The sequence below is a fragment of the Aeromonas rivipollensis genome (assembly GCF_037811135.1).
GTDB lineage: Bacteria > Pseudomonadota > Gammaproteobacteria > Enterobacterales > Aeromonadaceae > Aeromonas > Aeromonas rivipollensis.
Genome location: NZ_CP149130.1, coordinates 664,617 through 721,767 on the forward strand (window position 1 = coordinate 664,617; position 57,151 = coordinate 721,767).

Annotated in this window: 53 protein-coding genes and 1 pseudogene (2 of these 54 only partly in view); 36 read left to right on the forward strand and 18 right to left on the reverse strand. The window is 62.9% G+C overall.

Features of this window, described 5'->3' with window-relative positions:
- From WIR04_RS03170 to WIR04_RS03185, 4 genes are all read right to left on the reverse strand, one after another.
- A protein-coding gene (locus WIR04_RS03170) for an amino acid ABC transporter ATP-binding protein (RefSeq protein ID WP_338890415.1) crosses the window boundary here: on the reverse strand, positions 1-632 show its 5' portion. It extends 130 nt beyond the left edge of the window; 632 of the gene's 762 nt are visible here — the first part of the coding sequence; the start codon lies at positions 630-632; its stop codon lies off the left edge, out of view.
- Positions 629-1,291 carry an amino acid ABC transporter permease gene (locus tag WIR04_RS03175; protein ID WP_338890417.1) on the reverse strand — a complete coding sequence of 221 codons (663 nt, stop codon included), beginning with the start codon at positions 1,289-1,291 and terminating at the stop codon, positions 629-631. Before WIR04_RS03175 ends, WIR04_RS03170 begins: the two co-directional genes overlap by 4 nt.
- A gap of 71 nt (positions 1,292-1,362) precedes the next feature.
- The gene (locus tag WIR04_RS03180) at positions 1,363-2,028 is read right to left on the reverse strand and encodes an amino acid ABC transporter permease (protein ID WP_338890419.1); all 666 of its coding nucleotides are present in this window, start codon (positions 2,026-2,028) and stop codon (positions 1,363-1,365) included.
- A complete protein-coding gene (locus WIR04_RS03185; protein ID WP_338890421.1) occupies positions 2,025-3,236 on the reverse strand; it encodes a threonine synthase in 1,212 nt (403 codons plus the stop codon). Before WIR04_RS03185 ends, WIR04_RS03180 begins: the two co-directional genes overlap by 4 nt.
- A 228-nt stretch (positions 3,237-3,464) precedes the next feature.
- On the opposite strand from WIR04_RS03185, the gene WIR04_RS03190 reads away from it, so the two are divergent.
- From WIR04_RS03190 to WIR04_RS03200, 3 genes are all read left to right on the forward strand, one after another.
- On the forward strand, positions 3,465-5,612 hold the full coding sequence (locus WIR04_RS03190; protein WP_338890423.1) for a prolyl oligopeptidase family serine peptidase: 2,148 nt from the start codon (positions 3,465-3,467) through the stop codon (positions 5,610-5,612).
- Between the two features lie 150 nt (positions 5,613-5,762).
- On the forward strand, positions 5,763-7,919 hold the full coding sequence (locus tag WIR04_RS03195; RefSeq protein WP_338890425.1) for an AsmA family protein: 2,157 nt from the start codon (positions 5,763-5,765) through the stop codon (positions 7,917-7,919).
- A gap of 143 nt (positions 7,920-8,062) precedes the next feature.
- Positions 8,063-8,797, forward strand: coding sequence for an SDR family oxidoreductase (locus WIR04_RS03200; RefSeq protein WP_338890427.1), 735 nt, complete (start codon positions 8,063-8,065; stop codon positions 8,795-8,797).
- 72 nt (positions 8,798-8,869) lie between these two features.
- Here WIR04_RS03200 and glnE read toward each other — a convergent pair whose 3' ends face one another.
- From glnE to WIR04_RS03215, 3 genes are all read right to left on the reverse strand, one after another.
- Positions 8,870-11,764, reverse strand: coding sequence for a bifunctional [glutamate--ammonia ligase]-adenylyl-L-tyrosine phosphorylase/[glutamate--ammonia-ligase] adenylyltransferase (gene glnE, locus WIR04_RS03205; RefSeq protein ID WP_338890429.1), 2,895 nt, complete (start codon positions 11,762-11,764; stop codon positions 8,870-8,872).
- Positions 11,765-11,902: 138 nt separating this feature from the next.
- Entirely contained in the window at positions 11,903-12,343 is a 441-nt protein-coding gene (locus WIR04_RS03210; protein WP_338890431.1) for a GNAT family N-acetyltransferase, read from the reverse strand.
- A 337-nt stretch (positions 12,344-12,680) separates the two neighbouring features.
- Positions 12,681-13,931: a methyl-accepting chemotaxis protein gene (locus WIR04_RS03215; protein WP_163155792.1), complete on the reverse strand. Its 1,251-nt coding sequence runs from the start codon at positions 13,929-13,931 to the stop codon at positions 12,681-12,683.
- 32 nt (positions 13,932-13,963) lie between these two features.
- Between WIR04_RS03215 and WIR04_RS03220 the strand changes: the two genes are divergently transcribed.
- From WIR04_RS03220 to WIR04_RS03260, 9 genes are all read left to right on the forward strand, one after another.
- Positions 13,964-14,785: a potassium channel family protein gene (locus tag WIR04_RS03220; protein WP_139433998.1), complete on the forward strand. Its 822-nt coding sequence runs from the start codon at positions 13,964-13,966 to the stop codon at positions 14,783-14,785.
- Between the two features lie 153 nt (positions 14,786-14,938).
- Positions 14,939-15,544: a TIGR04211 family SH3 domain-containing protein gene (locus WIR04_RS03225; protein WP_025328281.1), complete on the forward strand. Its 606-nt coding sequence runs from the start codon at positions 14,939-14,941 to the stop codon at positions 15,542-15,544.
- 169 nt (positions 15,545-15,713) lie between these two features.
- Positions 15,714-16,496, forward strand: coding sequence for an NAD(+) diphosphatase (gene nudC, locus WIR04_RS03230; RefSeq protein WP_338890438.1), 783 nt, complete (start codon positions 15,714-15,716; stop codon positions 16,494-16,496).
- 136 nt (positions 16,497-16,632) lie between these two features.
- Positions 16,633-17,700, forward strand: a complete 1,068-nt coding sequence (hemE, locus tag WIR04_RS03235) for a uroporphyrinogen decarboxylase (RefSeq protein ID WP_338890440.1) — start codon at positions 16,633-16,635, stop codon at positions 17,698-17,700.
- 184 nt (positions 17,701-17,884) lie between these two features.
- On the forward strand, positions 17,885-18,814 hold the full coding sequence (locus tag WIR04_RS03240) for an ROK family protein (protein ID WP_338890442.1): 930 nt from the start codon (positions 17,885-17,887) through the stop codon (positions 18,812-18,814).
- Between the two features lie 49 nt (positions 18,815-18,863).
- Positions 18,864-19,874, forward strand: a complete 1,011-nt coding sequence (gene epd, locus WIR04_RS03245) for an erythrose-4-phosphate dehydrogenase (RefSeq protein WP_338890444.1) — start codon at positions 18,864-18,866, stop codon at positions 19,872-19,874.
- Between the two features lie 66 nt (positions 19,875-19,940).
- A complete protein-coding gene (locus WIR04_RS03250; protein WP_338890446.1) occupies positions 19,941-21,104 on the forward strand; it encodes a phosphoglycerate kinase in 1,164 nt (387 codons plus the stop codon).
- A 116-nt stretch (positions 21,105-21,220) separates the two neighbouring features.
- Positions 21,221-22,300, forward strand: a complete 1,080-nt coding sequence (gene fbaA / locus WIR04_RS03255) for a class II fructose-bisphosphate aldolase (protein WP_025328275.1) — start codon at positions 21,221-21,223, stop codon at positions 22,298-22,300.
- A 211-nt stretch (positions 22,301-22,511) separates the two neighbouring features.
- Positions 22,512-23,816, forward strand: coding sequence for an FAD-binding oxidoreductase (locus WIR04_RS03260; protein ID WP_338890448.1), 1,305 nt, complete (start codon positions 22,512-22,514; stop codon positions 23,814-23,816).
- A 29-nt stretch (positions 23,817-23,845) separates the two neighbouring features.
- On the opposite strand, the gene WIR04_RS03265 is transcribed toward WIR04_RS03260, so the two are convergent.
- The 4 genes from WIR04_RS03265 to cutA form a co-directional block, all read right to left on the reverse strand.
- Positions 23,846-24,265 carry a hypothetical protein gene (locus WIR04_RS03265; protein ID WP_338890450.1) on the reverse strand — a complete coding sequence of 140 codons (420 nt, stop codon included), beginning with the start codon at positions 24,263-24,265 and terminating at the stop codon, positions 23,846-23,848.
- Positions 24,266-24,344: 79 nt separating this feature from the next.
- Positions 24,345-24,878: a GNAT family N-acetyltransferase gene (locus tag WIR04_RS03270; protein ID WP_338890452.1), complete on the reverse strand. Its 534-nt coding sequence runs from the start codon at positions 24,876-24,878 to the stop codon at positions 24,345-24,347.
- A complete protein-coding gene (locus WIR04_RS03275) occupies positions 24,879-26,654 on the reverse strand; it encodes a protein-disulfide reductase DsbD (RefSeq protein ID WP_338890454.1) in 1,776 nt (591 codons plus the stop codon). It abuts the gene before it with no gap.
- Positions 26,651-26,968, reverse strand: a complete 318-nt coding sequence (gene cutA, locus WIR04_RS03280; protein ID WP_106885814.1) for a divalent-cation tolerance protein CutA — start codon at positions 26,966-26,968, stop codon at positions 26,651-26,653. The genes WIR04_RS03275 and cutA overlap by 4 nt, the downstream gene beginning before the upstream one ends.
- Positions 26,969-27,162: 194 nt before the next feature.
- On the opposite strand from cutA, the gene WIR04_RS03285 reads away from it, so the two are divergent.
- A complete protein-coding gene (locus tag WIR04_RS03285) occupies positions 27,163-27,504 on the forward strand; it encodes a hypothetical protein (RefSeq protein ID WP_338890457.1) in 342 nt (113 codons plus the stop codon).
- Between the two features lie 77 nt (positions 27,505-27,581).
- Here the strand turns inward: WIR04_RS03285 and WIR04_RS03290 are convergent, their stop codons facing one another.
- Positions 27,582-28,019 carry a PACE efflux transporter gene (locus tag WIR04_RS03290; RefSeq protein WP_338890459.1) on the reverse strand — a complete coding sequence of 146 codons (438 nt, stop codon included), beginning with the start codon at positions 28,017-28,019 and terminating at the stop codon, positions 27,582-27,584.
- 131 nt (positions 28,020-28,150) lie between these two features.
- Here WIR04_RS03290 and WIR04_RS03295 point away from each other — a divergent pair, with 131 nt between their 5' ends.
- Positions 28,151-29,032 carry a LysR family transcriptional regulator gene (locus tag WIR04_RS03295; protein ID WP_338890461.1) on the forward strand — a complete coding sequence of 294 codons (882 nt, stop codon included), beginning with the start codon at positions 28,151-28,153 and terminating at the stop codon, positions 29,030-29,032.
- A gap of 6 nt (positions 29,033-29,038) precedes the next feature.
- On the opposite strand, the gene ygfZ is transcribed toward WIR04_RS03295, so the two are convergent.
- Positions 29,039-29,944, reverse strand: a complete 906-nt coding sequence (gene ygfZ / locus WIR04_RS03300) for a tRNA-modifying protein YgfZ (RefSeq protein ID WP_374048978.1) — start codon at positions 29,942-29,944, stop codon at positions 29,039-29,041.
- 119 nt (positions 29,945-30,063) lie between these two features.
- Between ygfZ and WIR04_RS03305 the strand changes: the two genes are divergently transcribed.
- Both WIR04_RS03305 and WIR04_RS03310 read left to right on the forward strand, forming a co-directional pair.
- A complete protein-coding gene (locus WIR04_RS03305) occupies positions 30,064-30,333 on the forward strand; it encodes a succinate dehydrogenase assembly factor 2 (RefSeq protein WP_106885818.1) in 270 nt (89 codons plus the stop codon).
- Between the two features lie 18 nt (positions 30,334-30,351).
- Positions 30,352-30,750, forward strand: coding sequence for a protein YgfX (locus WIR04_RS03310; protein ID WP_338890464.1), 399 nt, complete (start codon positions 30,352-30,354; stop codon positions 30,748-30,750).
- Positions 30,751-30,794: 44 nt separating this feature from the next.
- Here WIR04_RS03310 and nadB read toward each other — a convergent pair whose 3' ends face one another.
- Complete coding sequence (gene nadB / locus WIR04_RS03315; protein WP_307766580.1) at positions 30,795-32,402, reverse strand: L-aspartate oxidase; 1,608 nt, start codon at positions 32,400-32,402, stop codon at positions 30,795-30,797.
- A 181-nt stretch (positions 32,403-32,583) separates the two neighbouring features.
- On the opposite strand from nadB, the gene rpoE reads away from it, so the two are divergent.
- The 10 genes from rpoE to pdxJ all read left to right on the forward strand — a co-directional run bounded on the left by rpoE (position 32,584) and on the right by pdxJ (position 41,404).
- Entirely contained in the window at positions 32,584-33,165 is a 582-nt protein-coding gene (gene rpoE / locus WIR04_RS03320) for an RNA polymerase sigma factor RpoE (protein WP_005332791.1), read from the forward strand.
- 23 nt (positions 33,166-33,188) lie between these two features.
- Entirely contained in the window at positions 33,189-33,776 is a 588-nt protein-coding gene (locus tag WIR04_RS03325) for an RseA family anti-sigma factor (protein ID WP_041204349.1), read from the forward strand.
- A 21-nt stretch (positions 33,777-33,797) separates the two neighbouring features.
- Positions 33,798-34,778 carry a MucB/RseB C-terminal domain-containing protein gene (locus tag WIR04_RS03330; protein ID WP_025328262.1) on the forward strand — a complete coding sequence of 327 codons (981 nt, stop codon included), beginning with the start codon at positions 33,798-33,800 and terminating at the stop codon, positions 34,776-34,778.
- Positions 34,779-34,868: 90 nt separating this feature from the next.
- Positions 34,869-35,330: a SoxR reducing system RseC family protein gene (locus tag WIR04_RS03335; RefSeq protein WP_307766584.1), complete on the forward strand. Its 462-nt coding sequence runs from the start codon at positions 34,869-34,871 to the stop codon at positions 35,328-35,330.
- A gap of 170 nt (positions 35,331-35,500) precedes the next feature.
- Positions 35,501-37,294 carry a translation elongation factor 4 gene (gene lepA / locus WIR04_RS03340; RefSeq protein ID WP_025328260.1) on the forward strand — a complete coding sequence of 598 codons (1,794 nt, stop codon included), beginning with the start codon at positions 35,501-35,503 and terminating at the stop codon, positions 37,292-37,294.
- A gap of 3 nt (positions 37,295-37,297) precedes the next feature.
- The gene (lepB, locus tag WIR04_RS03345; RefSeq protein ID WP_025328259.1) at positions 37,298-38,221 is read left to right on the forward strand and encodes a signal peptidase I; all 924 of its coding nucleotides are present in this window, start codon (positions 37,298-37,300) and stop codon (positions 38,219-38,221) included.
- A complete protein-coding gene (rnc, locus tag WIR04_RS03350) occupies positions 38,222-38,893 on the forward strand; it encodes a ribonuclease III (protein ID WP_042648730.1) in 672 nt (223 codons plus the stop codon).
- A gap of 58 nt (positions 38,894-38,951) precedes the next feature.
- Positions 38,952-39,857 carry a GTPase Era gene (gene era, locus WIR04_RS03355; protein ID WP_025328257.1) on the forward strand — a complete coding sequence of 302 codons (906 nt, stop codon included), beginning with the start codon at positions 38,952-38,954 and terminating at the stop codon, positions 39,855-39,857.
- 14 nt (positions 39,858-39,871) lie between these two features.
- Positions 39,872-40,582, forward strand: a complete 711-nt coding sequence (gene recO, locus WIR04_RS03360; RefSeq protein ID WP_307766582.1) for a DNA repair protein RecO — start codon at positions 39,872-39,874, stop codon at positions 40,580-40,582.
- 84 nt (positions 40,583-40,666) lie between these two features.
- On the forward strand, positions 40,667-41,404 hold the full coding sequence (pdxJ, locus tag WIR04_RS03365) for a pyridoxine 5'-phosphate synthase (protein WP_338890471.1): 738 nt from the start codon (positions 40,667-40,669) through the stop codon (positions 41,402-41,404).
- 69 nt (positions 41,405-41,473) lie between these two features.
- Here the strand turns inward: pdxJ and WIR04_RS03370 are convergent.
- The 4 genes and pseudogenes from WIR04_RS03370 to barA form a co-directional block, all read right to left on the reverse strand.
- Positions 41,474-41,575 (reverse strand): annotated as a pseudogene (locus tag WIR04_RS03370) (N-acetylmuramoyl-L-alanine amidase); the annotation flags it as partial.
- 69 nt (positions 41,576-41,644) lie between these two features.
- Positions 41,645-42,559, reverse strand: a complete 915-nt coding sequence (locus WIR04_RS03375) for an N-acetylmuramoyl-L-alanine amidase (protein WP_338890473.1) — start codon at positions 42,557-42,559, stop codon at positions 41,645-41,647.
- Positions 42,560-42,600: 41 nt separating this feature from the next.
- Positions 42,601-43,086, reverse strand: coding sequence for a DUF1456 family protein (locus tag WIR04_RS03380; RefSeq protein ID WP_234690484.1), 486 nt, complete (start codon positions 43,084-43,086; stop codon positions 42,601-42,603).
- 63 nt (positions 43,087-43,149) lie between these two features.
- A complete protein-coding gene (barA, locus tag WIR04_RS03385) occupies positions 43,150-45,870 on the reverse strand; it encodes a two-component sensor histidine kinase BarA (RefSeq protein ID WP_338890475.1) in 2,721 nt (906 codons plus the stop codon).
- 272 nt (positions 45,871-46,142) lie between these two features.
- On the opposite strand from barA, the gene rlmD reads away from it, so the two are divergent.
- From rlmD to surE, 10 genes are all read left to right on the forward strand, one after another.
- On the forward strand, positions 46,143-47,465 hold the full coding sequence (rlmD, locus tag WIR04_RS03390; RefSeq protein ID WP_338890477.1) for a 23S rRNA (uracil(1939)-C(5))-methyltransferase RlmD: 1,323 nt from the start codon (positions 46,143-46,145) through the stop codon (positions 47,463-47,465).
- A gap of 251 nt (positions 47,466-47,716) precedes the next feature.
- The gene (gene relA, locus WIR04_RS03395) at positions 47,717-49,927 is read left to right on the forward strand and encodes a GTP diphosphokinase (RefSeq protein ID WP_025328250.1); all 2,211 of its coding nucleotides are present in this window, start codon (positions 47,717-47,719) and stop codon (positions 49,925-49,927) included.
- Between the two features lie 63 nt (positions 49,928-49,990).
- Positions 49,991-50,788, forward strand: coding sequence for a nucleoside triphosphate pyrophosphohydrolase (gene mazG / locus WIR04_RS03400; protein WP_338890480.1), 798 nt, complete (start codon positions 49,991-49,993; stop codon positions 50,786-50,788).
- 141 nt (positions 50,789-50,929) lie between these two features.
- Positions 50,930-52,567 (forward strand): glutamine hydrolyzing CTP synthase, encoded by a 1,638-nt coding sequence (gene pyrG / locus WIR04_RS03405; RefSeq protein WP_025328248.1) that lies wholly within the window; start codon positions 50,930-50,932, stop codon positions 52,565-52,567.
- An 89-nt stretch (positions 52,568-52,656) separates the two neighbouring features.
- Entirely contained in the window at positions 52,657-53,955 is a 1,299-nt protein-coding gene (gene eno, locus WIR04_RS03410) for a phosphopyruvate hydratase (protein WP_106885833.1), read from the forward strand.
- A 287-nt stretch (positions 53,956-54,242) separates the two neighbouring features.
- On the forward strand, positions 54,243-54,560 hold the full coding sequence (gene ftsB, locus WIR04_RS03415; RefSeq protein ID WP_106885834.1) for a cell division protein FtsB: 318 nt from the start codon (positions 54,243-54,245) through the stop codon (positions 54,558-54,560).
- On the forward strand, positions 54,553-55,263 hold the full coding sequence (ispD, locus tag WIR04_RS03420) for a 2-C-methyl-D-erythritol 4-phosphate cytidylyltransferase (protein ID WP_338890485.1): 711 nt from the start codon (positions 54,553-54,555) through the stop codon (positions 55,261-55,263). Before ftsB ends, ispD begins: the two co-directional genes overlap by 8 nt.
- 79 nt (positions 55,264-55,342) lie before the next feature.
- The gene (ispF, locus tag WIR04_RS03425; protein WP_025328244.1) at positions 55,343-55,819 is read left to right on the forward strand and encodes a 2-C-methyl-D-erythritol 2,4-cyclodiphosphate synthase; all 477 of its coding nucleotides are present in this window, start codon (positions 55,343-55,345) and stop codon (positions 55,817-55,819) included.
- Entirely contained in the window at positions 55,819-56,877 is a 1,059-nt protein-coding gene (gene truD, locus WIR04_RS03430) for a tRNA pseudouridine(13) synthase TruD (protein WP_338892440.1), read from the forward strand. The genes ispF and truD overlap by 1 nt, the downstream gene beginning before the upstream one ends.
- Positions 56,858-57,151: the 5' portion of a 5'/3'-nucleotidase SurE gene (gene surE / locus WIR04_RS03435; protein WP_005332745.1), read on the forward strand. The gene runs 468 nt beyond the window's last position; 294 of the gene's 762 nt are visible here — the first part of the coding sequence; its start codon is at positions 56,858-56,860; its stop codon lies off the right edge, out of view. Before truD ends, surE begins: the two co-directional genes overlap by 20 nt.

The window sequence follows — 57,151 nt, forward strand, 5'->3', positions numbered from 1 at the left end:
ATGAAGACGATGCGATCCGCCACCGCCTGGGCGAACGCCAGCTCGTGGGTGACGATGAGCAGGGTCATGCCGCTGCCGGCGAGATCCCGGATCACCTCCAGCACCTCCTGCACCATCTCGGGATCCAGCGCGGCGGTCACCTCGTCAAACAGCATCACCTGCGGGTTCATGCACAGGGCCCGCACTATGGCGATGCGCTGCTGCTGGCCGCCGGAAAGCTGGCGTGGATAGTCGTGGCGCCGCTCCCACAGGCCGATGCGGGTCAGCAGCTGTTCCGCCTGCAGCAGGGCTTCCTGCCGCTCCCGCTTCTGCACCTGCACAGGGCCGAGTAGCACGTTCTCCAGCACCGTCAGGTTGGGGAAGAGGTGATAGCTCTGGAACACCATGCCGATGCGCTGGCGCAGCCGCTGCCAGTCGGTGCTGGCATCCAGCCGCTCTCCGTCGAAGCGAATGTCGCCCCCCTGAATGGGTTCGAGCCCGTTGAGGGTGCGCAGCAAGGTGCTCTTGCCGCAGCCGCTCGGCCCCAGGATGACGATCACTTCCCCGGCGTTCACCGTGAGGCTGACCTCGTCCAGTACCCGGTTTTGGCCGAATTGTTTGCTGACAGCATTGAGTTCAAGCAGAGGTGTCATACCGCATTACCCCATTGTTGCTCCAGCCGGCGCGAGGCGAGCGAGAGCGGATAGCAGACCAGAAAAAAGAACAGGAACAGCAGACCGTAGATGAGCAGCGAGCCATAGGTGCGCTCGATGATCTGCTGGCCCACCTTGATCACCTCCACCACCCCGATCAGCACCGCCAGGGAGCTGGTCTTGATGATGCGGGTATAGATGTTGATGGTCGGCGGCGTCAGTCGCTGCAACGCCTGGGGCAGCAGCACGTGGCGATAGAGCTGCCAGCGGGAGAGCCCCAGCGCCAGCCCGGCCTCCTGTTGACCACGAGCCAGGGATCCCAGGCCGCCGCGCACCACCTCCCCCACCTCGCTGGCCCCCCAGAGGGCGAGTACCAGCACGGCGCACCAGAAGGCCGGGATGTCGAGGCCAAAGAAGATCGGCAGCCCGAAGAAGAAGAGGTAGAGCCAGACCAGCACGGGCACCACCCGAAACAGCTCCAGATAGACCCGCAGCAGCCCCCGAACCAACCGGCCTCCCTGTTGCGCCAGTACGCCGTAACCGACGCCCCCCAGGGTGGCGAACAGGATGGCCAGCAGCGAGATGGCGAGGGTCTGACCCGCGCCCACCGCCAGCAGCGGCAGGGCCTGCGTCAGCTGCTCAGTGACCGTACTGGCCATATCGATCCCTCCTTTTCTCTGCATCGGTGTCGGATGGTGGTAGCAGGACGATCGATGCCTGCATCAGTTGCTCAGTGACCGAACTGACCATGTTGCAGCCTCCTTTCAACGACGCGCAGGGCAAGGGACAGCGGCAGAAAGATCAGCACGCACATCAATGTCAGCACCGCCAGCATCTCGTAGGTCTTGTAGTAGAGGGCGATGTAGTTCTTGGTGGTGTAGAGGAGCTCGGGCACCGCCACCGCCGAGGCCACCGTGGTCTCCTTGAGCAGGAAGATGAAGTTGGCAAAGAGCGCCGGCAGGCTGGCGAGCCAGGCCTGGGGCAGCTGCACGTGGCGCAGCAGCTGCCCGCGGGAGAGACCGATGGCCCGGCCCGCCTCCAGCTGGCTGGGGGGGACAGCCCCGATGCCGGCACGCAGCGCCTCGGTGAGGTAGCCGCCGCCGAGGAAGGTCATGGCGATCGCCGCTGTGGCAAAGCCGGAGAGCGACAGGCCCAGCGCCGGCAACCCGAAATAGAGAAAGAACAGCTGGATCAGCAGCGGCGTGTTGCGGGCTAGCTCCACATAGGCGCGGATCACTCGGGTCAGCCAGGGCCTGTGCAGGCCGAGCAGCGTCACATTGAACAGGGCGACCGCAAGGGAGGTGAGGATCACCAGGGTGCCGAGTTGCAGGGTGACCCAGACCGACTTGCCGAAGGCCGGCAGGGTGCTGAGGACAAAGGACCAGTCGAAGCTCATGCGGGGATCCTCCCGTCACGGCGCAGCCGCTGGGGCAGCACTGTGATGGCGTCCGGGTACTTGATGCCGGCGCCGGTGTTGAGCACCACCACCCGCTCGCCCCCCTGGATCCAGCCCGATTCCCGCAGCTGGCGGGCGGCGGCGAAGGCGGCCGCCCCTTCCGGGCAGACGAAGCTGCCTTCCCGGGAGGCGAGCTGGCGGATCTCTGCCTGGATGGCTCTGTCGTCCACCGCTATGGCGCAGCCCTCGGTGCGATAGAGGGCGTCCAGCACCAGAAAGTCCCCCAACGCCTTGGGCACATTGATGCCAAAGGCCAGGGTCTGGGAGTCGGGCCAGAAGCGCGACTCGTGCTCTCCCTGCTGCCAGGCCTGGACTATGGGGGCGCAGCCGCTCGCCTGCACCGCCACCAGCCGCGGCAACGGCCCCTGCACCCAGCCCAGCTCCTGCAACTCCCGTAGCGCCTTGTAGATGCCGATGAGGCCGACCCCGCCGCCGGTGGGGTAGAGGATCACGTCCGGCAGGGTCCAGCCGAGCTGTTCGGCGATCTCCAGCCCCATGGTCTTCTTGCCCTCGATGCGATAGGGCTCCTTGAGGGTGGAGGCATCGAACAGCCCCTGCTCCGCCACCGCCTGGGCCACCTGGCGACCGGCGTCGCTGATGAGGCCGTCCACCAGATAGAGGCGGGAGCCGGCGAGAGAGGTCTCCAGCCTTGTGATGGCGGGGGCCGCCTGGGGCATGACTATGGTGCTGCGCAGCCCGGCGCGAGCGCCGTAAAGCGCCCAGGCCGCACCGGCGTTGCCGTTGGTGGGCATGGCGAAGTGGCTGACGCCGAGTTCCCGGGCGCGGGAGACGCCGACTGCGGCGCCCCGGGCCTTGAAGGAGCCGGTGGGGATGACGCTCTCATCCTTCATCCAGAGATCCGGAATGCCGATCTGCTTGCCCAGAGCGGGCAGGGGCAGCAGGGGGGTGAAGCCTTCCCCCAGGGTGACCACCTGGGCGGGATCGCGCACCGGCAGCAGCTCGTGATAGCGCCACAGGCTGGCGGGGCGACCCAGCAGGGCGGCGGGGTGCCAGGCCTTCTTCAGGGCCTCGAGATCGTAGCTGGCCAGGAGCGGCGCCCCCGCCCGGCTCAGTTGCTGGGGCTGGTCGGCATCATGGGTCTCGCCCGTCTTGCTGCAACGCAGATGTGAGAGATAGCTGTACGGCATGGGTTATCCTGAGCGGGTCGCTGTGGTCAGTGGCTTATGCCATCCTGTGACCCAAGGACCGGATAACAAACAAAATAAAGCGGCAAACTTAAGCGAAAAAATTCATATGACTCCCGCTGGGTATGGGGGGGCGGCAGGGGAACGGGTCGGGCGCCCGCTGGGGGGTTGGGCCATACGGCACTCTTTGCTAACCTGCCCGTTTCACCCAAACCGCAGGGAGCCGCCTCGATGCGAGCCATTGTCAGCCTGCTGGCCCTGTCACTGCTGAGTGGCTGCAGCGGCCAGCCAACCAAAGAGGATGCCATGTCAGGGAAAGCGCGCCTTCACTACCCCGCCACCCGCCAGAGCGAGCAGCTGGATCACTACTTCGGCCAGGCCGTGGCCGATCCCTACCGCTGGCTGGAGGATGACCGCAGCCCCGAGACCGAGGCCTGGGTCAAGGCCCAGAACCGGGTAACTCAGGATTACCTGGCGCAGATCCCGTATCGCGCCGCCATCAAGGAGAAGCTCGCCTCTTCCTGGAACTACGCCAAGGAGGGGGCGCCGTTTCGCGAGGGGCGCTACCACTACTTCTTCAAGAACGACGGCCTGCAGAACCAGAACGTGCTGTGGCGCCAGCTGCCGGGCAAGCCGGCGGAGGTGTTCCTCGATCCCAACCTGCTCAGCCCCGACGGCACCACGGCGCTGGATCAGCTGAGTTTCTCCCGCGACGGCCGCATCCTGGCCTACTCCTTGTCCCTGGCTGGCAGCGACTGGCGCGAGATCCACCTGATGGACGTGGAGAGCAAGCAGCCGCTGGAGGCGCCTCTCAAGGATGTGAAGTTCAGCGGCATCAGCTGGCTCGGCAACGAGGGCTTCTTCTACTCGAGCTACGACAAGCCCGATGGTAGCGAGCTGTCGGCCAAAACTGATCAGCACAAGCTCTATTTCCACCGGCTCGGCACGGCGCAGCAGGATGATCGGCTGGTGTTCGGCGCCATCCCGGCCCAACAGCACCGCTACGTGGGGGCCAGCGTCACCGAGGATGACCGCTTCCTGCTCATCTCGGCGGCGAACTCCACCTCCGGCAACCGCCTCTATGTGAAGGATCTGAGCCTGGAGAACGCGCCGCTGCTAACGGTGCAGGGAGATCTGGATGCGGACGTGAGCCTGGTGGACAACAAGGGCGGCACGCTTTACCTGCTGACCAACAGGGATGCCCCCAACCGCCGGCTGGTGAGAGTGGAGGCCGACAACCCGGGCCCCGAGCACTGGCGCGATCTCATCCCCGAGCGCCAGCAGGTGCTGAGGGTGCACAGCGGCAGCGGCTACCTGTTCGCCGAGTACATGGTGGATGCCACCGCCCGGGTCGAGCAGTTTGACTACGAAGGCAAGCGGGTACGCGAGGTGGCGCTGCCGGGCCTCGGCAGCGTCAGCGGCTTCAACGGCAAGCAGGATGATCCCGCCCTCTACTTCGGCTTCGAGAACTATGCCCAGCCGCCCACCCTCTACCAGTTCGAGCCAAAGAGCGGGGCCATCAGCCTCTATCGGGCCTCGGCTGCCCCCTTCAAACCTGCGGATTACGTCTCCGAGCAGCGCTTCTACCAGAGCAAGGACGGCACCCGGGTGCCGCTGATCATCAGCTACCGCAAGGGCCTCAAGCTTGATGGCAGCAACCCGACCATTCTCTACGGCTATGGCGGCTTCGACGTGAGCCTGACCCCGAGCTTCAGCGTGTCGGTGGCCAACTGGCTGGATCTGGGGGGCGTCTATGCGGTGGCCAACCTGCGGGGGGGCGGTGAGTACGGCCAGGCCTGGCACCTGGCGGGCACAAGGATGAACAAGCAGAAGGTGTTCGACGACTTCATCACCGCGGCCGAGTACCTCAAGGCCGAGGGCTACAGCCGCACCGACCGGCTGGCGATCCGCGGCGGCTCCAACGGCGGCCTGCTGGTGGGGGCGGTCATGACCCAGCGCCCGGATCTGGTGCGGGTAGCGCTGCCGGCGGTGGGGGTGCTCGACATGCTGCGCTACCACAGCTTCACCGCCGGGGCTGGCTGGGCCTACGACTACGGCACCAGCGCCGACAACGAGGCCATGTTCGACTATCTGAAGGGCTACTCGCCCCTGCACAATGTCAGGCCCGGGGTCAGCTACCCCTCGACCCTGGTGACCACGGCGGATCACGACGACCGTGTGGTGCCGGCTCACTCCTTCAAGTTCGCCGCCACCCTGCAGGCCGATGACGCAGGCCCCCATCCCCAGCTCATTCGCATCGAGACCAATGCCGGGCACGGGGCGGGCACGCCGGTGGCCAAGCTGATCGAGCAGAGCGCGGATATCTATGCCTTCACCTTGTACGAGATGGGCTACCGGCAACTGCCGACCGTCCAGTGAGACCAGGGCCCTGCGGGGCCCTTTTTTTGTGGTGGGGCAGGCGGGCGCGACCATCCCTGTCTCGCCATTTGCCCGTTTTGGGGCCTGTACAGCCTGCGCCGCGCCCCCGGTGGTATAGTCAGCCACAGGATCTGCATTGAGGAGTTCGTCGTGAAAAAGATCATCTACATACTGCTGGGGTTGGCGCTGGCGGCCGTGGTGGCCATCGCCGCCCTGGTGTCGCTGATTGACCCCAATCAATTCAAGCCCCAGCTGGCGGAGCAGGTGCGCAAGAGCACGGGCCGCGAGCTGGTGATGGAAGGGGAGATCGGCTGGCGCTTCTGGCCGAGCCTCGGCCTCTCTCTCGAGAAGGTGCAACTTCGCAACCCCGCCGGCTTTGCCGAGCCGGACCTGCTCCGCTTCACGCAGGGTGACGCCTCTGTCGCCCTGCTGCCGCTGCTCTCCCACCGGCTGGAGATTGGCAAGGTGACGCTCAGTGGCGCCCATCTCTTCATCCAGACCAGGGCCGATGGCAGCTCCAATCTGCACGGTCTGGTCAAGACAGCCACTGCCGACAAGGGCGCTGGCGCTCAACCCCCTGGCGGTGATAGCCAGCCCGCCGCCCCTGCCGCCACCGAAGAAAAACCCTGGCAGATCAGCCTGCAAGGGGTGGCACTTGTCGAGGCCAGCGCCCTGGTGCGGGACGATCGCAGCGGCGCCGTCTCCCGTCTCGACAGGCTGGATCTGGATCTGGGTCAGCTGACCCCGGGTGAGTGGGTGCCCGTGACCCTGGCCGCCAAGGGGGCGCAGGGGGATAGGGCCTTCGATCTCAAGGGACAGGCCCAGCTCAAGCTGGCCCGGGAGCTCAAGGCCAGCGAGCTCAGGGAGCTGACCCTGGGCGGCAGCCTGAGCGAGCCGACACAGCGGCTCGATGCCTTCTCCCTCAAGGCCGACCGGCTGGCGCTGGGGCAGTGGAGCAGCCTCGCACTGAGCCTGAGCGGCGCACAGGGGGCGGCGGACCAGCCGACCCTGGCGGGGACCCTGGAGGGAACCCTCAAGGCGCGGCTCGATCAGGGGCTGCAACTGGTGGAGGTATCGGATGCCGTGCTGGCCGCCAGGCTGAGCGGCGACAGCCTGCCGCGTCCGCAGATGAACCTCAAGCTCGCGGGCTTTGCCCGTGCCGAGCTGGACAAGCAGACCGTCACCCTCAGCAACCTGGTGATGGGTGCCGATGACGCCCTGCTGAGCGGCAGCGGTGCCGTCCACCTGGGGGCAGTCCCCAAAGTGGAGTTCGACCTCAAGGGGGAGAAACTCGATCTCGACGCCTGGCTCGGTCAAGCCACCCCGGCCAAGGTGGCGGCCGCGCCCGCCGCCTCTGCGAAAGGGGGAGACAAGGGGGCCGCCCCCGCCGCCAAGGCGCTCTCAACGCAAGAGCCTGACCTGGCCGTCCTCAGGTCGGTGGACCTGGCTGGCCGGCTGCAACTGGGCAGCCTGCGGCTGAAGGGGCTGGATCTCAGTGCCGTCGATCTGCAGCTCGCCCTGGCCGGTGGCCAGCTCAGCCTCAAGCAGTTCAGCGCCGGCGTGGCCGGCGGTCAGGTGACAGCCAGCGGCGTGCTCGACGCCCGCCAGCAACCCGCCCGCTATCAGGTGCACAAGCGGATACAAGGGGTGGATGTGCGGCCGCTGTTGCAGACCCTGGCCCAGAACGATCGACTGGAAGGCAAGGGGGATCTCGAGGTGCAGGTGCAGGGCACTGGCCTCTCCGAGCAGGCCCTGCGCAGCCAGATGCAGGGCAAGCTGAGCCTCAGGTTGAGCGACGGTGCCCTGCACGGCATCAACCTGGCGGAGATGATCCGCGAGGCGCGGGCCGCCCTGACCGGCAAGGGGGCGGATCAGGTCAAGGAGGCGCGCAAGACCGACTTCAGCGCCCTGACCGCCAACTTCCAGATCGCCAATGGCGTGGCTCGCAGCGACGACATCCAGCTGCTCGCGCCCGCCCTGCGGGTGAAAGGCCAGGGCCAGACCGCTCTGGTGCCGGAGACCCTCGACTTCCTGTTCCTCACCTCTGTGGTGGAGAGCAGCAAGGGCCAGGGGGGCAAGAGCGTGGACGAGCTCAAGGACGTCACCATACCGGTGCGCATCGGCGGCCACTGGCAGACCCCGAGCTACCGGCTCGACGTGAAGGAGCTGCTTAGCAACAACAAGGTGCTGGAGGAGAAGGCCCGCAAGGAGGCCGAACGCGGCCTCAAGAAATTGCTGGGAGACAAGACCGACGACGAGCAGATCAAGGGGGTGGCGGATCAGCTGCTCAAGGGATTGTTCAAATAACCCCGGCCCCGCGTCTTATCGCCATAAAGAGCCCGCCCAGTGCGGGTTCTTTGCTGCCTAACACAGGGGATGGGGCCAGGCGTTGCCCCCGAGGATGGGGTAATATCCGGGTCGAGACGAGAGACAAGGAACAGGGAGCGTCCATGAAGAAACAGGTGCTGATCACAGGTGGGAGCAGGGGGATAGGGGCGGCGACGGCCCGCTATCTGGCGGGGCAGGGGTATCACCTCTGCCTCAACTATCGCCATGACAGGGCCAGTGCCGAGGCGCTGGTGGCCGAGATCCGGGCCCGCCATCCGGTCTCCTGCATAGCGGTGCAGGCGGATGTCAGCGTGGAGACCGAGGTGGTGCGCCTGTTCGAGGAGATGGACGCGCGGCTCGGGGTGATCACCCATCTGGTGAACAACGCAGGCATACTCCAGCCCCAGATGACGGTGCTGGAGATGAGCGCCGAGCGCATCAACAAGACCCTGACCACCAATGTGACCGGCTACTTCCTCTGCTGCCGGGAGGCGGTACGCCGCATGACGAGCGGGGGCGCCATCGTCAACGTCTCCTCGGCCGCCGCCCGCCTCGGCTCGGCGGGGGAGTACGTGGATTACGCCGCCTCCAAGGGGGCCATCGACGTACTGACCAGGGGGCTGTCGCTGGAGGTGGCGGCCCAGGGGATCCGGGTCAACGGGGTGCGTCCGGGCTTTATCTATACCGAGATGCACGGCGACGGCGGCGAGCCCGGCCGGGTAGACAGGATCAAGGGCAATATTCCGCTGCAACGGGGCGGTCAGCCGGCGGAGGTGGCCGCCGCCATCGCCTGGCTGCTGTCGGACGAAGCCTCCTATGCCACAGGCACCTTTATCGATGTGGCCGGGGGGCGCTAGGGGCGGAGTCACAGTCTCCCGACAGCAACAAGGGGCGCCATGGCGCCCCTTGATACTGATGCAACGAGAGACTTACTCCCCCAGCAGCTGTTGCCAGACCGCCAGCACATGGCCCCGCTCGGTCAGCAGCTGATCGTCCCCCACCTTGCGGGAGATCTCCGAGAGGTTGAGGCGATGGCCCTGGTTGCGGATCTCCAGATAGGCGTGTTTCAGCCCCTCCGCCTGCTCCAGGGTCAATACCCCCGCCATCACGCACTCGTCGAAGATGCGCACGTTGTCCGACCAGCGGGTCAGGGCCTCGGGCTCGCCACAGGCGTGGGCCAGCACCAGGTATTGGGCGATGAACTCTATGTCCACCATGCCGCCCGGGGACTGCTTGAGATCGAACTCCCCCTCGCCCGCCTTGAGCAGGTGATCCCGCATCTTGTGGCGCATCTCGCGCACCTCGCGGGCCAGGGTAGGGAGGTCGCGCTCCTTGGCCAGCACGGCGCGGCGGATGCGGGCAAACTCTGCGATGACCCCCTCGTCCCCATAGATGGGGCGGGCCCGCACCAGGGCCTGATGCTCCCAGGTCCAGGCCTCGTGCTGCTGGTACTGCTCATAGGCGGCGAGAGAGGAGACCAGCAGGCCGGCGTCGCCGGAGGGGCGCAGCCGCATGTCGATCTCGTAGAGGATCCCCGAGGGGGTGCGGGTGCTGAACAGGTGCAGGATCCGCTGGGCCAGGCGCAGGTAGAACTGGCGGCTGTCGATGGGCTTGCGCCCGTCGGTGTAGCCGTTGGGGTCACCGCCGTGCAGGAACACGAGATCGAGATCCGAACCGTAACCCAGCTCTATGCCGCCCAGCTTGCCATAGGCCACCACGGCGAAACCGCGCTGGCCGCTCAGTGCCACCTCGGGGGGCACCCCGTAGCGCTCGCTCATCTGGGCCCAGGCCTGATTGACCACCTCTTCGGTGATGGCCTCCGCCAGCCAGGTGAGGTGGTCGCTCACCTTCATCAGCGGCAGGGCGCCGGCGATGTCGGCGGCGACGATGCGCAGCAGCTGTACCTGCTTGAACTGGCGCAGCGCCTCCATCTGCTGCTCCACGTCCTCTTCGGGGATGCGCAGCAGGAACTGGCGCAGCTGGGGCTTGTACTGATCCAGCGGGGTGGGGTGGTAGAGGTGCTGGGGATCCAGCAGCTCGTCCAGCAGTATGGGGTAGCGGGCGAGCTGCTCGCTCACCAGGTTGCTCTCGTCGCACAGGCGCACCAGCTGGCGCAGGGCGGCGGGGTTCTCCGCCAGCAGCTGTAGATAGGCGCTGCGGGTGAAGATGCGGGTCAGCAGGGTGCAGACCCGCTCGAACAGGCGGGCAGGCTCACGGCTCGCCACCACCAGTCGCAGCAGCTCAGGCATCAGCCAGTCCAGGGCGATGCGCCCCTGGGGGCCGACCTGGCGGCGCTTGTACTCCTCCTTGAAGCGCAGCAGGGCGGCGCAAAGCGGCGCAGGCTCGGTCACCCCTTGTGCAGTCAGCAGTTGCTCCAGCTCGGCAGCGTCGAGCTCGGTGCGCCAGAGATCGAGCCAGAGCTGCTCCAGGTGGGCGGGGGCTTCCTTCTCTTCCCCCACCACGGCGACGAACTCCTGATGGACTATGGCCATCTCCTCGTCGAGGTGCGTCATGAAGGCGTCCCAGTCGGCGAAGCCGGTGGCGGCGATCAGCCGCTGGCGATCCCGTTCCTCAGTGGGCAGGGTCTGGGTCTGCTGATCCCCTATCTCCTGCAATATGTTCTCGACCCGGCGCAGGAAGCGATAAGCCTGGAGCAAGCGCGCACAGCGCTCCTCGTCGAGGGCGCCGCTTTGGGCGATGGCCGCCAGGGCCTCGGGCAGGTGGCGTACCCGCAGGGCGGGCTCGCGACCGCCACGGATAAGCTGCAACGCCTGGGCGATGAACTCCACCTCGCGGATGCCGCCGGCCCCCAGCTTGATGTTGCCCTCCAGCCCCTTGCGGCGTACCTCGGCGGCTATCATCGCCTTCATCTGGCGCAGGCCGTCGATGACGCCAAAGTCGATGTAGCGGCGAAACACGAAGGGGCGCAACAACTCGGTGAGGGCCTGGGCGTGTTCGCACTGGGGCCCCAGCACCCGCGCCTTGACCATGGCGTAGCGCTCCCAGTTGCGGCCATGGTGCTGGTAGTAATCCTCCATGGCGGCGAAGGAGATGGCGAGCGGCCCCGCCTCGCCGAAGGGGCGCAGCCGCATGTCGACTCTGAACACCTGACCATCCTGGGTGGGTTGGTGCAGGGCGTTGATCAGGCGCTGGCCCAGCTTGATGAAGAACGGCTGGTTGGCGAGTTCGCGCCGCCCGCCGACCGTGTAGCCGTTGTCGGGGAAGGTGAAGATAAGGTCGATGTCCGAGGAGAAGTTCAGCTCGCCGCCCCCCAGCTTGCCCATGCCGAGGATGAGCAGGGGCTGCGGGTCACCGTTGCCGTCCATGGGGGTGCCGAGCTCGGCGCACTGTCTGGCGTAGAGCCAGTCTCGGGCACCGCAGATCAGCGCGTCCGCCAGCCTGGTGAGATGGATGAAACTCTCTTCCACCTGGGCCTGACCCAGCAGCTCGCGCCAGGCGATCACCAGCATGCGGCTGCGTCTGAACTGGCGCAGCACCCGCTTGAGCGCCTCCTCGTCATGGACTTCGGCGAGCAGGGCCGCCAGATCGCCCTGGTAGGCGGGCCAGCGCTCGGACAGCGCCAGATCCCCGGAAGCCAGGGTCTGTGCCAGCAGCTCGGGCTGTTTGATGAGGGAGTCTGCGACGAAATCCGAGAGGCCAAACAGGGTCAGCAGGGTCTGCTGCTCCATTGCGGGCAAATCGCCATAGTCGGGGGCCAGCGCCAGCAGCCGCTGCCACTGGCGCCCGGCCTGATCCTGCAGCAAGGGTGACAGAGCAGAGAGGGATGCCGGAGATGGGGGGAGAGAAGAGGAATGCTGGGCCACGGTTGCCGTCCTTGTGATTAACGGGTCTGCAGAGGGAATGAAAACACCGGCAGCCAATCTAGCATTGTCCCGCGCCTGCGTCACAGCCCGGAAGAGAGAAGCATGAGCCGGCGGGGAAAATGGGCCGCCGGCGCAGGCTCAGGGGCGCTGATAGATCTCGGGGTCGTATTTTTCCATCAGGCTGTCAGGGGCGCGGGGCGGCGCGAAGCCAAAGCCGGCATAGAGCCCCTGGGCATCCGAGGTGGCGAGGGAGAGGCGGCGCAGCCCCTGCAAGGCGGGATGGGCCAGGATGGCGGCCATCAGGGCCTTGCTGTGGCCCTGACCGCGATGGGCGGGCAGCACGAATACATCGGACAGATAGCCGAAGGTGGCCCTGTCGGTGATGACCCGTGCGAAGGCCACCTGCTGGCCGTCGACATAGCCGCCGAAGCAGAGCGAATGATTGATGGCCCGCTGCACCGTGGAGAGGGGAATGCCGAGGCTCCAGTAGGCCTCCTCGGACAGGAAACGGTGAATGAGGGGGACATCGAGCCGTCCCTTGTCGTCGCTGATCTCCAGTGGGGATTGTGTGTGCTGCATCCTGGCTCCTTGCCGTGACATGAGATGAAAAAAGGCCCCTGGCGGGGCCTTCCAGTTTACTCAAATCACGACCTCAGGCCAGCCTGAAGGCCTGGATATCTGTATCCAGGGTCTGGCTGTGGTCCTTCCCTCTTTCCGACACCTTGCTGTGATATCAATAACAAAGGCCCCCGACGGGGCCCTTGTTCGTACCAGGTTGATGCCATCAGGCCAGCCTGAAGGGCTGGATATCTGTATCCAGGGTCTGGTTGTGATCCTTCCCTCTTTCCGACACCTTGCTGTGATATCAATAACAAAGGTCCCTAACGGGGCCCTTGTTCGCACTAGGTTGATGCCATCAGGCCAGCTTGAAGGCCTGGATATGGGTATCCAGGGTCTGGCTGTGGTGCTCCACCAGTTCGGAGGCATCTTTCAGCTCCCGCAGTACCACCACCGATCCTTCCACCACCTGCTTGACCTGCTCCAGGTTGGCGTTCATCTCTTCGGCCACCGAGCTCTGCTGCTCGGAGGCGGCGGCGATCTGGCGGTTCATGTCGGCCACCCCCTGTACCCGCTGCACTATGGTGGCGAGCTGGGTGCCTGCCTGGGTCACCTGCTCCACCCCCTTGTCCGCCTGCTGCACGCTCTCGGCCATCAGGCCGACGGCCTGGCGGGCATTGCCCTGCAGCTGCTCGATCATCTTCTGGATCTCGACGGTGGCAGCCTGGGCCCGGTTCGCGAGTTCGCGCACCTCGGAGGCGACCACGGCGAAGCCGCGTCCCGCCTCGCCGGCGCGGGCGGCCTCGATGGCGGCGTTCAGGGCCAGCAGGTTGGTCTGCTCGGAGATGCTGCGGATGGTGTCCACCACGGAGCCGATGCGATCGACCCCGTGCTCCACCTCGTTGACCACGGCGGAAGAGCGCTGGATGTTGCCGGAGAGGGTGTCTATGGTGCTGACGGTGGCAGCCACGCAGCGGCTCCCCTCCTCGGCCAGGGCGCTAGCGTCGGCGGTGGCGTGGGAGGCCTGCTCCGCATGGTTGGCCACCTCGCGAATGGCGCCCACCATCTGGCTCATGGCGCTGGCGAGCTGTTCTATCTGGGTGAACTCTTCGTTGATCGCCTCGTTGGCCTCATCCATGCACAGGGTTACCTGGGAGGCGATGTCGTTGAGCTCCTTGCAGGCGGCGCGCTGGGTGCCGAACACCTCCTTGAGGTTCTCCTGGGAGTGGGCGACCGCCTTGGCGATGTCACCGAACTCGTCCCGGGACTTGAGCAGCACGCTGTGGCTGAGATCCTTGCGGGCGAAGCGCTCCAGCAGACCCACCAGGTAATGCACCTGTTTGACCATGAGGCGTGAGCCGGTCAGCAGCAGCACCACGAAGACGACCCCCATCAGCGCCGTCTCCATCAGACCGGTCCAGAGCAGGCGATCGGCAATGGCATTGGCCTTGGCGGCGTCTATGCCCTCGCCGAGCAGGGTGGCTTCCAGGTTGCTGGCATCAAACCAGAGCTTGGCCAGCAAGAGCAGCGTGCTGAACACCATGAGCAGTACCACTTTGGGCACCAACCGGATGTTGCTCATTCGCCTCTCCAGCGAGTTTAACTGCATAATCTTTCTCCTTCTTAATGGCCGGTTTTCCTTTGTCCTCAGGACTATCGGCATTATCTTCCTTTTTATTAATTCGCACCGTGCCTAAAGTAGGAAATTGTATGCGACATCACTTAACTCACCTGCGCGCCATGGATCTGCTGATGGCGTTTCTGTCGGTGATCTCCGTTTGTCTGGTCTGCGCCCGCTGGTGGGGTCATCGCGAGTGGAGCCCGCAGACACTGCAACTCTTCTATGACGTCGACAGCCTGATCTGCTATTTCTTCCTCGCCCACTTCGCCTACGGCTGGGTGAGGGCCCCCGACCGCATGGCCTTCTTCAAGGCCAACTGGTTCTATCTGCCGGGCAGCCTGCCCATGGTGGAGCAGCTGCGCTGGGCACGGCTCATCCAGCTGTGGCGGGTCTATCAGCTGCTGCGAGACAGGCCGGATCTGCTGGGCATGTTTCGCCGGGAGCGCAACGAGACCACCTTGTCCGGCATCCTCTTTCTCTTCTTCCTGCTGCTGGGGGTGGGCTCGGGCGTCATGTACTGGCTGGAGACGGGCCAGCCGGGGAGCCTGATCCAGACGCCCTACGATGCCTTCTGGTGGACGCTCGTGACGCTCTCGACCGTGGGCTACGGGGATCTGGTGCCCAGGACGGAGGAGGGGCGCTTCGTCGCCAGCCTGCTCATCCTGTTTGGTGTGGGTCTGTTCGGTGCCCTCAGCGGTTTCATGGCCAGCCTGTTCGTGCATCCCGGCAAGACCAACGACGACACCACACTGTGGCGGCGCCAACAGAGCGAGCAGCAGGCGCAACTGCTGCAGGAGCTCAGGGCCCTGCGCGCCGAGGTGAAGGCATTGCAACAGAAGTAGCCTGCGGCGTCTGGAATGGTCGCGTGGCAAACCGGAGAAGCCGTGAGAGGCCTCTCAGTCAGGGGGGCGCCGTTTTTCTTTGCTTGTCCTTTGACCCGCTGGCGGCTTAACATTCGGCCTGCAACCTAATTCAACGAAGAGAATCGATCGACCATGCGCGCCCTTCTCGGGATCTTGATCTGCTTGTGTGCCCAACAGGTACTGGCCGATACCCGTTATGTCTCAGACAACATCTTTACCTATATCCACAACGGTCCTGGCACCCAGTACCGGATCCTCGGCAGCGTCAAGGCCGGTGAACCGCTGGAGGTTAAGGCGGTAAACAACGACGCCGGTTTCACCCAGGTGGTGGACGGCCGTGGTCGTGAAGGCTGGATCAAGAACAGCGAACTGCAGGCGGAGATCAGCCTGCGCGAGCGTCTGCCCCAGGTTCAGAAAGAGCTGGATGAGGCCAAGGCTCGTCTGCTGAACCTCAATGGCGACAACGAGCGTCGTTTCGCCGAGAAGGATGGCCAGATCACCGAGCAGAGCAAGGAGATCGCCAGCCTGAAGGCCCAGCTCGCCAGCCAGAGCACCGAGATGAGCAGCCTCAAGGAGCAGAACGACGCCCTGACCCAGAGCTATGACAACCAGGAGCACGACATGCAGATGGACTGGTTCATCCGCGGTGGTGCCATGGTGCTGGGGGGCATACTGCTCGGCATTCTGCTCCCCATGCTCCCCCGTCGCCGCAAGAGCAGCGAGCGCTGGATGAATTGATCGAAGGATCGATTGAACGAGAGAGGGGTCGCCAAGGCGGCCCCTCTGTTTTTGGGCGGCAAGAGAGTCGATGGGACCATCTTGGGGTCGCCTCCGGGCCTGCCCGATCGTAAGATGAACCCCACTTGTCCGTGCCTCGCACGCCTTTCTCAACAAGAGCTTTCATCTTATGTCATCGACCGAACAGGCCCGCTGGTTCGTGCTGGGGGGCGATCACCTCGTCCTGCTGGATGCCCAGGGGCAGATCCCAGGAGGCCCGCGCGCCTGCTTGCCCCCCCCGCTACAAGAGGCCCAGTTCGAGCGCTTCGACGACTGGGATGGCGAGCCTTGCTATCTGCTGGATCTGGGGGCAACTGCCGATACCCAGGCCATGACGGGCCTGCGCCAGCTGATGGTGGCGGGAGATGAGGAAGGGTTCAGGCTTGCGGGCCGCGCCTGGCAGCTGGTGACCTTTCGTCGCAGCCATCGCTTCTGCGGCGAGTGTGGCGCCCCCATGGCCCCCAAGAGCGGGGAGTGGGCACAGATGTGCCATCATGGTCATGTCGTCTACCCGCGCATCTCCCCCTGCATCATAGTGGCGGTGCGCAAGGGCCCGGCGATCCTGCTGGCGGCCCATCGCCGTCACTATCAGGCGGAGGATCCCATGTATACGGTGCTGGCGGGCTTCGTGGAGGCGGGAGAGACACTGGAGCAGTGCGTGGCGCGGGAGGTGTTCGAGGAGAGCGGCATCCGGGTATGCAACGTGCGCTATGTGGCGAGCCAGCCCTGGCCCTTCCCCCACAGCCTGATGATGGGCTTCACCGCCGACTACCAGAGCGGTGAGATCAAGGTGCAGGACGACGAGCTGGTGGCCGCCGGTTTCTTCGAGGCTGACCGGCTGCCACGTCTGCCCCCCCAGGGCACCATAGCGCGGCGGCTGATCGAGCAGAGTCTGGCCGCTGAGAGGCCCTGAAAAGCGGGGCCCTGGTTTGCGCCCCCTCACATCTTTGCACTCCGGCGAGCCGGCGGCGCGTTTGTGCCGCCCTCAGCCTTGCACAAAGTGGTATCATATCCGCCATTTTATGCTGGATATGAACTCAGGAACTGGGATGAAAGAGCTGAAGAACGATCGATACCTGCGTGCCCTGCTGCGCCAGGATGTGGACATGACCCCGGTGTGGATGATGCGTCAGGCTGGCCGCTACCTGCCGGAATACAAGGCGACCCGCGCCGTCGCGGGGGACTTCATGTCCCTGTGCCGCAATGCCGAGCTGGCCTGTGAAGTCACCCTGCAGCCCCTGCGCCGCTATCCCCTCGATGCCGCCATTCTCTTCTCCGACATCCTGACCGTGCCCGATGCCATGGGGCTGGGCCTCTACTTCGAGCACGGGGAAGGCCCGCGCTTCGAGCGCCCCATCAAGTCCATGGCCGACGTGCAGGCGCTGCCCATCCCGGATCCGGAAGACGAGCTCGGCTACGTGATGAACGCGGTGCGCACCATTCGGCGCGAGCTGAAGGGCGAAGTGCCGCTGATCGGCTTCTCCGGCAGCCCCTGGACCCTGGCCACCTACATGGTGGAGGGGGGCAGCTCCAAGGCGTTCACCAAGATCAAGCAGATGATGTACGCAGAGCCGCAGACCCTGCACCTGCTGCTGGACAAGCTGGCGGACAGCGTGATCAGCTACCTCAACGCCCAGATCAAGGCGGGTGCCCAGTCCGTCATGGTGTTCGACACCTGGGGCGGCGTGCTGACCCCGCGGGATTACCGCGACTTCTCCCTGCAGTACATGCACAAGATCGTCGATGGCCTGATCCGCGAACACGAAGGCCGCCGTGTGCCGGTGACCCTGTTCACCAAGAACGGCGGCCAGTGGCTGGAGCAGATCGCCGCCACCGGCTGCGACGCCCTGGGACTGGACTGGACCATAGACATTGCGGATGCCAAGCGCCGGGTCGGCGACAAGGTGGCGCTGCAGGGCAACATGGATCCCTCCATGCTCTACGCCACCCCTGCGCGCATCCGCGAAGAGGTCGCCACCATCCTTGCCGGTTTCGGTCAGGGCAATGGCCACGTCTTCAACCTGGGCCACGGCATCCATCAGGATGTGGACCCGGAGCATGCCGGCGTCTTCGTCAATGCGGTGCATGAACTGTCAGCTCAATACCACCGTCGCTGAGACGATTGAGCAGCATGACAACGGGGCCTTCGGGCCCCGTTTTGCTGCCCGGCCTCGCGGGGGCTGCATCCTGGTCACCGCTCGGGTTACACTGCACCACCACTGAACAGGGTCGTGGACAGGATGGGCGAGTGCGCCTCCTGACGACCGGGTGAGGGCGTCGTCGAACATGGCAGGAGGCAGGATGAGCAAGGGTTCTTGGGATTGGGGTATCGATCTTGGCGGGACCAAGTGCGAGTGCGTGGTGCTCGAGGGTGACGAGGTGCTGCTGCGCCATCGCATCCCCACCGAGCGCCGTGGCGGTTACGAGCACATGATAGGCCAGATCGCCAAGCTGGTGGACGAGTGCGCCGAGCGGCTCGGCCAGCGTCCCGCCATCCTCGGCATGGGCACCCCGGGGGCGCGGGATCCCCAGACCGGGCTGATGAAGAACTGCAACACCACAGAGCTCAACGGCAAGCCGTTCAAGGAAGATCTGGAGCGCCGGCTCGGCATTCCGGTACTGATCGCCAACGACGCCAACTGCTTCGCCCTGGCGGAAACCCATCTGGGGGCGGTGCGCCAGCACCATCCTGATGCCAAGGTGGTGTTCGGCATCATCATGGGCACAGGGGTTGGGTCCGGCATCGTTATCAACGGCCAGATCCTCAACGGCCATCACGGCATCGCCGGGGAGTGGGGCCACAACGTGCTCTCCCCCGACGGCCCCGAGTGCTACTGCGGCAAGCGCGGCTGCGTCGAGACCTTCATCAGCGGCCCGGCGCTGGAGGCCTGGTATGAAGCCAAGGCCAAGCGCCACCTGTCACTGGCCCAGATAGCGGCGGCCAGCGCCCACGATAATGTGGCCAAGCTCACCATGGACCGACTGCATTTGCTGTTTGGCCAGGCCCTGGCCAACGTGGTCAACATCCTGGATCCGGACGTCATCGTCATCGGCGGCGGTGTGGGCAACGTGCAGAGCCTCTACAGCGTCGGTCGGCAGACTGTGCTGCCATTTCTGTTCAATCCCCGCTTCGCCACCCCCATCATTGCCCCGGCTCTGGGCGACAGCGCCGGTGTGTTCGGGGCAGCGCTGCTGGCCAGGGGCGTCTTCCGGGAGGCCCTGCTGTCGTGAAGCAGTCAGGGGCCCGTCACTTTGTCGCAGGTAAGGACACAGATTTTTCATGATCAAGATTGCCATCAACGGATACGGGCGCATCGGTCGCAACGTGTTGCGGGCCCTCTACGAGAGCGGCCGTGACAAGCACATCAAGATAGTCGCCATCAACGAACTGGCGGCCCCCGAAGCCATGGTGCATCTCACCCGCTTCGACACCAGCCACGGCCGCTTCGGTTACCCGGTGCAGCTCGCGGGCAACAGCATGCTGGTGGGGGAGGATCTCATCTCCCTGTTTGCCGAGCGGGATCCGGCCAAGCTGCCCTGGCGGGCGCTGGGGGTGGATGTGGTGCTGGACTGCACCGGGGTATTCGGCTCCCGGGCCGATGCCGAACTGCATCTGGGGGCGGGAGCGGGCAAGGTGCTCTTCTCCCATCCGGCGGATGCGGACGTGGATGCCACCATCGTCTACGGGGTCAACCATCAGGTGCTGACGGGAGCGGAGCGGATCGTCTCCAATGCCTCCTGTACCACCAACTGCGTGGTGCCCGTCATCGAAACATTGCATCGAGAATTCGAGATAAATTGTGGTACTATTACGACAATTCATTCGGCCATGCACGATCAGCAAGTCATCGATGCCTATCACAGCGACTTGCGTCGAACCCGTGCTGCCAGCCAGTCCATCATCCCGGTGGATACCAAGCTGGCAAAGGGGTTGGAGCGAATCCTCCCCCACTTCGCCGGCAAGTTCGAGGCGATCGCGGTGCGGGTGCCGACCATCAACGTCACCGCCATGGATCTGAGTATTACTGTTCGTAAAAAAGTGACAGTTAGTGACGTAAATCAAGCCCTGCAACGGGCATCCAGAGGTACATTACAGGGTATCCTGGACTACACGGAAGAGCCGCTGGTCTCCGTAGACTTTAATCATGATGCACACTCCTGCATCATTGATGGTACCCAGACCCGGGTGAGCGATGCCAACCTCGTCAAGATGTTGATGTGGTGCGATAACGAATGGGGCTTCGCCAACCGCATGCTGGATACCACCCGGGCCATGATGGCCGCAGGCTGAGAGCCTGCACCGGGCGCAAGGTTACTGTTTTTTTAACATTACCTGAAAATATATAGAGGACTGAATATGTCTGTTATCAAGATGACCGACCTGGATCTGGCGGGTAAACGCGTTCTGATCCGTGCTGACCTGAACGTGCCGGTAAAAGACGGCAAGGTCACTTCCGATGCACGTATCGTGGCGACGCTGCCGACCATCAAGCTGGCTCTGGAAAAGGGCGCCAAGCTGATGATCACCTCCCACCTGGGTCGTCCGACCGAGGGTGAATACAACGAAGAATTCTCCCTGGCCCCGGTAGTCAACTATCTGAAAGACGCTCTGTCCTGCCCGGTCCGCCTGGCCAAGGATTACCTGGATGGCGTAGACGTCGCCACCGGTGAGCTGGTTGTGCTGGAAAACTGCCGTTTCAACAAAGGCGAGAAGAAGAACACCGAAGAGCTGGCCAAAAAATACGCCGCCCTGTGTGACGTCTTTGTAATGGATGCATTCGGTACTGCTCACCGCGCCGAAGGTTCCACCTACGGTGTGGCCCAGTTCGCCCCTGTTGCCTGTGCAGGTCCCCTGCTGGCCGGTGAACTGGAAGCCCTGGGCAAGGCCATGCTGAAGCCCGAGCGCCCCATGGTTGCCATCGTTGGCGGCTCCAAGGTCTCCACCAAGCTGACCGTGCTGGAATCCCTCTCCAAGATCGCTGACCAGCTGGTGGTCGGTGGTGGCATCGCCAACACCTTCATCGCTGCTGCCGGTCACAACGTCGGCAAGTCCCTGTGCGAGCACGACCTGATCGACACCGCCAAGAAGCTGGCTGCCGAGACCAACATTCCGGTGACCACCGACGTGGTTGTAGGTACCGAGTTCTCCGAATTGACTCCGGCCACCATCAAGTCCGTTAGCGATGTGACCGACGGCGACATGATCTTCGACATCGGCCCTGACTCTGCCAAGGCCCTGGCCGACATCATCATGAACGCCAAGACCATTCTGTGGAACGGCCCGGTCGGTGTGTTCGAGTTCGACCAGTTCGCCGAAGGTACCAAGGTGATCGCCGAAGCCATCGCCGCTTCCCCGGCCTTCTCCATCGCTGGCGGTGGTGACACCCTGGCCGCCATCGACAAGTTCGGCATCGCCGACAAGGTCTCCTACATCTCCACCGGCGGCGGCGCCTTCCTGGAGTTCGTAGAAGGCAAGGTACTGCCGGCTGTCGCGATTCTTGAAGAGCGCGCCAAAGCCTAATTGACCCGGGACGGGGGGCAAAAGCCTCCCGTTTCGTTTATCATGTGGCCGCTGTGCCGGTTCATGATGAACCCCCCATTTTTTATTAACGGCATACGAGAACAGGACGATTAAACATGTCTAAGAAAATTTTCGACTTCGTAAAACCCGGCGTGATCACTGGTGATGACGTTCAGAAAGTGTTCGCCATCGCTAAAGAGAACGGCTTCGCTCTGCCTGCCGTAAACTGCGTGGGTACCGATTCCGTCAACGCCGTGCTGGAAGCTGCCGCCAAGGTCAAAGCCCCGGTCATCGTTCAGTTCTCCAACGGTGGTGCCGTGTTCACCGCCGGCAAGGGTCTGAAGCTGGAAGGCCAGCAGGCTGCCATCATCGGTGCCATCTCCGGTGCCAAGCACGTGCACGCCGTTGCCGAAGCTTACGGTGTACCTGTCATCCTGCACACCGACCACGCCGCCAAGAAGCTGCTGCCGTGGATCGACGGTCTGCTGGAAGCGGGCGAGAAGCACTTCGCCGAAACCGGCAAGCCGCTGTTCTCCTCCCACATGCTGGATCTGTCCGAAGAGTCTCTGGAAGAGAACATCGACATCTGCTGCGAGTACCTGACCCGCATGGCCAAGATGAACATGACTCTGGAGCTGGAACTGGGTTGCACCGGTGGCGAAGAAGACGGTGTGGACAACAGCCACATGGATCAATCCGCCCTGTACACCCAGCCGGAAGACGTGGCTTACGCTTACGAGCGTCTGTCCAAGATCAGCCCGCGTTTCACCATCGCTGCCTCCTTCGGCAACGTGCACGGTGTGTACAAGCCGGGTAACGTCAAGCTGACCCCGTCCATCCTGGACGCTTCCCAGAAGTTCGTTTCCGAGAAGTTCGGTCTGCCTGCCAAGTCCCTGGACTTCGTGTTCCACGGTGGCTCAGGTTCCACCCTGGAAGAGATCCGCGAATCCATCTCCTATGGCGTGGTGAAGATGAACATCGACACCGACACCCAGTGGGCTACCTGGGAAGGTCTGTTGAACTTCTACAAGACCAACGAAGCCTACCTGCAAGGCCAGCTGGGTAACCCGGAAGGCGCTGACAAGCCGAACAAGAAGTTCTACGATCCGCGCGTATGGCTTCGTGCCGGTCAGACTTCCATGATCGCCCGTCTGGAGAAAGCCTTCTCCGACCTGAACGCCATCAACGTACTGTAATTCGTTACCGTATCTTGATTGCTGAAGAGGCGCCCTGCGGGGCGCCTCTTTCATTGCGGCCACCTCGGCTGGCCTCTCAAAAGGTGTCCTTCGGGACACCTTTTGCATTTCTGTGATCCTGACAGGCTGGATTGGTGACCCTGGGCTGGGTATTATCGATGACACTCCGTTTAATTTAGTAAACAAGTGCAACCAAGGCAGGACGCTGAGCATGCAGACAGGAAGACACAACGGACACCAGGAGCACGTGGCCTCCTATTACGCGGCCACCCGCAACGATCATCAGCAGTGGCCCGATCTCAGCGGTGAGCTGGATGCCGACGTCTGCATCATCGGCGGCGGCTTCACCGGCCTCAATACCGCCATCAACCTGGCCGAGGCCGGTTACAAGGTGGTCTTGCTTGAGGCCAACCGCATCGGCTGGGGAGCCTCGGGCCGCAACGGCGGCCAGCTCATTCGCGGCATAGGTCACGACACCAGCCAGTTTGCCCGCTGGATAGGTGAAGAGGGGGTACGGGAGCTGGACCTGATGGGGCTGGAGGCGGTGCAGCTGGTGCGCGAGCGGGTCGCGCGGTTCAACATCGACTGCGACCTGACCTGGGGCTACTGCGATCTCGCCACCAAGCCGCGCCACCTCAAGGGATTTGAGGAGGATGCCGAGCACCTGGCCAGCCTGGGCTACCGGCACGAGGTCAGGCTGGTGCCCAAAAGCGAGATCAAGTCGGTGGTGGGGTCGGAGCGCTATATCGGCGGCATGATCGACATGGGCTCAGGCCACCTGCATCCCCTCAACCTGGCCCTGGGTGAGGCGCGCGCGGCGGCCAGCCTGGGCGTCGCCCTGTTCGAGCAGTCCAGGGTGACCCACATCGAGTATGGCGATCGGGTCGAGGTGACCACGGCCCACGGCCGTTGCCGCGCCAGCTACCTGGTGATCGGCTGCAACGCCTACCTGAGCGATCTCAATCCCGAACTCGGGGGCAAGGTGCTGCCGGCGGGCTCCTACATACTCGCCACCCAGGTGCTGGAGAAACGGCTGCGCCAGCGGCTGCTGCCGCAAAACATGGCGGTGTGCGATCAGAACGTGGCGCTCGACTACTACCGGCTGTCGGCCGATGGTCGCCTGCTGTTTGGCGGGGCCTGCAACTATTCCGGCCGTGACCCTCAGGATATAAAGGCGTTTATGCTGCCCAAGCTGCTGCGGGTCTTCCCGGAGCTGGCGGGCACTGCCATCGAGTTTCAGTGGGGGGGCATGATAGGCATAGGCGCCAACCGGCTGCCGCAGATCGGGCGTCTCAAAGAGCACCCCAATGTGTTCTATGCCCAGGCTTACTCGGGGCACGGCCTCAACGCCACCCACATGGCCGCCAAGCTGGTGGCCGAGGCGATCAGGGGGGAGAGCCGGGGCTTCGATCTCTTCAGTCGCGTGCCCCACATGACCTTCCCCGGCGGGCCTGCCCTGCGCTCACCCTTGCTGGCGCTCGGGATGCTGTGGCACCGGATGAAGGATCTGCTCTAGGGGAGGGCTGGCGGCAGGGAGGAGGGCGCCTATCCCTGCTGCGCCGGTTCTGCCAGTTGCCAGCCCTGCTCTGTTTTCATCATCCAGACCTGGCTCTCCTGCGCCAGTGCCTGGCCTGCCTCGAACTCGCCGTATTTGCGCTCCAGCTCCATCAGGGCCATCTCCTGCTGGAAGGGACCAACCCGGTCGTAGACCAGATCCTCGTCGTGCAGCACCTGCAGTTGATCCAGCCCCTGCTTGAAGTGGAGCCGGTAGCTCACCTTGACCAGATAGACCCCCTCCATCCGCTCCTCCTTGTCGAGCACGGCGAAGTCGCTGATCTCGAACAGGGCGGGATCCGTGTCGGCCTGCAGCCTGGCGGTGACCTGGCTCTGGATCGCCTCTTCACCTGGACCTGAGTTGCAGCCATAGAGCCAGCAGGCCAGCAGGGGGATGAACCACTTTTTCATCAAAACTCCGGACGATGCGAGACGGTAAAGGGCAAATTCTGCCATGGCGCCTGTCATATACAAGGGATGGCCAGAAAAATCAGCGCGCAGTGGCCGAGTTGGCGGGATTGGACCCATCTGGGTGACAGACGGCACGGATCATGACCAGGGTATCGCCGGTGAACCCGGCTATCTGTTTGCGATCCACCTGCTTAAAGCCGTGTTTCGACCAGAAATGCAGGGCGGGGGCGTTGGTCTCGATGACCCCGAGCCGCAGGGTGGTGCAACCCCAGCCAGCCGCCATCCCCATGACTTGTGCAATTAGCTCGCTACCAATCCCCCGTTGCTGCCAGCACTCCTTCAAAAGCAGCAGGCCAAGATAGGCCGTCTGCTCATCTGGATAACCGCGGACCAGATCGATGCAGCCAATCAGCACCTCTCCCTCCAGAATGGCCAGCACAAACTTGTCATGCTCTCCTATGCCTGGTGGGCAGATCTTCAGTATCTCCAGGGCATCCGCAGGGTTGGGTGCCTTGCCTTCAGTCAGCCAACTGTAGGCAGGCGCCGCCAGCACGACCTCCTCCAGCCACTCTATGTGGCTCGAATGAGCCGATGACAGGCGTCGCAGCTCCATCTAGCGCAGCTTGTCCAGCTGGCCGAGGAACTCGGCGGGTCCCATAAAGCCGGTCACCCGCTGGCCGCTCACCTCGTTGCCATCGCGATCGAAGAAGATCAGGGTCGGCAGCCCCAGCATGTTCAGGCCGTTGAGCAGATCCACGTCGGCATCGTCGTTGGCGGTGACGTCAGCCTGCAGCAGCACCATGTCAGCAAAGCGGGCCCGCACCTCGGGATCGCTGAAGGTCTTGTGTTCGAACTCCTTGCAGGCGACGCACCAGTCGGCGTAGAGATCCAGCAGCACCGGCTTGCCGCGGGCGGCCTCAAGCTGGGTCTTGAGGTCATCCAGGGTCTTGATGCGGATAAATCGGGGCGCCTCGGCCCCGGTGCTGGCCTTGACGCCAGGCGCGGGCAGCAGCAGATCCTTGCCCACCACCACCAGGCCCATCATCGCCAGCAGCAGTACGAAGCCGCCGAGGCTCTTGCCCACCGAGTGGGGGCGGTGCTGGTTGTGGTGATAGAGATAGCCGCACAGCAGCAGCGCCCAACCGAGCCAGAGCAGGGTGGCGACCTGGTCGCTCAAGAGCCGTGACAGCAGCAGTATGGGCACCGCCAGCAGCGCAAAGCCAAAGAGTTGCTTGATCACATCCATCCAGGCGCCCGCCTTGGGCAGCAACTTGCCCCCCGAGGTGCCGAGCAGCAGCAGCGGCAGCCCCATGCCCAGCGACAGGGCATAGAGGGCCGCCCCGCCGAGCCAGAGATCGCCGCTCTGGGCCACGTAGATGAGCGCCCCGGAGAGCGGGGCCGTGGTGCAGGGTGAGCAGACCAGGCCGGAGATCATCCCCATGATGGCGACCCCGACCACGGAGCCGCCCTGCTGGCGGTTGGAGAGGCCGGACAGCCGGGTTTGCAGGCTGCTCGGCAGTTGCAGGGTATAGAGTCCGAACATGGAGAGCGCCAGCAGCACGAACATCACCGAGAGGCCGATCAGCACATAGGGGTGCTGCAGCGCCGCCTGGAACTTCAGCCCCGCCGAGGCGACCACCAGCCCGAGCAGGGTGTAGGTGACCGCCATCCCCTGCACATAGACGAAGGAGAGCAGGAAGGCGCGGCGGGTGGAGAGATGCTGCCCGGCACCGGCGATGATGCCGGTTAAAATGGGGTACATGGGGAAGACGCAGGGGGTAAAGGCGAGCCCCAGCCCCAGCGCAAAGAAGGCGGCGATGCTGAGCCAGAAGCCCTGGCTGCCGAGGGCGGCCGCCAGTCTGTCCTGCTGGCTGCCGGCCGGCGCCTCTGTGGCGTCAGCGGGGCCAGCCTGCCCGGCGTCGACGGTGGCCGCGAGGGGCTGCACCGGGATCCGCTTGTCGGTGGGGGGATAGCAGAGGCCCTCGGTGCAACCCTGATAGCTTATCTTGAGGCTGGCGGCGTCCCCCACCTGGGTCAGGGTGACGGGGATCTGCAGCTCCTGATAGAAGACCCTGGTCTTGCCGAAGAAGTCATCCTCATGCTCGGTGCCCGCAGGCAGCACTGGGGGCTCGAAGGCGAGGTTCTCCCCCTTGACGCTGATGCTGTGGCGATAGAGGTAGTAACCGTCGGCGAGGCGCAGGGTCAGCAGCAGCTTGTTTCCCTGCTGCTCGCTCTCGAGGACGAAGGCCTCGTCCACTTTCAGAAACTTGGGCTGGGCACTGGCCTCGATGCCGAGGCTGCTCAGCAGATCCTGGCTGCTGGCCTGGGCGGGGACCGCGAGCAGGCTCAGCAGGAGCAGCAGGGGGGAAAGCAGGGATCGCAGAGTCATGAGGTCTCCTGTGTCAACCAGTCGAGGTAGGCTTGATGGCCCTGGCTGGCGGGGATCGCCAGGATCTCCGGCACCTGGTAGGGGTGGTGAGCCAGGATGCACCGCTCGAGCTCGGCAAAGAGCGGCTGGCGGGATTTGATGATCAGCTGGATCTCCCGTGCCCGCTCTATCTTCCCCTGCCAGCGATAGACGGAGGTGAGCCCCGGCAACTGATTGATGCAGGCGGCGAGGCGCTGGTTGAGCAGTTGCTCGCAGAGGAGGTCGGCACTGGCTTCATCCGGGCAGGTGCAGAGCACCAGAATGGCGTCGGTCATGGGGTTGGCAGTCTCGTCAGCGGGGGCGCAAAGGCCCTCTGGAACAGCGGTTACTATACCGGGCAAAGGGGCAAATAGCACCCGGCCCGCACCCTGCTGGCGGCGCTCTCAATTACTGATGCGCCCGAGATAGACGCTGTGAAAAGGACAGGGCAGAATGAGCGGGCTTGTTCCCACTCTACGTAAGGAAATGTATGACCCAACAGAATGAGCAGCAGAGAAACCGCATGTTGAGCCTGTTGCGTGAAGGCGAGCGCCGCATGTTGGTGCAACTGGCCGGTCTGCTGCGTACCAGTGTCGATGAAATCAATGCGGAGCTGGAAAAAGAAGAGTTGCTGTCTACCCTGGAGCAACCCATTACGGTGGAGTACCTCAACGGCGTGGTGCAACACCATCTGTTCGAGCGTCTGCACAAGGGAGACATGGTCGCGGCCCAGCGCATGCTGAACCAGTATCAGAGCGACCTCGAGGCCATGCTGAACCAGGAAGCGGCCCAGACCGAGGCCCCTGCCGACGAGGTGAAGGCGCAAGCCTGAATACCTGCCCCTCGAGGATCCAGATCAGCACCATCATGCCAGTCGCATGATGGTGCCTCGTTTTATCCCTTCTCTTGTCACCCCGTGACCCGCTGTGCTCCCTGGCCCGGGATGGGGAACACCTTGTCATAGCTCCAGTTGTAGACGAAGGCATAGACCAGGTAGAACAGCACGAAGCCCAGATCCAGCACCAGCGCCTCCAGCAGGCCTATGTCGAGCCACCAGGACATCACCGGCAGGGCGACGATCAGCAAGCCCCCCTCGAAACCGAAGGTATGCAGCACCCGTTGCCACAGAGTTTTGTGGGTGTGGCCCTGCAGGCGCAGCAGCAGCCTGTCCACCCCTATGTTGTAGACATAGTTCCAGAGGGTGGCGACCACCGAGAAGAACAGGGCCAGGGGCCCCATGTGGTTGAGACCGACGCCGGTTACCCAGCTTGCCAGGGGGGCGGCGATCAGCAGGCCAATCAATTCGAAGCCGATGGCGTGGCGCAGGCGATCACGGGTATTACGCATTGTCTGTCTCTCTATTTCTCTTTTCGGGTGTGTATGGCGGCCAATTTATCGCTATTTTTCGATAGGTTCACGTTGGTATCTATCGCTAAAATAGATGGATCTGGGGGCAATAACAGGGCTGGAGCAGACGGATGACCCCTTCACTGGAACAATTCAAGGCGTTGCTGGCGGCGGCCGAGACGGGATCCTTCTCGGCGGCGGCGCGCCGCCTGGGCAAGGCGCAGTCGGTGGTGAGCACCGCCATCGCCAACCTGGAGATAGATCTCGGCCTCGAGCTGTTCGATCGCAGCGGCCGCTACCCGGTGCTGACCGAGGCGGGGGCCCGCATCAGTCAGGAGGCGGGGGTGCTGCTGGCCCAGAGCGAGCGGCTGCAAGCCATCGCCGGGGAGCTGGCCAGCGGCATAGAGTCGCGCCTCACCCTCGCCATCGACGATGACTCCCACCTGCCCTGGCTCGGTGCCCTGCTGGAGGAGTTCGCCGGCCGCTATCCGACTGTGGAGCTGGAGCTGCTGTTCCCGCTGATGGAAGATGTGACCGAGCTACTCAAGAGCGGGCGGGCCCAGCTCGGCATCAGCTACCAGAAGGCACACCCCGAGCGCGAGCTTGTCTCCCGCTCCCTGGGGAGCGTCGCCATGCCCCTGGTGGTCTCCCCGGATCACCCCCTGGCCCACAAGACGCCGCTGCACGAGAGCGATCTGCAAGGGGCCCGCCAGCTGATGGTGACGGGACGGCGGGAGGGCACGGAGCGCCATCGCTTCCGCTTCTCGTCCCAGGTGTGGTGGGTCGAGGGGGATCTCGGGATCCTGGAGCTGGTCAAGCTGGGGCTGGGGTGGTCTGCGGTGCCCGAGTTTCTGCTGCACCGGCCGCTGGCGCGGGGGGAGCTGGTGGTGCTCAAGCCGGATTTCATTCCCCAGGCCGAGCTGGAGCTGGAGTTGCAGTGGTATCGCGCCCGCCCGCTCGGGCAGGCGGGACGCTGGCTGAAGGAGGCCCTGCTGGCGCGGGTGCCTCGTTAGCCGACCTTACTCGGTCAGGGAGTAGGGCAGGGGTTGCAGGGCGAGGCGGGAGCCTTCCTCCTGCTTGAGGCGGAAGCTGGCGTCGGCCTCGGTGTCTTTTGGCAGCACGGCGGTGAGCCACAGCTGGCCATCCTGCTGCCAGACGTTCAGCACCATGCCGCTGCGCCGCCAGTTGTCACCGAGCTGGATCTCCAGGGTATCGCCGCTGGCAACGGGGCCAGTGGCCTGCCCGGCCAGCACGAAGAGGGCGCGGTTGTTGGCGCCGCGATATTTGGCGCGCGCCACTATCTCCTGCCCCATGTAGCAGCCCTTGGTGAAGCTGATGCCGTCCAGGGCCTGCAGGTTCAGCATCTGGGGAATGTACTCACCCTGGTGAACTGCCTCCAGGTGCGGGATCCCTGCCTTGATGTCCAGACCCCACCAGAGCGCTTCGTCGCCGGCAGGCAGATCCGGTGCCAGCGGCGACTCGCTTGCCAGCAGCCAGCGATCGGCTTCCACCCTGACCGCCATGCCGCCCTCGACAAGGCCGGTTTCCTGAAGGCCGTATTGCGCCGCGATCCAGGCATCAGTGCCCTGACCGGCCAGACCGACCACCTGGCCCTGGAATTCGCCGATCTCCACCTTGGCGAACACCGCAAACTTCTTGAGTTCGGGCAACTGGCGCGCCAGCACCGACGGCTTGGTCAGCAGCAGCAGGCTCTCGTCGAGGCAGAGCAGGCGAAAATCGCTCCACAGCTTGCCCTTGGGATCGCAATGGCCGCCGAGGGTGCTCTGGCCAGGTTGCAGGGCGTTGACGTCACAGGTGACCTGGCCTTGCAGATATTTCACGCGATCATTGCCGGTGAGGCGGGTGATGGCCAGATCGGTCAGGGGAAACAGGGTTGGCTCGGCAGGAAGAACAGGGGTCGGCAGGCTCACGATGGTATTCCAGAGACAGAAAGTATGTGACCTGCATGGTAAAGACGTAAGGAATGTTTGTCAGCCGGAAAATCCAGCTGCTACCATCCTCGGGTCTTTGTAAGGAGAGTTCCATGTTGAGCCCAATTGAAAAGTCCCGCCTGAAGTGGGCCTGCCGTCGCGGCATGCTCGAGCTGGATGTGATCTTTATGCCCTTTTTCGAGCACGAGTTCGACTCCCTGAGCGAGGCCGAGCAGCAGACCTTCATCCGTCTGCTGGCGTGCGAGGATCCAGAGCTGTTCCGCTGGAGCATGGGCCACGGTGTGCCGAGCGATCCCGATTTCGCCGCCATGATCCCCCTGATCCTGGAGCGCAATCAGGCCCGTCACGATCGCCTGAGCTGATCCCCGATGCGGGTCCTGATGCCCGTCATCCCCTCCCGGCGGCAGCGCCTGCTGCTGCTTGCCCTGTTTCTGCTGTTGCTCTGGCCGGTTGCCGCACTGATCCATGGCTGGCAATGGGGGCTGTTTCTCCCCTGCTGGTTGCTGGGGCTCTGGCTGGCCTGGCGCCCCGTCACCCAGGGGGGCGAGACGCTGCTCTGGGACGGGGAGTGGCTGGCGTGGCGAGGGCGGCGCCATCGACTGGATGACCGCAGCCGCATCCTGCCCGGGGTGCTCTGGCTGAGGTTGCAGACGGAAGAGGGGGCCGAGCGCCACCTCTGGCTCTTCTCCGACGCCCTGGCACCAGAACACTACCGCGCCCTGGCCCGCGCCATCCACCTGGCCCCCTCCAACCCCCCGGCTTCACCCCATAACAGATGACCCCGCCGGGGCGGGGTCATCTGATGGACGGCGGTGGGCGTCGTTTACTCCCGATCCGGTGTCAGCACTGTCGGCTTGGGGTTCGGCTGCATGTCCGGGTAGTCGAGGTTGTAGTGCAGTCCGCGGGACTCCTTGCGCTCCAGGGCACAGTTGACGATAAGCTCGGCCACCTGCAACAGGTTGCGCAGCTCCAGCAGGTTGTTGGAGACGCGGAAGTTCGCATAATACTCCTGCACCTCCTGCTTGAGCAGGTCGATGCGGCGCTTGGCCCGGGCCAGACGCTTGTTGGTGCGCACTATCCCCACGTAATCCCACATCATCAGCCGCAGCTCGTGCCAGTTGTGCTGGATCACCACCTGTTCGTCAGAGTCATCCACCTGGCTCTCGTCCCAGGCGGGCAGGCTCGGCGGCTCCACGCTGGTGGGCAGCTTGGCCAGGATGTCGGCCCCCGCCTGATGGGCATAGACCACGCATTCGAGCAGGGAGTTGGACGCCATGCGGTTGGCGCCGTGCAGCCCTGTGTAGGTCACCTCGCCGATGGCGTAGAGACCCGGGATGTCGGTCTGGCCGTTGTTGTCGATCATCACGCCGCCACAGGTGTAGTGGGCCGCTGGCACTATGGGCATGGCCTCCTTGGTGATGTCGATGCCGACCGCAAGGCAGCGCTCATAAATGGTCGGGAAGTGCTTGATGATGAAATCCGCCGGCTTGTGGCTGATATCCAGATACATGCAGTCGGCGCCGAGCCGCTTCATCTCGTGGTCGATGGCGCGGGCGACGATGTCCCGTGGCGCCAGTTCGGCCCGCTCGTCGAAGTCCGGCATAAAGCGGCTGCCGTCGGGACGGCGCAGATAGGCCCCTTCGCCACGCAGGGCTTCGGTCAGCAGGAAGTTGGGGTCATCGGGGTGGAACAGGCTGGTGGGGTGGAACTGGTTGAACTCCAGGTTCGCCACCCGGCAGCCGGCGCGCCACGCCATGGCGATGCCGTCCCCCGAACTCACGTCCGGGTTGGAGGTGTACTGATACACCTTGGAGGCGCCGCCGGTGGCCAGCGCCACGAAACGGGCGCGGATCACCTCGACCTGCTCGACGTTGCGGTTCCAGACATAGGCGCCGAGCACCCTGTTGCCCGGCAGATCCAGCTTGCGGGTGGTGATGAGGTCGACCGCGTTGAAGCGCTCCATCAGGCGGATGTTGGGGTGTGAGCGGACCTGATCGATCAGGGTGAGCTGCACCGCCTTGCCGGTGGCGTCCGCCGCGTGGAAGATGCGGCGATGGCTGTGACCCCCTTCCCGGGTCAGGTGATAGTGGGATTCCCCCTCGGCATCCTCTTCCTGATCGAAGGGCACGCCCTGCTGGATCAGCCACTGGATGGAGTCGCGGGCGTTGCGGGCGGTGAACTCCACCACCGCCGGGTCACACAACCCGGCGCCGGCGTTGAGCGTGTCGCTCACATGGGATTCGATGCTGTCGGTCTCGTCGAACACGGCAGCGATGCCTCCTTGCGCATAGAGAGTGGCCCCCTCACTGATGGGCCCCTTGCTCAGAACCAGGACTTTGGCCTGGTCTGCCAATCGCAACGCGAGGGACAGACCGGCGGCACCGCTGCCAATGATCAGTACGTCGCAAAGGTATTCAACACTTGCTTTCATAAGTATCATTGGCCTGGATTAAGAACTGGCCCCATGGTAGCCCAAGGGGGGTTGTGATGCAGCCCGCATCACATTTTTTTCAATGCAAGCGAACTTTCTCTGATTCTCCCTGTCTGAACTTGTGCGCTTAGAAGGGGCCGGAAAAGAAGAACGATAACCTGATGGGGGTTTTACGGCTCTGATGAGCGACCAGAATCTACTGGACGAACAGCTGGTTGAACGGGTCCAGCGTGGCGATAAAAATGCATTCAACCTGTTGGTAAGAAAATACCAGCATAAGGTGGTCAACCTGGTGGCCAGGTATGTCAACAATCCGGGCGATGTGCCGGATGTGGCGCAGGAGGCCTTTATCAAGGCTTACCGTGCGTTGCCGACATTCCGTGGCGAGAGCGCGTTTTACACCTGGTTGTATCGGATCGCCGTCAACACGGCCAAAAATTACCTGACCTCACAGGGGCGCAGACCGCCTAGCAGTGATGTCGAAGCGGACGAGGCTGAATATTATGGTGGTGGTGAAGCCCTGCAAGAAGTGGCCACCCCCGAAAACCTGGCGCTGACCGACGAGATCAAGCGCACTGTGTTTGCCGCCATAGAAGCCTTGCCAGAAGACTTGAGAACAGCGATCACCCTTCGTGAAATGGAAGGGCTGAGCTACGAAGAGATTGCGGAGATCATGGATTGCCCTGTGGGTACGGTGAGATCCCGTATCTTTCGGGCGAGGGAAGCAATCGATAAAAAGCTGCAACCTCTGATCGAGAATTAAACTGGGGAAAGACAGGCAAACTTATGGCAAATAAAGAGCAACTTTCAGCCCTGATGGATGGTGACCTCAGCGACATGGAGGTTCTGAACGAGCTGGGAACGGATCCCGCTCTGCAAGATACCTGGGCTCGTTACCATCTGATCGGTGATGCCATGCGGGGAGACCTGCCGGTCAATCTGCAACTGGATCTCAGTGACAGCATCATGCTGGCACTGGAAGACGAACCCGTCATACTGGCGCCCAAGCCGGTGCAACCCGTTGCCCCCCAGGTGAAGCCTGCCGGCAAGGTGATACCTCTGGTCCGTCGTTTTGGCCAGCAGATGGGGCAATATGCCATTGCTGCCTCTGTGGCTGCCGCCGTCATCTTCGGGGTGCAGCAGTATCAGGGCAACGACGGCATGCCGGCCAACCCCGTGCTCAACACCATACCGGTCGGTGGCAGTGCGACGCCAGTGAGCGTGCACTATCCCCAGGAGGGCAACCGTGCCACTCCTCGCCAGCAAGGCTTGAACGAGCAACAGATGCAGGAACAGCGTGAACGTATCAACGCCTTCCTGCGAGATCATCAATTGCAACAGCGTCTGCTGCAAGACAAGCAGATTCAGGAATAACGCATCTTTAGGGATCAGACCGTGCGCCAGTCCAGCCTCATTCTGCTGGCCTCTCTCCTGCTGATTTGTGCCAAGGCCTCGGCCGACGATCTGTCGGCCGAGGCCTTGTTGCAGCAGATGCAGAGTGCCGTTTCGCAACAAAATTTTGAGTTGTCCATGGTCAAGGCCCGTCAGGGGCGCCTCGAGCCCATTCGCTTCAGCCACGGGGTGATCGATGGCAAGGAGGTCGCTCATCTGAGTTATCTCGACGGCAAGGCGGTGGAGTACCTGCAACGCCAGAACGAATACACCTTCTTCGAAAACACCCACGAACCCTACACCCTCAAGGGAGCGCGTTTCCCGGGCGTCTGGTCGAGCCTGGTGAAGATGCCGTTGCCTCGGGTGCTGGAGAGCTATGATCCCGTGCTGGCCGGTCGCAGCCGGGTGGCCGGCCTGGTGGCCCAGGTCGTGAGGCTGGTGCCCAAGGAGGCGGACAAGTACGGCTTTGTGCTCTGGGTCGACGAGCAGAGTCACCTGCTGCTGCGGGTGGACATGGTGGACAAGGAGGGCAACCTGGTCGAGCAGGTGCTGGGGGTGGATCTGGACAGGCAGCCGGCGCCCGCGCCCTGGCTTGTCACCCTGGCCCGCAGCAAGCTGCCCGATGCGCTGGCATTGGAAGACGCCTATCCCGCCCCCCAGCAGACCCTGAACTGGCACCTGACCTGGCTGCCGGGTGGATTCAAGGTGCTCTCCCAGGACAGGCACCAGCTGGTCAGCACTAGCTTGCCGGTGGACTACATGATGCTGTCGGACGGCGTGGTGGATCTCTCCGTCTACGTCTCCCGGGTCGATCCCAAGCAGGCAGTGCGCCAGCAGTTGATCCGCCAGGGAGCCACCTCGCTGGTGAGCTTCGTCAACGAGGTCGGGGTGGAGATCACCGTGGTCGGGGAAGTCCCCACCGAGACCGCCAAGCGCATCGCCGAGTCGGTGCAGCCGCTGGCCCGCAACGAGGCGGTACAGTGAGGCGGCATGCTGCCACTTGCCGAACCGGGACGACCGTGCTGAGATCGGGTAAATCCATAGCCGTTCGTCTGGAGTCATCCTGTGAGTAACATGAGCGAAGAGCTGGCAACAGTGGTGGCCGTCGAGGGGGCCTATGCCTGGGTGGAGTGCGAGCGGCGCTCCGCCTGCAGCGGCTGCCATCAGCAGTCCAACTGCGGTACCGGCACAGTCGCCAAGGCCTTTCCCCTGAAGTCGCAGCGACTGCGGGTGGCACTCACCGCCGAGGTTCTGGTCGGCCAGCAGATCCGGCTCGGCATTCCCCAGGCGAGCATCCTGCGCGGTGCCGCCCTGGTCTATGTGCTGCCGCTGTTCTGCCTGCTGCTCGGTGCCATCCTGGGTCAACTCTGGCTGGCGCCGCTGCTGTCGGCGGGGGAGGGGGTCACCATCCTGAGTTGCCTGCTGGGGGGCACCGTCGGATTTTTACTGGTTCGTTACTTTTCTGCCCGGCTCGAGCAAGGGGAATATGGTCCCCGCATGCTCGGTGTGGTACTCAATACCCGCCATCTCTCCTGAGCGGCGCTACCCTTTTCTGGCCCCGTCTCCGCCGTTTTGGTGCCGAGGGCCCGCCAGACAAGGCGCTATTTCTGGTGCCCGCCGACTAAAGATTGGCCGTCGACCGGGTTATCCAGTAAAATCCTGCCCTCATATCCGACCCTAACTTAATTTTGAGTGATTCTTGCTCGATGAAACACATTCGTAACTTTTCGATTATTGCGCACATCGACCACGGTAAATCGACCCTGTCGGACCGTCTGATCCAGACTTGTGGCGGCCTGTCCGACCGCGAGATGCAGGCTCAGGTGCTTGACTCCATGGATCTGGAGCGCGAGCGCGGCATTACCATCAAAGCACAGAGTGTGACCCTGAACTACCAGGCACAAGACGGTAACACCTATCAGCTGAACTTTATCGACACCCCGGGCCACGTGGATTTCTCCTACGAGGTTTCTCGCTCCCTGGCGGCCTGTGAAGGGGCTTTGCTGGTGGTGGATGCCGGTCAGGGGGTTGAGGCACAGACTCTGGCCAACTGCTACACCGCCATGGAGATGGAGCTGGAAGTGGTGCCCATCCTGAACAAGATCGACCTGCCTGCCGCAGAACCCGAGCGGGTTGCGGAAGAGATCGAGGACATCGTCGGCATAGACGCTGTCGATGCGGTGCGCTGCTCCGCCAAGACCGGCCTGGGTGTCGATCTGGTGCTGGAAGAGATAGTGGCCCGTATCCCGGCCCCGGAAGGTGACCCGGATGCCCCGCTGCAGGCGCTGATCATCGACTCCTGGTTCGACTCCTACCTGGGCGTTGTCTCCCTGGTGCGGATCAAGAACGGTTCGCTCAAGAAGAACGACAAGATCAAGGTGATGAGCACCGGTCAGGTGTGGGGCGTGGATCGCATCGGTATCTTCACGCCGAAGCAAGTGGATACCATGGGTCTGGGCTGTGGCGAGGTAGGTTGGGTCGTCTGCGGCATCAAGGACATCCACGGCGCCCCTGTGGGCGATACCCTGACGCAAGCCAAGAACGGTGCCGACAAGGCGCTGGCCGGCTTCAAGAAGGTGAAACCGCAGGTCTATGCTGGCCTGTTCCCCATCTCCAGCGATGACTACGAGTCGTTCCGTGACGCCCTCGACAAGCTCTCCCTGAACGATGCCTCCCTGTTCTTCGAGCCGGAAAGCTCCACCGCACTGGGCTTCGGCTTCCGTTGTGGCTTCCTCGGCATGCTGCACATGGAGATCATCCAGGAGCGTCTGGAGCGGGAATACGATCTGGATCTCATCACCACGGCACCGACCGTAGTGTATGAAATCGAGCTGAACAACGGCGAGACCATCCACATCGACAGCCCGGCTGCCATGCCTCCGGTCAACAACATCAAAGAGATGCGCGAGCCCATCGCCGAGTGCAACATACTGTTGCCGCAGGAGTACATGGGCAACGTGATCACCCTCTGTATCGAGAAGCGTGGCGTGCAGACCAACATGGTCTATCACGGCAAGCAGGTGGCGCTGACCTACGAGATTCCGATGGCGGAAGTGGTGCTCGATTTCTTCGATCGCCTCAAGTCCACCAGTCGCGGCTACGCCTCCCTGGATTACGGCTTCAAGCGCTTCGAAACCTCCGAGATGGTCCGTCTGGACATCATGATCAACGGTGAGCGCGTCGATGCCCTGGCCATCATCACCCACAAGGAGAACGCCCAGTATCGCGGTCGCCAGGTGGTGGAGAAGATGCGCGAGCTGATCCCGCGCCAGATGTTCGACATCGCCATTCAGGCGTCCATCGGCAACCAGATCATCGCCCGCAGCACGGTCAAGGCTCTGCGCAAGGACGTAACCGCCAAGTGCTACGGTGGTGACGTGAGCCGTAAGAAAAAGCTGCTGAACAAGCAGAAAGAAGGCAAGAAGCGGATGAAGTCCCTGGGCCGTGTCGACGTGCCGCAAGAGGCCTTCCTCGCCATTCTCCACGTCGGAAAGGATTAATAGATGGCAAGCACCTTTTCCCTGATCCTGGCCATAGTCACTCTGCTGACCGGCATCATCTGGACAGTCGACAAGCTGGTCTGGTCCAAGCAACGGGCGGCCAAGATTGCGGCCGCCCGTGCCAACGCCGGCCCGAACATCGATGAGAAGACGCTGGCCGGGGTGGCTCCCATGCCGGTCTGGATCGAGCAGACCGGCGGTGTCTTCCCGGTCATAGCGCTGGTGCTGATCCTGCGTTCCTTCATCTTCGAGCCGTTCCAGATCCCGTCTGGTTCCATGATGCCCACCCTGCTGGTGGGCGACTTCATCCTGGTGGAGAAGTTCGCCTACGGCCTGCGTGATCCTGTGACCAACACCAAGTTCCTCGAGACGGGTTCTCCCGAGCGTGGCGATGTGGTGGTGTTCAAGTATCCGCTGGATACCCGGGTGGACTACATCAAGCGGGTGGTCGGCATGCCCGGCGATCGGGTGATCTATCGCAACAAGGAGCTGATGATCCGGCCCAAGTGCGAGGAGCAGGAAGGGAAAACGTGCCCGGGCTTCAAGAAGCTCGACGTCAAGTTCGAGCAACGGGGGGAATTCAGCCAGATGGGGATCCCGCTGGATCGCTACACCGAGCAGCTGGGCACCGTTTCTCACGAGACCCTGCGCAACCCCCTGATGCCGGACCTGGTGGATCGCTACTATCGCCAGCCCGGTACCTACCCGGATGAGTGGGTGGTGCCGGAAGGCCACTATTTCGTGATGGGTGACAACCGCGACAACAGTACCGACAGTCGTTTCTGGGGCTTCGTGCCCGAGCAGAACCTGGTGGGCAAGGCGGTTGCCATCTGGATCAGTTTCGAATTTGAGCGCGAGGAAGGATCCAGCTTGCCAAGCTGGGTGCCGACCGGTGTGCGCTTCAACCGCATTGGCGGAATCAAGTAAATGAATATCAAGATGAACAGACTGCAGTCCCGTCTCGGGCATGTCTTTCAGGATCAAGAGCTGCTGACCCGGGCGCTGACCCACCGCAGCGCCGGTTCCCGTCACAACGAGCGACTGGAATTTCTGGGGGACTCCATCCTGAGTCTGGTGATTGCCGACGACCTCTTCCACCGCTTCCCGCAAGCGGCGGAAGGGGATCTCAGCAGGATGCGTGCCACCCTGGTGCGGGAGAAGACCCTGGCCGAACTGGGCCGGGAGTTCGACCTCGGGGATCACCTGATCCTGGGGCCCGGCGAGCTGAAAAGCGGCGGGTTCCGCCGCGAGTCTATCCTGGCCGACACTGTCGAGGCGGTGATCGGCGCCGTCTATCTGGATACCGATCTGGAGCGGGTGCGGACCCTGTTGCTGGGCTGGTACGCCAGCCGCCTGGACGAGATCAAACCAGGCATAGAGCAGAAGGATCCCAAGACCCGGCTGCAGGAAATTTTGCAGGGAAGCCGCAAATCCCTGCCGACCTACACAGTGACCAACGTCAAGGGCGAAGCCCACAACCAGGAGTTCACCGTCCAGTGTGACGTGGATGGCCTGGATGGTCCGCTGGTCGGGGTCGGCACCAGCCGCCGCAAGGCCGAACAGGCCGCGGCGCAGCAAGCTCTGGAAAGACTGTCATGACTGCTATTGATGCAAGAGGCCGCGGTCTTTCAACACAACAGGCACTGGAAAAACTGTCATGACGGATACAGATACTACCTATTGCGGCTTTGTCGCCATAGTGGGCCGCCCCAACGTGGGCAAGTCGACCCTGCTCAACAAGCTGCTTGGCCAGAAGGTCAGCATCACCTCGAAGAAGCCCCAGACCACCCGTCACCGGATCCTGGGGATCGACACCGAGGATAACTACCAGACCATCTATGTGGATACCCCGGGTCTGCACATCGAAGAGAAGCGGGCCATCAACCGCCTGATGAACCGTGCCGCCACCAGTTCCCTGGGGGATGTGGCCATGGTGGTGTTCATGGTCGACGGTACCCACTGGACCAAGGACGACGAGATGGTGCTCGGCAAGTTGCGCCACCTTCACTGCCCAGTGGTGCTGGCGGTCAACAAGATCGACAACGTCAAGGACAAGGAAGACCTGCTGCCCCACCTGGAGTGGCTGGGCCAGCAGATGAAGTTCTCCCACATACTGCCCATCAGCGCCGAGAAGGGCACCAACGTGGAGAAGATCCGCGAGTGGTCCAAGGCGCTGCTGCCGGAGAACGTTCACTTCTTCCCGGAAGACTACGTGACCGACCGTTCGTCCCGCTTCATGGCCTCCGAGATCATCCGCGAGAAGCTGATGCGCTTCACCGGCGAGGAGTTGCCCTACTCGGTGACGGTGGAGATCGAGCGCTTCAAGGTGGAAGAGAACGGCCTCTACCATATCCACGGCCTCATCCTGGTGGAGCGCGATGGCCAGAAGAAGATGGTCATCGGCAACAAGGGCGAGAAGATCAAGACCATAGGTACCGAGGCGCGCCTCGACATGGAGCGGCTGTTCCAGAACAAGGTGCACCTGGAGCTGTGGGTCAAGGTCAAGTCCGGCTGGGCCGATGACGAGCGCGCCCTGCGGAGTCTCGGCTATGGTGATGACTAAGTGGCGCTGAGCGATTGCTGAGTCCGGCTTTCGTCATCCACAGTCGGCCCTATCGGGAGACCAGCCAGCTGGTCGAGGTCTTCACCCAGGATAGCGGCCGATTTACTCTGGTGGCTCGCGGTTCCCGCGGGCCACGCTCCCCTCTGAAGGGGCTGCTGCAACCCTTCACCCTGCTCACCATGAGCTGGCGTGGCAAGGGAGATCTCAAGAACCTCGCCCAGGTCGAATGCCCTGATCACTCCCTGCGACTCGGTGGCGATCGCCTCTTCTACGGTCTCTATCTCAACGAGCTGGTCTACTACCTGCTCGAAGCCCATACCCCCTTTCCCGAGGTGTTCGATGCCTATGCCCGTGCCCTGATGGCGCTGGCGGACGGCGAGACACCTGAGCTGCCCCTGCGCCGCTTCGAGTTTCTGCTGTTGCAGGCCCTTGGCTATGCGGTGGATTTTGAATATGCCGCCGACGACGACTCCCCGATCCAGCCCGAGCTGCTCTACGGCTTCGAGCGGGAGCTTGGCTTTGTCGCTTGCGAGCGGGCGCCGGATCCCCGTACCCTGTTCCTCGGCGCCCACCTGCTGGCCTTCGCCGAGGGGTGCTTCGATACCCCTCCCTTGCTGCAGGCGGCCAAGCGTTTCAGCCGGCTGGCGCTGCAACCCTATCTGGGTAAGCGCCAGTTAAAGAGCCGGGAGCTGTTTTTAAAACGTAAAGCCAGCATGCAAGGCTGACACAGATTACAGACATATGGATATTGGCGCGGGGTGATTCGCTGACCGCGCAGTCAACAGATGAAGAGTTTCAAGGAGTCCTCAATGAGTGAAATCTATCTGGGTGTGAACATCGACCATATCGCCACTCTGCGCAACGCCCGCGGCACCCAGTATCCCGATCCTGTCCAGGCCGCCTTCGTGGCCGAGCAGGCCGGTGCCGATGGCATTACAGTGCACCTGCGCGAAGATCGCCGCCACATTACCGACCGCGACGTGGAAATACTGCGCCAGACCATCCAGACCAGGATGAACCTGGAGATGGCGGTGACCGAGGAGATGATCGGCATCGCCTGCCGCATCAAGCCCCAGTTCGTCTGCCTGGTGCCGGAGAAGCGCACCGAGGTGACCACCGAGGGCGGTCTGGATGTGGCCGGTCAGCTCGACAAGATCACCGATGCGGTGACCCGCCTCGCCGCCGTCGGTGCCCAGGTGTCGCTCTTTATCGACGCCGACCCCATCCAGATAGATGCGGCCGCCGAGAGCGGCGCCCCCTTTATCGAGATCCACACCGGCCGCTACGCCGATGCCACCACCGATGCCGAGCGCAACGCCGAGTTCAAGCGCATCGCCGCCGGTGCCTCCTATGCCGCTGGCAAGGGCTTGAAGGTCAATGCCGGCCACGGTCTGCACTACCACAACGTCAAGGCCATCGCCGCCATCCCCGAGCTCTATGAGCTCAACATCGGCCATGCCATCATAGGCCGTGCCGCCTTCGACGGTCTGGCCAAGGCGGTCAGCGATATGCGGGCACTGATGCAAGAAGCCCGTCAGGGGATCTGATACCGGTCTGTCTGCATCGCACAGACAAGGGACGCCTCGGCGTCCCTTGTTGTTTTCGGAGGAGGAGGCTCAGCCCGGCTCGGGGAAGTAACGCTCCAGCAGGGCCATAAGGATGGCCTGGCTCTCGGCATCCGGCTCCCCGCTGACCAGGGTGGGTCGGAAATGGAGCTGGTTAGCTAGGGGAGCGCATCTCGGTCCGGCTTGGGAACACGTTGCTTCAGCGGAAACCTAAGGACGGCATCAGCCCGGCTTGGGGAAGTAACGCTCCAGCAGGGCCTCGAGGATGGCCTGGCACTCGGCATCCGGCTCCCCGCTGACCAGAGTGGGTCTGAAATGAAGCTGGAAGGCGCGCATCGCGGCGCGGCTCTGCTCATCCCAGGCGCCGCTTGGCGCTACCCCATAGCCGTAGCGGGCGAGTCGTTGTTGCCATTGCTGCGCATCCCAGAGGGGGAGCTGCGTCTGGCGCAGCTCGGCCACTCTGGCCTCGTCTGGCCAGGCGCCGACGCCATGGTGCAGGGCCAGCTCGCGCCAGGGGAAGTAGGGGCCGGGATCCTGCTTGCGTTCGGGGGCTATGTCGCTGTGGGCCAGCACCTGGGTGGGGGGAATGCGATAACGATCGACCAGATCCCGGGTGAGGGCGCCGAGGGCGGCGATCTGTGCCCGAGTATAGGGTTGCCAGCGCCTCAGGTGGGCGGGCAGGGATTCGTCTTCCGTGGGATAACCCAGATTGACTATCTCAATGCCCAGCGAGCTGGCGTTGAGCCCGGCATACTGATGCCAGCGGCTGCGACCGGCGTGCCAGGCACGCTGGCTGTCGGGCACCAGCTGGTAAACGGGGAGCGGGCGTTGCTCGGTGTCGCGGGGGATCAGGTAGTGGGCACTTACTTTGTAATCTGATGCGGTCAGCAGATGCAGGGAGCGGGCGTCGTCCTCGTCGGTGTAGTGGAGGATCAGAAAAGCGATGCGCTCATTCTGGTTGGCACTGATATGACGGGTAGAGAGCTGATAAGGCGCCGGTTGGCAGGCGCCGAGCCCCAGCAGCAGGCAGAGTGACAGCAGTATGGTGCGGCATCTGTCTGGCCAGGGGGAAACAAGGGATGGCCAGCGCGGCCTGCCGCCCAGGCGGAATGACGGGGGGCAGGTGCGCTGGCCCATGGCTCAGGCGCGCTGTCTGAGGGTGACGCGCGCGCGCGGGCTCATGGCTCTGACCTGTACTTGGCGGTGAGGCCGATGAGGAAGTTGCGCAGGATCTGATCCCCGCAATCCTGGTAGTGCTTGTGATCCTTGGCGCGGAACAGGGCGCTCAGCTCGGACTTGGAGAGGTTGAAGTTGGCGAGCTTGAGGGTGCCCAGCATGTCTTCTTCCTTGTAGTCGAGGCCGATGCGCAGCTTGCGCAGGATCAGGTTGTTGTTGATCCGGTTCGGGATCACCTGGGGCGGGGCATTTTCCCGCACACCGCGACGCACGGCGATGAAGCCGTCGAGGAACTGGCTCAGGGCCGAGTCCGGGCAGGCGGCATAGCCTGCTTCCTGCTCTTCCCCTTCCGCTGCCTCTTTCAGCAACCAGCTGTGGAGCTGGGCGTGGGTGACAGTCAGGTTGCCCTTGGCAAACATCTCGACCATCTGATCGTTGCTGATGGTGAGGGCGTAGCGCAGGCGGCGCAGAATATCGTTGTTGGTCATGTTGACTCCTGTGGAAACGGCGCGATTTTACCATCTGCGGGCCTCGCAGTCAGAAAAAGCGCCTCACTCGGCCAGGGAGAGGTAGCGAGGGGCCTCCCGCCTCACCTGCTCCAGGGCATCTTGCAGCTCCAGCAGCTCGGGTTCGAGCTCGCTGACCGGCACGCCGTCGCGCAGCTGCTGCTCGAGCTGGGAGAGCAGGCGTTGCAGGCCGGGCACCCCCGAGTAGGCACAGCCGCCGTTGAGGCGATGTAGCTGGGCCAGCACCTCGGCATCCTCCACCCCGCCGGACAGCGCCTCGTCCAGCATGGGCTCCACCTCGTCGAAGCTGGCCAGCAGCATGGTCAGCATCTCCCTGGCGAGTTCCGGCTTGCCCGCCGCCTGACGTATCGCCAGGGTCCAGTCTATCTGCTGATCCCCCTGGTTCTGGTGGCGCCTGTGGGCGAAGTCGGTGATGAGCTGCGCCAGCATGCCCTCGTCGATGGGCTTGGCCAGGTAGTCGTCCATGCCCTGGCGGATCAGCCGCTCCCGCTCGCCCGGTATGGCATGGGCGGTGACCGCGACTATGGGGGTCTCGGTGTTGAGGGAGTGATGGCGGATCGCCTGGGTGGCGCTGATGCCATCCATGACGGGCATCTGTATATCCATGAAGATGATGTCGAACGGCTGGCTCTGGGCCAGGTTGACCGCCTCCTTGCCGTTCTTGCACACCACCACCTCGGTCACCATCTCCTTGAGCATGGCAGCGATGAGCTTGAGGTTGGCGGCGTTGTCATCCACCGCCAGCACCTTGACGGCCTGTACCCGGTGGGGGGCCGGCGCGGGCAGCGGCGTGCGCCTGGCCGCCTCGGGGGAGAGCAGGGCGTGCAGCAGCTTGCGGTGGTTGATGGGCTTGGAGAGGCAGTGGGCGGCGCCATGGGCCAGCATGGCGTCATAGAGCGCCGGCTCGTGGCTGCTGAGCAGCACTATGGTGTTCTGTTGCCCGCTGAGGCCATCGAGGCGGGTGATCACCTGTTGCGGGCTGTGCAGTGTGCTGCTGCCGATGATCACCATGTCCTGGCTGCCCATCTCCGGCCAGTCGTCGGCCATGGTCAGGGACTGCACGTCCAGTTGCCATTCGGCCAGCAGGGCGAGCAGGGAGGCGTGGGTGAAGGGATCCGGCTCCAGCAGCCAGACCCGCTTGCCCAGGATGCGGTCCAGCGGCAGCCGCTCGGTCTGGGGCAGGGGGGAGACATCCAGCTCCAGGTTGAAGGAGAAGACGGAGCCCTTGCCAAGTTCGGATTCGAAGCGGATCTGGCCTCCCATCTGCTGCACCAGTTTCTGGGTGATGACGAGGCCAAGTCCGGTGCCGCCATAGCGGCGGGAGATCGACGAGTCGGCCTGATTGAAGGCCTGGAACAGCTGGCGTTGCTGCTCTTCCGAGATGCCGATGCCGGTATCCCGGATGAGGACCCGCAGTCGTACCTTGCTGCCGTTGGGGGCCCCGGTCTGCTCGACGCGCACATCGACGTTGCCGCGTTCGGTGAACTTGATGGCGTTGCCGGTGAGGTTGGTCAGCACCTGTTGCAGGCGCATGGGGTCGCCGGTGAGGTAGTCCGGCACGGCGGCATCCACCTGCAAGGAGAGCTCGAGCTGCTTGTCGTGGGCACTCGGTCCCAGCAGGTGCATGGTCTCGTTGAGGGTGTCCCTCAGGCTGAACGGTATATGCTCGAGCTGCAGCTTGCCCGCCTCCAGCTTGGAGAAGTCGAGGATGTCGTTGATGATGCCGAGCAGGTTGCGCGCCGACTTCTCTATGGTCTGCATGTAGTCGGTCTGGCTCGGGGTCAGGCTGGTCTTGAGCAGCTGGCGGGTGAAGCCGATGACACCGTTGAGCGGGGTGCGCAGCTCGTGGGACATGTTGGCCAGGAACTCGGACTTGACCCTGGCCGCCTCTTGCGCCCGCTTCTTGGCCATGTCGAGCTCGACGTTTTGAATCTCTATCTGCTCCAGGGTCTCTCGCAGATCCGAAGTCGCCTGATCGATGTTCTGCTGCATCTCCTCATGGTATTCGGAGAGCGCCTTGGCCATGGCGTTGATGCCGTTTTTGAGCATGTCCAGCTCGCCGGTGAGCTGGCCGCTGACCCGGGTATCGAGGCGCCCCTCCCTGATTCGGTGCACCGCCTGCACCATGTCGGTGATGGGCTGGGTCACGCTCTTGACCAGACGGAAGCCGAACAGGGTACTGATGGCCAGACCGATGAGCACTATGATCACCGCGAAGAAGGCGTCGCGATACTGCAGGACTATGGCCCTGTCGGTGGCGAGCTGCATGGAGATGTAGCCGATGACAGGCGGCTCCAGGTCGCTCGGCAGGGGGAAGCCGTCCAGGCTGGTCTCGGCCTGGATGGGGGTGCGCAATATGATGTCATCGCCGTTGAAGGTGACGCTGGTCAGCGCCGGGATGGCGCTGCCGTCCGGCAGGCGCAGCTGGCTGAAGTCCCTGTGATAGTTGGAGGTGACGAACAGCTGGTTGTCCTGGGTGAAGACGGCGATGGACTTGATGAAGGGGGAGTTCTTGCGATGGGTCAGCCCTATCAGCCGCTTGAGGGATTCGCGACTGTGCTGGGTCATGCCGTATTCACTGGCGATGGCCAGGGGCTCTATGATGTTGATGCCCTGATCGATCAGGTTGTTTTCCAGCTGATGGTAGCGGTGGAAGGTGAAGTAACCGGCGATCAGGCCGCCGATGATCAGGGTTGGCAATATGGTAAATGCCAGTACACGGGCTCTGAGGCCGTACTTGGTCATGCTGATAAACCGCCGGCAAACATGATGAAGACCATAGCCCGGGGGGCCTGTGGGCGCAGGGGGAGGGCTGGCAATACAGTCGATGTCACCGTACGGGCGCTCAGGCCGTATCCTGTCATATCAATGGGCCACTTATGGTCAGATTGGGCAATGGGGCAGAGGCCGCAGCTCGGGCCTTCAGGCCGCATTTGGTCATACTATTATTCTTGTGGGACAATGGCCTGCTGCAGATTCCACAATCATGACATAGCCACCTATAGGCACCAAGTTTTATGGCCCAGTTTTTCAAGCCCCAAAAGAAATCCACCCAGCCCCAACGTATTGAATTTACGATAGACAGTCTGGACCACCACTGTGTCGGTGTCGGCCGTCATCAGGGCAAGGCCATCTTCGTCGAAGGGGCACTCCCCGGTGAGCTGATCAAGGCTCGCATCGTCGATGACAAGAAGCACTATGCCCACGCCGCCCTGCAACAGATAGTGACCCCGGCGGCCAATCGCATCGATCCCTTCTGCCCCCATTATCGCGAGTGCGGCGGTTGCAGTGCCCAGCACCTCGGCGAAGCGGATCAGCAGGCGGTCAAGGAAGCCGGGCTGATCAGCCTGTTCGAGCGCCTTGGCAACATCAAGGCTCCGGCGCTCGAGCCCGTGCTCAAGGGAGAGTCCCGCGCCTACCGCCGGGTCTGCCGTCTCGCCATCAAGTTTGACAAGAACGGTCGCTGCACCAGGGTGGGTTTTCGTCGCCGTCAATCCAATGATCTGGTGGAGGTAGCGGGCTGCCCCGTGTTGGCCGATCCCCTCTCTGCCCTTATCACGCCCCTGCGCGACTGCCTCAATCGCTTGAAGAGCCAGCGCGAGCTGGGCCATGCGGAGCTCATCCAGGCCGAACAGGGCATCATGATGCTGCTGCGCCACACAGGTCGCCCCAACGAGGCGGATCGCGCCCTGCTGGTGGCGTTTGCCGAGGCCCAGGGGATAGACCTCTACCTTCAGGCGGCGGATGAACGCATCGAACCCCTGCGCCAACAATTTCAGCCGAGCTACACCCTTGATGGCCTGTCTCTTGCATTCGCCCCTGGCGACTTCATTCAGGTCAACGGCCCCATCAACCAGAGCATGGTGACCCAGGCGCTGGCGTGGCTGGGGGCGACCAAGGACGACAAGGTGCTGGATCTCTTCTGCGGCATCGGCAACTTCACCCTGCCGCTGGCCCGTCAGTCCCGTGAAGTGGTGGGGGTCGAGGGGGAGCTCGCCATGGTGGCCCGTGCCGAGGAGAATGCCCGTCGCAACGGCATCGACAACGCCCGTTTCTACAAGGCGGATTTGAGCGGTGACATAGTCGGCATGTCCTGGGCGCGGGAAGGCTTCGATCTGGTGCTGCTGGATCCGGCCCGGCCCGGGGCGCTGGAAGTCATGAGCCACGTGGCGGCACTTTCGCCCAAGCGGGTGGTCTATGTTTCCTGTAACCCTGTCACCCTGGCCCGGGACAGCCAGGTGCTGGTGAAGGGGGGTTATCGACTGGCCCGCCTGGGGATGCTGGACATGTTCCCCCACACCGGCCATCTGGAGTCCATGGCGCTGTTTGAACGGGATTGAGCAGGCTGTTTTCAGATTGCCGGGGCTGCGTTTTGTCGGCCTTCCGATGCCGGTAGCGCTGTTTGAGCAGGGGTGATTAGGGTAATCTAGATCTGCAAAAATGGACCTGATGTGCGAGAGAAACCTGTTGCCGGGATCGGCAACATGCCTTGAAAACTCTTTCGCGCATCCCCATTTGAGGCAGTCATCAGCTGATGAGGGGATGGCAGAAAGCATCGGCTTTCGGCCCCACAATTTTAAGGATTGATACCATGGTTGCGGTGCGCGAAATTCATTTGAAAGACAATTTCACTCTGGAGGAGTGGGTCAGCTCCCTCTCCTTAAGTGAAAGTGACAAGAATCAACTGCGAACCGTCTACCAGTATTGTCTGACGCTTGGCGACGAGGCGCTCACCAGCCGCCTGCTGGTGCGTGGTGTCGAGATGGTGGGCATACTGCTGATGCTCAGCATGGATCTCGCCACCCTCAAGTCGGCCATTCTCTATCCCTTCGTCGAAGCCGGTCTCATCAAGCAGGAGAAGGTGAACGAGGACTTCGGCCCCAAGATCGCCAAGCTGGTGGAAGGGGTGCTGGAGATGGAGGCCATCCGCTCCCTGCAGACCCTGCACCGCAGCGAGACCTCGCCGGAGCAGGTGGACAACGTGCGCCGCATGCTGCTCGCCATGGTGGAGGATGTGCGCGCTGTCGTCATCAAGCTGGCGGAGCGGATCGCCTGCCTGCGGGAGGCCAAGCTGGCGGATGAGGAGACCCGGGTGCTGATGGCCCAGGAGATCACCAACATCTATGCGCCCCTTGCCAACCGCCTCGGCATAGGCCAGCTCAAGTGGGAGCTCGAAGATCTCGCCTTCCGTTACCTGCACCCGGACACCTACAAGCAGATCGCCAAGCAGCTCGACGAGAAACGGCTCGATCGGGAGCGCTACATCCGCGAGTTCGTGCAGTCCCTGCGCGATGCGCTGGCGGAGGCCGGGGTCGAGGCCGAAGTCTACGGCCGTCCGAAACACATCTACAGCATCTGGCGCAAGATGCAGAAGAAGCACCTCGAATTCAACGAGTTGTTCGACGTGCGCGCGGTGCGGGTGATCACCAAGCGGCTGCAGGATTGCTATGCGGCGCTCGGCATAGTCCACACCCATTTCCACCATATTCCCCGCGAGTTTGACGACTATGTCGCCAACCCCAAGCCCAACGGCTACCAGTCCATCCACACTGTGGTGGTGGGGGAGGAGGGGAAGACGGTGGAGATCCAGATCCGCACCGAGCAGATGCATCAGGATGCCGAACTCGGCGTCGCGGCTCACTGGCGCTACAAGGAAGGGGCTCAGGCCGCCGCCAAGACCAGTACCTTCGAAGACAAGATCGAGTGGCTGCGCAAGCTCCTCGCCTGGCAGGAGGATCTCTCCGAGAGCGGCTCCCTGCTGGACGACCTGCGCAGTCAGGTGTTCGAGGACAGAGTCTATGTGTTCACCCCCAAGGGGGACGTCATCGACCTGCCAGCGGGGGCCACCCCGCTCGATTTCGCCTATCACGTTCACAGCATGATCGGCCACCGCTGCATCGGGACCAAGGTAGATGGCCGCATAGTGCCCTTTACCTACACCCTGCAGACAGGTGATCAGGTGGAGGTGATCACCCAGAAGGAGCCGAACCCGAGCCGGGACTGGATGAACCCCAATGCGGGCTTCCTGCGCTCCAGCCGGGCGAGAGCCAAGGTGGCGACCTGGTTCAGAAAGCTGGACCGGGACAAGAACATTGCCGCCGGCAAGGAGCTGCTGGAGAAGGAGCTGGACAGGCACAACCTGACGCTCTCCAAGGTGGACAAGGTGGTACTGGAACGCTTCCATGCGGAGGAGCTGGAGGATCTGCTGGCCGGGATCGGCAGCGGCGATATCCGCATCAACCAGCTGCTCAACTACCTCGACACCCGCTACAACAAGCCGACGGCGGAGGAAGAAGACCGCCGCCTGCTGGAGAAGCTGGAGCAGAAGGCCAATGCGCCCTTCCGTCCCAAGGCCAAGGATCACATCGTCGTGGAAGGGGTCGGCAATCTGATGACCCACATTGCCCGCTGCTGTCAGCCCATCCCGGGGGACTCCATCCAGGGCTTCATCACCATGGGCCGTGGCGTCTCCATTCACCGGGAAGATTGTGAACAGCTGAAAGAGCTCTCTCGCCGCAATCCGGAGCGACTGATCGATGCGGTCTGGGGGGAGAACTACTCCGGCGGTTATGGTCTCACCATCCGCATCCTCTCCAACGACAGATCCGGCCTGCTGCGGGACATCACTACAGTGCTGGCCAACGAGAAGATCAACGTCATGGGGGTGCGCTCGCGCTCCAACGTGCGCGAGCAGACCGCCGAGATCGACATGGAGCTGGAGATCTACAACATCAACGCCTTCAACCGGGCCTTGGCCAAGCTCAGCCAGCTCAACGACGTGATCAGCGCCAAGCGCCTGTGATATCAACCGACCGGCCCCAGTGGCCGGTTGTTCTTTGACCCCTTTTGATGAAGTGAACCGTCTATGTCCCCACGTTACGACTTGCCTCAACTGCTCGACATCATGGCCCAATTGCGCGACCCGAACGGGGGTTGCCCCTGGGATCTCAAGCAGAGCTTCCAGACCATAGTGCCCCACACCCTGGAGGAGGCCTACGAGGTCGCCGATGCCATCGAGACCCAGGATTGGGACGGATTGAAGGGAGAGCTTGGGGATCTGCTGTTCCAGGTGGTCTTCTACGCCCAGCTTGGCAAGGAGCAGGGGCTGTTCGATTTTGCCGATATCGTCGATGCGGTGAGCGAGAAACTCATTCGCCGTCATCCTCATGTGTTCTCCGATGCAGACCTCGGTGACGAGCAGGCGGTCAAGGTGAACTGGGAAGCTGAAAAGGCCAAGGAGCGGGCCGCCCTCGACAGGGAGAGCGTGCTGGACGACATCCCGCTCTCGCTGCCGGCCCTGACCCGGGCCGCCAAGATCCAGAAGCGCTGCGCCACCGTCGGCTTCGACTGGAAGACCCTCGGCCCTGTGGTAGACAAGATCCACGAGGAGATCGAAGAGGTGATGGAAGAGGCGCTGATGGTCGACGTGGACGAAGAGAGGGTCAGCGACGAGCTCGGCGATCTGCTGTTTGCCACCGTCAATCTGGTGCGCCATCTGGGCAAGGATCCTGAGCAGGTGCTGCGGGGCGCCAACGCCAAGTTCGAACGCCGTTTTCGTCAGGTTGAGCAGTTTATTGCCGCGGAAGGGCTGAAAATGACCGATTGCACCCTGGAGAAGCTGGATGCAGCCTGGGGTCGGGCCAAGGAAACCGAGCAAAGTTGATTTGGCGCAAGACGAGGGGGCGGCGAGCCTGATAGATTTTTGTTCATTGTTTGGGAGAGGGGGTTTTGGTATACTGTTTCCCCGTCCTGCTTCATCCCCGAAGCACCCCTTAAAATTCCCTAAACTTCTTTCAGGTTCAGCATGACGACAAAATATATTTTTGTAACTGGTGGCGTTGTTTCATCCCTCGGCAAAGGCATTGCCGCAGCTTCTCTGGCAGCCATTCTGGAAGCCCGTGGTCTGGATGTGACCATCATGAAACTGGACCCCTATATCAACGTGGATCCGGGCACCATGAGCCCGACCCAGCACGGTGAAGTGTTCGTAACCGAGGACGGGGCCGAGACCGATCTGGATCTGGGCCACTACGAGCGTTTCATCCGCACCAAGATGACCCGTCGCAACAACTTCACCACCGGCCGCATCTATGCCGACGTGCTGCGCAAAGAGCGTCGTGGTGACTATCTGGGGGCCACCATCCAGGTCATCCCGCACATCACCAACGCCATCAAGGAGCGGGTGATTGCCGGCGCAGAAGGCCATCAGGTGGCCATCGTCGAAGTGGGCGGCACAGTGGGCGACATCGAGTCCCTGCCGTTCCTCGAAGCCATTCGTCAGCTGGCTGCCGAAGTGAGCCGCGACAATGCCATGTTCATGCACCTGACCCTGGTGCCTTACCTGGCCGCCGCTGGCGAGGTGAAGACCAAGCCGACCCAGCACTCAGTGAAAGAGCTGCTCTCCATCGGGATCCAGCCGGACGTGCTGATCTGCCGCTCCGATCGCGCCATCCCGGCCAACGAGCGTGCCAAGATCGCCCTGTTCTGCAACGTGCCAGAGCGCGCCGTCATCTCCATGAAGGACGTCGACTCCATCTACAAGATCCCGGCGCTGCTCAAGTCCCAGAATCTGGATGACTACTTCATCGCCCGTTTCGGCCTGGAGTGCAAGGAAGCCGATTTGTCCGAGTGGGAACAGGTGGTCTATGAAGAGGCCAACCCGACCGCAGAAGTGACCATCGGCATGGTCGGCAAATACGTTTCCCTGCCGGATGCCTACAAGTCCGTCAACGAGGCGCTCAAGCACGGTGGCCTGAAGACCCGTCTCTCCGTCAACATCAAGTTCATCGACTCCCAGGACATCGAGACCCGTGGCTCCGAGCTGCTGGAAGGTCTGGACGCTATCCTGGTCCCGGGTGGCTTCGGTGAGCGTGGCGTGGAAGGCAAAATCCTGGCCGCTCAGTATGCCCGTGAGAACAAGATCCCTTACCTGGGTATCTGTCTGGGGATGCAGGTTGCCATGATCGAGTTCGCTCGCAACGTGGCTGGCATGACAGGGGCTCACTCCTCCGAATTCAAGAAAGATTGCGCCTACCCGGTCGTCGGCCTCATCACCGAATGGGTGGATGAAGAAGGCAACGTCGAGACCCGCACCGAGAAATCCGATCTGGGCGGCACTATGCGTCTTGGTTCCCAGCTCTGCCACCTGGTGGAAGGTTCCAAGGTGCGTCAGATGTACGGCAGCCCGACCATTTATGAGCGTCACCGTCACCGTTATGAGGTGAACAACAAGCTGCTGCCGCAGATCGAAGCGGCGGGCTTGAAGGTCACCGGTCTCTCCGCCGACAAGAAGCTGGTGGAAATTATCGAGATTCCGGATCACCCTTGGTTCGTGGCGGCGCAGTTCCACCCGGAGTTCACCTCGACTCCCCGTGATGGCCACGCCCTGTTCGCCGGTTTTGTGAAGGCCGCCGGCGAGTATCAGAAGCGTAATCTGAAGTAATTGAAAATAAATGCGGTTGGGGCTCTGTGCCGCAGCCGCTTTTTTTGGCATATTTTTGTTGTTTTTTTACGAAACCTGAGGAAATACACATGTCCAAGATCGTTAAAGTGATCGGTCGTGAAATCATCGACTCCCGTGGTAACCCGACCGTTGAGGCCGAAGTTCACCTGGAAGGTGGTTTTGTTGGTATGGCAGCCGCTCCGTCTGGCGCGTCCACCGGTTCCCGCGAAGCGCTGGAACTGCGTGACGGCGACAAGAGCCGTTTCCTGGGTAAAGGCGTGCTGAAAGCCATCGAAGCCGTCAACGGCCCGATCGCTCAGGCTCTGCTGGGTAAAGATGCCAAGGACCAGGCCGTTATTGACCAGATCATGATCGACCTCGACGGTACCGAGAACAAATCCAAGTTCGGCGCCAATGCCATCCTGGCCGTCTCCCTGGCTAACGCCAAAGCCGCTGCTGCCGCCAAGGGCCTGCCGCTGTACGCCCACATCGCCGAGTTGAACGGCACCCCGGGTGTCTACTCCATGCCGCTGCCCATGATGAACATCATCAACGGTGGTGAGCACGCCGACAACAACGTCGACATCCAAGAGTTCATGATCCAGCCGGTTGGCGCCAAGACCCTGAAAGAAGCCATCCGCATGGGTGCCGAGGTCTTCCACAACCTGGCCAAGGTTCTGAAGTCCAAGGGCTACGCTACCGCCGTTGGTGACGAAGGTGGTTTCGCACCTAACCTGAAGTCCAACGCCGAAGCGCTGGAAGTGATCGCCGAAGCCGTTGCCGCTGCCGGTTACAAGCTGGGCACCGACATCACCCTGGCCATGGACTGCGCTGCTTCCGAGTTCTACGACGCAGAGAAGAAAGAGTACAACCTGAAGGGCGAAGGTCGTATCTTCACCTCCAACGAGTTCTCCGACTACCTGGCCGACCTGACCACCAAGTTCCCGATCGTCTCCATCGAAGATGGCCTGGACGAATCTGACTGGGAAGGCTTCGCCTACCAGACTGCTGAACTGGGCAAGAAAATCCAGATCGTGGGTGACGACCTGTTCGTAACCAACACCAAGATCCTGAAGCGCGGCATCGACAACGGCATCGCCAACTCCATCCTGATCAAGTTCAACCAGATCGGTTCCCTGACCGAAACTCTGGCTGCCATCAAGATGGCCAAGGACGCTGGCTACACCGCCGTCATCTCCCACCGCTCCGGTGAGACCGAAGACGCGACCATCGCCGACCTGGCCGTGGGTACCGCTGCTGGCCAGATCAAGACCGGTTCCATGAGCCGTTCTGACCGTGTTGCCAAGTACAACCAGCTGATCCGTATCGAAGAAGCCCTGGGTGCCAAGGCTCCGTTCCGCGGTCTGAAAGAAGTAAAAGGCCAGTAATTACTGCCTGCAATTCTTAAGCTGTTGAAAAGCCCCGCCACTCTGGCGGGGCTTTTTTGTATTTGCCGCACCCCATTGCCAGGTCGGCCCCTGATTGGCGGCGGTTTTCGTGTGGTTGCCGCCAACCGGGCGCCAAGGCCGTCCCTCCTGGGGATAGCGCGGCTTTTTGGCTCTCCCCTGCGGGGCCCCGCCATCTTTTTTATTCCCCCGGCCCGTCTGGCACACCGGCTTTCTTTTGTCTTGCCTGCGAATATGGGAAACTAGGCCGCTTGAAGGAGACTCAGTGCATGCGGCTACTCACTCTTATCCTGCTCCTCCTCTTGGGAGGGCTGCAATATGACTTCTGGCTGGGGAAAAACGGCCTATCCGATTATCGGGAGCTCTCCAATGCCATCGAGCGGCAACAGCAGGACAATCTGGTTCTCAAGGACCGCAACAACCTGATTTACCGGGAGATCGACGATCTGACCTCGGGCCTTGAGGCCATCGAGGAGCTGTCGCGCAACGATCTTGGCTACATCAAGCAGGGCGAGACCTTCTACCGGATCATTCCCAAAGACAAAGACCAAGTAACGGAGCCGGACGGCGTCCCCTACGATGACTGATTGCCTCAGCGGACTGACCGCCATAGTTCCGGCCGCCGGTATCGGCAGCCGCATGGGGGCCGACTGCCCCAAGCAGTACCTGACACTGGCAGGGAAGACCATCCTGGAGCATACGCTCGGCTGCCTATTGTCCCATCCGGCCATAGCCCGGGTGATAGTGGCGCTGGCGCCGCACGATGGGTGGTTCGAACAACTGGCCGTGGCGTCCGACCCGCGCATTCTGCGGGTCGAGGGGGGGAACGAGCGCGCCTATTCGGTGCTCAACGCCCTGCATGTGGCAGAGGGGAAGTGGGTGCTGGTACACGATGCCGCCCGTCCCTGCCTCTGCCACAGCGATCTCGACAAGCTGATCGCGACAGCCATGGTGTGCGATGGGGCTATCCTCGGCAGCCGGGTGCGGGACACCATGAAACGCACCGATGCAGCAGGCAACATAGTGGCCACCGTCGAGCGAGAACAGCTCTGGCATGCCCTGACGCCGCAGATGTTCCCCACCGGCACCCTGAAACGGGCGCTGGAGGAGGGGCTGGCACTGGGGGCCCTCATCACAGACGAAGCCTCCGCCATGGAGCGCGCCGGTTTTACCGTGAAGATGGTGGAGGGGCGTGCCGACAACATCAAGGTGACCCGACCGGAAGATCTCTCCCTGGCCGAGCTCTTTTTACAACAACAGAGTGCGCGCCAGCTGGCGCGACCCGATTGACCCGCAGAGGGGCATGCATGATCCGCATTGGACATGGTTTTGATGAGACAGATTTCTGTGTATTGAGGGGGGATCAGGCATGATGCGAATTGGACATGGTTTTGACGTGCACAAGTTTGGCGGGGTTGGCCCCTGCATGCTGGGTGGCGTCCCGGTACCCTATGAACAGGGCCTGCTGGCCCATTCCGATGGTGACGTTGTGCTGCATGCGGTGAGCGATGCCCTGCTGGGAGCCATCGGCGCCGGCGACATTGGTCGCCACTTCCCCGATACCGCAGCGCAATTCAAGGGGATCGACAGCCGCATCCTGCTGCGGGACGTCTTTGCCCGGGTACAGCAGGCGGGCTACGCCATCGGCAACCTGGATGTGACCATCATCGCCCAGGCTCCCAAGATGGCGCCCCATATCGCGGCCATGTGCGCCGTGCTGGCGGCCGATCTGCAATGTGATTTGAACCGGGTGAATGTCAAGGCGACCACCACTGAACAACTCGGGTTTACGGGGCGCAAGGAAGGGATCGCCACCGAAGCCGTCGTCTTACTGGTGAAACAATGATGCTGGAACAGCTGAACTATCTGCACGGGGCGCCTGTCGCCCGCGGCATCCTCAAGGCCGAGGCCGCCGACTTCGTGGTGAATGAAGATCTCGGCTTCGAACCTTGCGGGGAAGGGGAGCACATCTTCGTGCGGGTGCGCAAAACCGGCGAGAACACCGCCTGGGTGGCGGGCCTGCTGGCCGATGCGGCCGGGGTCAATCGCAATGCGGTGACCTGGGCGGGCTTGAAGGATCGCCACGCGGTGACCGAGCAGTGGTTCGGCATTCATCTGCCGGGCAAGGGCGAACCGGATCTCTCTGTCATCCAGAGCGACAGCATCCAGATCCTGCAGGCCAAGCGCCACAACAAGAAGTTGCGGGTTGGCTACCTCAAGGGCAACCACTTCACCCTGCGCCTCACCGGCCTGGAGCAGGCAGGCGATCTGGAAGCCCGGTTGCAGGCCATCGCTACTCAGGGCGTACCCAACTACTACGGCGAGCAGCGTTTCGGCCGGGATGGCAACAACCTGGACGCGGCCAAGGCCATGTTTGCCGGCAAGCGGATCAAGGATCGCAACAAGCGCTCCCTCTACCTCTCCGCCGCCCGCAGCATGCTGTTCAATGCCATCGTCAGCGCCCGCATCGAGCAGGGGCTGGCACACCAGCTGCTGGCCGGTGACTGCGTGATGCTCAAGGGCAGCCACTCCATCTTCAGTGAAGAGGTGCTGACCCCGGAGCTGGAGGCGCGCCTCGCCTCCGGCGACGTGCAGCTCACCGCCCCCCAGTGGGGCCGTGGCCGACTGGCGAGCCAGGGTGCCGCCGCCGAGTTTGAACAGGCGGTGCTGGCGCCTTACGCCGAATGGTGTGACGGGCTGGAGAAGGCCGGGCTGGATCAGGACAGGCGTCCGCTGCTGCTCAAGCCGGAGCAGATGAGCTGGCAGCAGGATGGCGAGGTGCTGACCCTCTCCTTCTTCCTGCCGGCCGGTGCCTTTGCCACCAGCGTGGTGCGCGAGTTAATGCAGGCCGAAGAGGCCGATCACGGTTTCAGGAACCCAACCGATGCGAATTCTGGTCAGTAATGACGATGGAGTACATGCCGAGGGCATTCGTGCCCTCAGCGAGGCGCTGACTGCCTGCGGCGAAGTCATTGTGGTGGCGCCGGATCGCAACCGCAGCGGCGCGAGTCACTCCCTGACGCTGGAAGTGCCGCTGCGGGTTACGCGCCTTGGCGAAACCGGCTTTAATGGCAGCGAGAGCTATGCGGTGAAGGGCACCCCGACCGACTGCGTGCACCTGGCGGTCAACGAGCTGGTGCGCCCGGAACCGGACATGGTTGTGGCCGGGATCAACCAC

Coding starts and splice junctions, on each gene's coding strand:
- eno (WP_106885833.1), top strand. CDS start 52,657: ATGTCCAAGATCGTTAAAGTGATCGGTCGTGAAATCATCGACTCCCGT.
- epd (WP_338890444.1), top strand. CDS start 18,864: ATGATCAAGATTGCCATCAACGGATACGGGCGCATCGGTCGCAACGTG.
- WIR04_RS03200 (WP_338890427.1), top strand. CDS start 8,063: ATGAAGAAACAGGTGCTGATCACAGGTGGGAGCAGGGGGATAGGGGCG.
- WIR04_RS03240 (WP_338890442.1), top strand. CDS start 17,885: ATGAGCAAGGGTTCTTGGGATTGGGGTATCGATCTTGGCGGGACCAAG.
- WIR04_RS03270 (WP_338890452.1), bottom strand. CDS start 24,878: ATGGAGCTGCGACGCCTGTCATCGGCTCATTCGAGCCACATAGAGTGG.
- mazG (WP_338890480.1), top strand. CDS start 49,991: ATGTCCCCACGTTACGACTTGCCTCAACTGCTCGACATCATGGCCCAA.
- WIR04_RS03335 (WP_307766584.1), top strand. CDS start 34,869: ATGAGCGAAGAGCTGGCAACAGTGGTGGCCGTCGAGGGGGCCTATGCC.
- ispF (WP_025328244.1), top strand. CDS start 55,343: ATGATGCGAATTGGACATGGTTTTGACGTGCACAAGTTTGGCGGGGTT.
- WIR04_RS03190 (WP_338890423.1), top strand. CDS start 3,465: ATGCGAGCCATTGTCAGCCTGCTGGCCCTGTCACTGCTGAGTGGCTGC.
- barA (WP_338890475.1), bottom strand. CDS start 45,870: ATGACCAAGTACGGCCTCAGAGCCCGTGTACTGGCATTTACCATATTG.
- relA (WP_025328250.1), top strand. CDS start 47,717: ATGGTTGCGGTGCGCGAAATTCATTTGAAAGACAATTTCACTCTGGAG.
- cutA (WP_106885814.1), bottom strand. CDS start 26,968: ATGACCGACGCCATTCTGGTGCTCTGCACCTGCCCGGATGAAGCCAGT.
- hemE (WP_338890440.1), top strand. CDS start 16,633: ATGAAAGAGCTGAAGAACGATCGATACCTGCGTGCCCTGCTGCGCCAG.
- WIR04_RS03295 (WP_338890461.1), top strand. CDS start 28,151: ATGACCCCTTCACTGGAACAATTCAAGGCGTTGCTGGCGGCGGCCGAG.
- WIR04_RS03225 (WP_025328281.1), top strand. CDS start 14,939: ATGCGCGCCCTTCTCGGGATCTTGATCTGCTTGTGTGCCCAACAGGTA.
- lepA (WP_025328260.1), top strand. CDS start 35,501: ATGAAACACATTCGTAACTTTTCGATTATTGCGCACATCGACCACGGT.
- WIR04_RS03185 (WP_338890421.1), bottom strand. CDS start 3,236: ATGCCGTACAGCTATCTCTCACATCTGCGTTGCAGCAAGACGGGCGAG.
- WIR04_RS03375 (WP_338890473.1), bottom strand. CDS start 42,559: ATGGGCCAGCGCACCTGCCCCCCGTCATTCCGCCTGGGCGGCAGGCCG.
- WIR04_RS03310 (WP_338890464.1), top strand. CDS start 30,352: ATGCCCGTCATCCCCTCCCGGCGGCAGCGCCTGCTGCTGCTTGCCCTG.
- WIR04_RS03175 (WP_338890417.1), bottom strand. CDS start 1,291: ATGGCCAGTACGGTCACTGAGCAGCTGACGCAGGCCCTGCCGCTGCTG.
- truD (WP_338892440.1), top strand. CDS start 55,819: ATGCTGGAACAGCTGAACTATCTGCACGGGGCGCCTGTCGCCCGCGGC.
- WIR04_RS03380 (WP_234690484.1), bottom strand. CDS start 43,086: ATGACCAACAACGATATTCTGCGCCGCCTGCGCTACGCCCTCACCATC.
- WIR04_RS03290 (WP_338890459.1), bottom strand. CDS start 28,019: ATGCGTAATACCCGTGATCGCCTGCGCCACGCCATCGGCTTCGAATTG.
- WIR04_RS03275 (WP_338890454.1), bottom strand. CDS start 26,654: ATGACTCTGCGATCCCTGCTTTCCCCCCTGCTGCTCCTGCTGAGCCTG.
- pyrG (WP_025328248.1), top strand. CDS start 50,930: ATGACGACAAAATATATTTTTGTAACTGGTGGCGTTGTTTCATCCCTC.
- rpoE (WP_005332791.1), top strand. CDS start 32,584: ATGAGCGACCAGAATCTACTGGACGAACAGCTGGTTGAACGGGTCCAG.
- nudC (WP_338890438.1), top strand. CDS start 15,714: ATGTCATCGACCGAACAGGCCCGCTGGTTCGTGCTGGGGGGCGATCAC.
- era (WP_025328257.1), top strand. CDS start 38,952: ATGACGGATACAGATACTACCTATTGCGGCTTTGTCGCCATAGTGGGC.
- nadB (WP_307766580.1), bottom strand. CDS start 32,402: ATGAAAGCAAGTGTTGAATACCTTTGCGACGTACTGATCATTGGCAGC.
- WIR04_RS03325 (WP_041204349.1), top strand. CDS start 33,189: ATGGCAAATAAAGAGCAACTTTCAGCCCTGATGGATGGTGACCTCAGC.
- WIR04_RS03210 (WP_338890431.1), bottom strand. CDS start 12,343: ATGCAGCACACACAATCCCCACTGGAGATCAGCGACGACAAGGGACGG.
- WIR04_RS03180 (WP_338890419.1), bottom strand. CDS start 2,028: ATGAGCTTCGACTGGTCCTTTGTCCTCAGCACCCTGCCGGCCTTCGGC.
- rnc (WP_042648730.1), top strand. CDS start 38,222: ATGAATATCAAGATGAACAGACTGCAGTCCCGTCTCGGGCATGTCTTT.
- rlmD (WP_338890477.1), top strand. CDS start 46,143: ATGGCCCAGTTTTTCAAGCCCCAAAAGAAATCCACCCAGCCCCAACGT.
- ispD (WP_338890485.1), top strand. CDS start 54,553: ATGACTGATTGCCTCAGCGGACTGACCGCCATAGTTCCGGCCGCCGGT.
- WIR04_RS03260 (WP_338890448.1), top strand. CDS start 22,512: ATGCAGACAGGAAGACACAACGGACACCAGGAGCACGTGGCCTCCTAT.
- lepB (WP_025328259.1), top strand. CDS start 37,298: ATGGCAAGCACCTTTTCCCTGATCCTGGCCATAGTCACTCTGCTGACC.
- WIR04_RS03285 (WP_338890457.1), top strand. CDS start 27,163: ATGACCCAACAGAATGAGCAGCAGAGAAACCGCATGTTGAGCCTGTTG.
- WIR04_RS03305 (WP_106885818.1), top strand. CDS start 30,064: ATGTTGAGCCCAATTGAAAAGTCCCGCCTGAAGTGGGCCTGCCGTCGC.
- WIR04_RS03250 (WP_338890446.1), top strand. CDS start 19,941: ATGTCTGTTATCAAGATGACCGACCTGGATCTGGCGGGTAAACGCGTT.
- ftsB (WP_106885834.1), top strand. CDS start 54,243: ATGCGGCTACTCACTCTTATCCTGCTCCTCCTCTTGGGAGGGCTGCAA.
- WIR04_RS03265 (WP_338890450.1), bottom strand. CDS start 24,265: ATGAAAAAGTGGTTCATCCCCCTGCTGGCCTGCTGGCTCTATGGCTGC.
- WIR04_RS03215 (WP_163155792.1), bottom strand. CDS start 13,931: ATGCAGTTAAACTCGCTGGAGAGGCGAATGAGCAACATCCGGTTGGTG.
- fbaA (WP_025328275.1), top strand. CDS start 21,221: ATGTCTAAGAAAATTTTCGACTTCGTAAAACCCGGCGTGATCACTGGT.
- pdxJ (WP_338890471.1), top strand. CDS start 40,667: ATGAGTGAAATCTATCTGGGTGTGAACATCGACCATATCGCCACTCTG.